This is a genomic window from Pseudomonas sp. NPDC089395, from assembly GCF_044749525.1.
Taxonomy (GTDB): Bacteria; Pseudomonadota; Gammaproteobacteria; order Pseudomonadales; family Pseudomonadaceae; genus Aquipseudomonas.
This window is the reverse complement of the sequence record NZ_JBIVID010000004.1, coordinates 1-55815: the sequence shown is the minus strand read 5'-3', so window position 1 is coordinate 55815 and position 55815 is coordinate 1. Positions and strand designations below refer to the sequence as shown.

Below are 55815 nucleotides of genomic sequence, written 5' to 3'. Positions count from 1 at the left end.
GGAGAGCTGGAGTTGGCGAATATCGGCAGCTCGCTCAAATTCTGCCTGCTGGCTGAAGGCAGCGCCGACTGTTATCCGCGCCTGGCGCCGACTTCGCAGTGGGATACCGCGGCGGCGCAAGGGGTGCTGGAAGGTGCTGGGGGCGAGGTGATCGACATGGAGGGGCAGCCGTTCCGTTACCCGGCGCGTGAGTCGCTGCTCAACCCGTTCTTCCTGGCCTTGCCGGGAGCCGCCAGTTGGCGCCACGCGCTCATCAAGCTGGCAGGGTCTTTGTAGGAGCGGCCTTGTGTCGCGAAAGGGCTGCGCAGCAGCCCCGGGGTTTTAGCAGCGCAGCTGAAATTGCTGGGGCTGCTGCGCAACCCTTTCGCGACACAAGGCCGCTCCTACAACAATCAGCGGTGTAGTACGTACTGGCCGCTGAAGCTGACAGCGGGCTCGTCGCTACCGACATTGCTCACCGTGGTCTGCAGCGTCAGCCGGGCCCGGCCACGGCGCTGGTACATCGTCACGAACCGCTCCCAGGTCTTCTCGTCCGGCGCCGCACAGCGCGCCACCGCCGTGCCGGTCACCGGCAGCGGATAACTGATCTGCCCTTCCTGGATGACGATATGCCCGTCATCGATCCCCAGCTCGCGCAGGCGCAGGTGCAGCCAGCCCCAACCCACCAGCACTGCGGCGCAGTACAAACTGCCGCCGAACATGGTGCTCTTGTGGTTGACGTTGGCGGCCAGCGGCAGTTGCAGGCGTAGGGTCTGGGCTTGCCAATCGATGACTTCCAGGCCCATTTCACGGGTCAGCGGGATGTCGCCGTGCAGGACGGACTGCAGGTATTGGCTATCGGAACTCATGGGCGGTTTTCCTCGTGGTCGTCGGGCCCGCTGCTGCCACCTTCAAAATGCAGGCCGTGTTTGCGCAGCTTGTCGTGCAGGGTCTTGCGCGGGATGCCGAGGGCTTCGGCAAGGCTGCGCATGGAGCTGTGGGGCTGGGCCAGTTCGGCGGCGATCAGCGAGCGCTCGAACTGCTCGACCTGTTCGCTGAGGTTGCCCAGCAGCATCGGCGCCGCAGAGGGCGCCGCAGCGGCGACCTGGCCGTCGAGGGCCAGCTCCAGGCCCAGGGCGAAGCGCTCGGCGGCGTTCTGCAGCTCACGCACGTTGCCCGGCCAGTCGTGGCGCAGCAGCATGGCGCGTTGCGCCGGTTGCAGGCTGTGCGGCGCCAAGCCGTGGCGCTGGCTGGCGTCGTCGGCAAAATGCTGGAACAGCACCAGGATGTCGTCGCCCCGTTCGCGCAGCGGCGGGATGCGCAGCGGCGCCACGTTCAGGCGGTAGTAGAGGTCGGCGCGAAAGCGCCCCTGGTCGGCGGACTGGCGCAGGTCTTCCTTGGTCGCGGCGATGATGCGGATGTCCAGTGGGATCAACTGGTTGCCGCCGAGGCGCTCGACCACCCGCTCTTGCAGCAGGCGCAGCAGCTTCACCTGCACGTCCAGGCTCATGCTCTCGATTTCGTCGAGGAACAGTGTGCCGCCGTTGGCGAATTCGAACTTGCCGATGCGGCGCTTCTGCGCGCCGGTGAACGCCCCCGGCTCGTGGCCGAACAGTTCGCTCTCCACCACCGATTCGGCCAGCGCGCCGGCATTGATGGCGACGAATGGCCCCTCGCGGCGGCTGGAAAGGTCGTGCAGGGCGCGGGCCACCACCTCCTTGCCGGCCCCGGTTTCACCAAGGATCAGCACGTCGGCTCGGGTCCCGGCCAGGGCGCCGATCTGCTCGCGCAGGCGTTGCATGGACGGCGAATGGCCAACCAGGCGGGTGGACAGTTGCTGGCGGTCGCTCAGGGCCAGGCGCAGGCTGCGGTTGTCCAGCACCAGACGGCGCAGGGCCAGGGCGCGGCGCACGCTGTCGAGCAAGGCATCGCTGGCGAACGGTTTTTCCAGGAAGTCATAGGCACCGGCGCGCATGGCCTGCACGGCCAACGGCACATCGCCGTGGCCGGTGATCAGCAGCACCGGCAGTTCGCTGTCGCGGCCATGCAGCTGTTCCAGCAGTTGCAAGCCATCGATGCCCGGCATGCGGATATCGCTGACCACCACGCCAGGCCAGTCAGGCTCCAGGCGTTCGGCCAGGCCTTGGGCATCGGCCAGGGCGACCACCTTGAGCCCGGCCAGGTCGAGGGTCTGGCTCAGGGCCTGGCGCAGGTGCGGGTCGTCGTCGACCAGAAGCACCTGGGCCTGGCTGTCGATCTGTGTCTCGGTCGTCATACCGAGGGGTCCTCCGTGGGTTGCAGGTTGGCCCCGGGCGCGGCCATGCGCAGCTGCAGGGTCAGCAAGGCGCCACCTTCCGGGTGGTTGGCCAGCAGCAGTTCGCCACCCAGGGCGCGCATCAGGCTTTCGCAGATGGCCAGGCCCAGGCCCAGGCCTTGGGTGCGGGTCTTGGTGGTGAAGAACGGCTCTTTGGCATGCTCCAGGGCCTGGCGGCTGAAGCCCGGGCCGTTGTCGCGAATGTACAGGTAGACGTAGCCCTCGCGGGTTTCGGCACTTAGCCACAGGCGGCGCGGGTTGGCCTTTTCGGTCAAGGCGTCGAGGGCGTTGGCCAGCAAGTTGCCGAGCACCTGGCGCAGGCGTGTTTCGCCCGCCTGCACCCACAAGGTGGCGTCCGGCAGGTCGCGAATCAGCTCCACGGCCATCGCCCGTCGGCGCTTGGCCAGCAACGCCAGGGCATCGTCCAGCGCCGGCTGCAGGGCCACGCTTTCCGGGGCGTGGCGGTCGCGGCGGGCGAACGCACGCAGGTGGGCGATGATCGAGGCCATGCGCCCGGTCAGCTCGCCGATCAGCTTGAGGTTGCCGCGGGCGTCCTCGGTGCGCTGGTGATCGAGCAGGATCTCGGCGTTTTCCGCGTAGCTGCGAATCGCCGCCAATGGCTGGTTGAGCTCGTGGCTGATGCTTGCCGACATGGTGCCCAGCACCGACAGTTTGCCGGCCTGCACCAGCTCGTCCTGAGCCCGCACCAGCTCCTGCTGGGCGTTCTCGCGTTCGAGCACAGCGCTCATCAGGCGGGTGTTGAGGCCTTCGAGGTCGGCGGTGCGCTGCGCCACGCGGTTTTCCAGCTCCTGGCGGCCACGGGCCTCGAAGTCGATGCGGTCGATGTAGTGGCGGCGCCGCTGCATGACCAGGCCGGCCAGCAGCATCAACACCAGCAGGACAGCGCCGCCGATGGCCATGACTGTCTGTACCGAACGATCCACCAGCATCCTGGGCGCGAGGATGCTGACCTGCCAGCCGGTTTCCTTGATGTCGCGGGTTTGCGTCAGCCAGGCGTTGGGGTTGAGCGCCAAGGGCTGCGGCGCCTGGGTCGGATAGGGCTGGATGGCGATGATGGCCTGGCGCTCGGCCTCGGTCAGTGCGCGGGTGGCACGGAAGCGCCAGTCGGGCCGCGAGGTGAGGATCACCACACCATTGTGATCGGTCAGCAGCAACTGCTCGGGGGTGCGGCCCCACAGGGTTTCAGTGTGGTCGAGGTCGACCTTGACCACCAGCACGCCAACGATGCGCTCCCGGTCGTGTACCGCGGCGGCGAAGAAGTAACCGCGCTTGGCCGAGGTGGTGCCCTGGCCGAAGAAGCGCCCCAGGTGGCCGTCCATGGCTTCGTTGAAGTACGGGCGGAAGGCGAAGTTGCGGCCGACGAAACTGTCGTGCTTGTCCCAGTTGGAGGCTGCCAGGGTGTTGCCGCGAACGTCCATCAGGTACATCACTTCGGCGCCGGTCTGCTGGACGATGTCCTTGAGCAGGCGGTTGGCGTTGGTCACCGCTTCCAGCTTGAGCGGGTCAGCCAGCACCGTGCGCAGCGCCGGCATTTCGCCGAGGATCTGCGGCAGGGTCTCATAGCGGTGCAAGGTGCCGAGCAGGTTGGCCACGTACAGGTCGAGGGTCTGGCGGTTCTGTGAAGCCAGTTGGTCCTGGTAATAGCGTTCGGCAAGGTGATGCAGCGGCCACAGCAGTGGCGTCAGGCACAGCGCCAGCAAGGCCAGGCTGCGCCAGCGGGGACGGCGTGGGGGCGTCGGTTTTGCAATCATTGCGTAAATGCGCCAGAAGAGTCTGGCGCAATTATGCGCTACTTGAGGCAGTCGATCAGCGCCTGCTGCCACGGCGGCAGGTGGATGTCCCATTCGCGGGCCAGACGCGTGCAGTCCAGGCGCGAGTTGAGCGGGCGGCGCGCGGGGGTTGGGTACTCGCGGGTGGGTATCGGCAGCAGCTCGGCGCAAGGCAGGCCGCGGGCTTCGAGCTGCGCGGCGATGGCCTGGGCGAAGCCGAACCAGGACGTTTCGCCTTGGGCCGTCAGGTGATAGGTGCCCCAGGCGCCGGCCTGGCCAGCCTGCCAGCGCTCGATCAGTGCGCGGGTGCTGGCCGCGATGGTCGTCGCCCAGGTCGGCGCACCGATCTGGTCATCCACCACCTTCAGTTGCGGTTTTTCCTGCAGCAGGCGTTGCATGGTCAGCAGGAAGTTGCGCCCGTACAGCGAGTAGACCCAACTGGTGCGCAGGATGAGGTGTTCGCCATCCACGGCGGTAATCGCCTGTTCTCCGGCCAGCTTGCTGCGGCCATAGATGCTCAATGGGTTGGGCTGGTCCGCTTCGGTGTAGGGCGTTGCCTTGTAGCCATCGAAAACGTAGTCGGTGGAGTAGTGGATCAGCGGCGCGCCGAGCCGCACGGCCACTTCGGCCAGTACGCGCGGGGCCTCGGCATTGACCGCATAGGCTGTATCCGGCTCGCTTTCGGCCAGGTCCACGGCGGTATAGGCTGCGGCGTTGATGATCAGGTTGGGCGCCAGGCGGCGTAGCGCTTCGCGCAGTGCCTCGGGCCGCGCCAGGTTCAGCTGGTCGCGGCCCAGCAGGTGCGTTTCGCCCAGGCCGGCCAGCTGTGTCCTCAAGGCTTGGGCCACTTGGCCATTGTGGCCACAGACAAGAATCTTCATGGGAACAGGTCCGCGTCAGCCAGCAGTACACCCGCCTGATCCTTGGCCGACAGCAAGGGCGGTACTTCCAGGCCCCAGTCGATGGCCAGTTGCGGGTCATCCCAGCGGATGCAGCGCTCGGCAGCGGGGTTGTAGTAGTCGGTGGTCTTGTACAGGAAGTCGGCCGACTCGCTCAGTACCAGAAAACCATGGGCGAACCCTGGCGGGATCCAGAACTGGCGATGGTCGTCGGCATTCAGGCGGGCGGCCACCCAGTGGCCGAACGTCGGCGAACTGCGGCGGATATCCACGGCAATGTCGAGCACTTCGCCCTGGGTTACCCGCACCAGTTTTCCCTGGGGGTTGTCGATCTGATAGTGCAACCCGCGCAGTACGCCGCGCTGCGAGCGTGAATGGTTGTCCTGCACAAAGCGCGCTTCGACGCCGGTCGCCTTGGCGAACTCGCGGGCGTTGAAGCTTTCGAGGAAGAATCCGCGGCTATCGCCGAAGACCTTGGGTTCGATGATCAGCAAGTCAGGTATTTCAGTGGCGATTATGTTCATGGCGATTCTTTGACCAGTGTGCTCAGGATTCGACCGTACCGGTCATGTGCAGTTTGCCGCCCTTGGCCCTTTGCAGCCTAGATTGTCGGTGGGTCTACGCGTCGGCGCATCAACATCATTTCATCTTTGCCACTTGTTTATCGGCCTTGGCAGTGGCGAGATAAGCGAAAAGTAAAAGAGGTTTCATCTCCATGCCCCTCAGCACCCTGATCCAGCGTTCCAGCCTGCCCAGTCCTTCGCTCAGCGAAGCGCAGGCCCATGCCTTGCTGCAGGCGCATTATGATCTTGCCGGCAGCCTGTGTGCCCTGGGCAGCCAGCAGGACCTGAATTTCCGGCTGGACACGGGCCAGGGGCGCTATGTGCTCAAGGTCTGCCACGGCAGTTACGCCCAGGTGGAGCTGGAGGCGCAGCACGCCGCATTGGCGTACCTGCGCGAGCAGGGCGTACCGGTGCCGGCCGTGCGTCCGGCGCGCGACGGGCAAGCTTTGCTGGCGCTGGACATCGACGGGCAACCGCTGCGCGCACGGCTGCTCGATTATATCGAGGGCCAGCCGCTGACTCGACTCAAGCACATGCCCGCGCGGCTGATGGCCGAACTGGGTGCGCTCTGCGCCCGTGTCGACAAGGCCTTGGCCGACTTCGACCACCCGGGCCTTGCACGTACCCTGCAATGGGACCCGCAGCACGCCCAGGCGCTGATCGAGCACCTGCTGCCGGTACTGCAGGACCCGGCGCAACGCGCCCGCATCGAGCAGACCACGGCCCAGGCCGCCGTGCAGTTGGCGCCGCTGGCAGGGCAGTTGCCGAGCCAGGCGGTGCACCTGGACATCACCGACGACAACGCCGTCTGGGCCCGTGATGACGAACGCCAGTGGCAACTGCAGGGTGTCATCGATTTCGGCGACCTGCTGCGCACCTGGCGTATCGCCGACCTGTCGGTTACCTGCGCGGCCTTGTTGCACCATGCCGAAGGCGATCCGCTGCGGATCCTGCCGGCGGTGCGTGCCTACCAGGCCGTCAACCCGCTGAACGAGGCCGAGCTGCGCGCCTTGTGGCCGCTGGTGCTGAACCGCGCCGCGGTGCTGGTGCTGAGCAGCGAGCAGCAACTGGCCGTGGACCCGGGCAACCAGTACATCCGCGACAATATCGCCCACGAGTGGGAGATCTTCGACACTGCCACCGCCGTGCCCTTTGCCCTGATGCAAGCCGCCATCCTGCAGGCCGGCGGGATCGAACCGAGCCTGCCCGACCTGACCGATTGCGCGCCCTTGCTCCCGGAACTGGCCGGCCAGGCGGTCAACCGGGTCGACCTGGGTGTGCTGAGCACCCACTGCGAAGCCGGTAACTGGGAACAGCCTGGTTTCGACCAGCACCTGCTGACGGCGCAACCCGCGCCGGCCTGCAGCCTGCACGGGCAGTATCGCCTGTCGCAAACCCATATCGACCGTCCCGAAGAACCGGCCACCTGCGCCCTGGGCGTCGAACTGCATGTGCCCAACGGCACGGCGGTGCAGGCGCCGCAGGCGGGCACCTGGCAGCGCCAAGGCGACGGCCGCGGGTGTTTGCGTACGCCGCAATGGTCCTTGTGGCTGAGCGGCCTGGAAGATACCCCGGCAGATGGCCAGGCCGTGGCCAAGGGGCAGGCGCTGGGCAGCAGCTGTGGTTTCCTCAGTGTTCAGTTGAGCCTGGACGGCGACATCCAGCCCCCGTTCTTTGCCACACCTTCCCGGGCCGCGGCCTGGCTGGCCCTGTGCCCATCGCCGGCAGCACTGCTGGGCTTCGATTGCGATGCCGAGCCGCTGGCCGATCCGCAGGCCCTGCTGGCCCGCCGCGAGGCCAGCTTCGCCCGCTCGCAAAAGCACTACTATGCGCAGCCGCCGCAGATCGAGCGCGGCTGGCGCAACTACCTGATCGACATGCAGGGCCGCTCATACCTCGACATGCTCAACAACGTCGCGGTGCTTGGTCACGGCCATCCGCGCATGGCCGCCGAGTCGGCGCGGCAATGGTCGCTGGTCAACACCAACTCGCGTTTCCACTACGCCGCCATTGCCGAGTTTTCCGAGCGCCTGCTCGAACTGGCGCCAGCGGGCTTCGACCGGGTGTTCCTGGTCAACAGCGGCACCGAAGCCAACGACCTGGCGATTCGCCTGGCCTGGGCCTACAGCGGCGGGCGCGACTTGATCAGCGTACTGGAGGCCTACCATGGCTGGTCGGTGGCCACCGATGCCATTTCCACCTCGATCGCCGACAACCCTCTGGCCCTGGAAACCCGCCCGGACTGGGTGCACCCGGTCGAGGCGCCCAATACCTTCCGGGGGCGCTACCGAGGCGCCGACAGCGCAGCCGACTACCTGCGTGATGTCGATGCCAAGCTCGCCGACCTCGATGCCCGTGGTCGCCAGCTGGCCGGCATGATCTGCGAGCCGGTGTACGGCAACGCCGGGGGTATCTCGCTGCCCGCGGGCTACCTGGAGCAGGCCTACGCCAAGGTGCGTGCTCGCGGTGGCGTGTGCATCGCCGACGAAGTGCAGGTGGGCTATGGCCGCCTGGGCGAGTACTTCTGGGGCTTCGAGGAGCAGGGCGTGGTGCCGGACATCATCACCATGGCCAAGGGCATGGGCAACGGCCAGCCACTGGGCGCGGTGATCACCCGCCGCGAAATCGCCGAGGCGCTGGAGGCCGAGGGCTACTTCTTCTCGTCGGCGGGCGGTAGCCCGGTCAGCTGCCGTATCGGCATGGCGGTGCTGGATGTGATGAACGAGGAGGGGCTGTGGCAGAACACCCGCGACACCGGGCGCTACTTCAAGGCACGTTTGCAGGCGCTGGTCGATAAACATCCGCTTGCCGGTGCGGCGCATGGCTCCGGGTTCTACCTGGGGCTGGAGCTGGTGCGCGATCGCCAGACCCTGGAGCCGGCCACCGAGGAAACCATGATGCTGTGCAACCGCCTGCGCGACCTGGGTATCTTCATGCAGCCGACCGGGGATTACCTGAATATCCTCAAGATCAAGCCGCCGATGTGTACCACGCGGGCCAGCGTGGACTATTTTGTCGACAGCATCGATCGCATCCTGTCCGAAGACCTGTAATCAACGGTGAGGCCGAACATGTCGATTGTTATCGAGATGTTCGGCTTTTTTATTCCTTAACGGTTGGTTGGTTAGCTTTTATTGCCGATATATATCGGGTATAAAATCGCCATGCCCTCCCTTCTTCCCAGAGGTTACCGATGAAAACCCTCAACTCCACGCCTCGCGCCGACGGCTTCCACATGCCTGCCGAGTGGGCGCCGCAAAGCCAGGTCTGGATGGTCTGGCCCGAGCGCTCTGACAACTGGCGCCTGGGTGGCAAGCCTGCACAGGCTGCCCACGTGACCCTGGCCAAGGCCATCGCTCGGTTTGAACCGGTGACCGTCGCCGTTTCCGCCGGCCAGTACGAAAACGCCCGTCGCCAGCTCGACCTGCCGAACATCCGCGTGGTGGAAATCAGCAACGATGACGCCTGGGTGCGCGACACCGGCCCAACCTTCGTGATCAACGATGCGGGTGAGGTGCGTGGCGTGGACTGGGGCTTCAATGCCTGGGGCGGCTTCGATGGCGGCCTTTACGCGCCCTGGAACCGTGATGAGGAACTGGCGGCCAAGGTCCTGGAAATGGAACGTTGCCAGCGCTACCACACCGAGGGCTTCGTGCTCGAAGGCGGCTCGATCCACGTGGACGGCGAAGGCACCCTGATCACCACCGAAGAGTGCCTGCTCAACCGCAACCGCAACCCGCACCTGAACCGCGAGCAGATCGAAGCGATCCTGCGCGAGCACCTGGCGGTGGAGACCATCGTCTGGCTGCCGGACGGCCTGTACAACGACGAAACCGACGGCCACGTCGACAACTTCTGCTGTTACGTCAGCCCAGGCGAAGTGTTACTGGCCTGGACCGATGATTCGAACGACCCCAACTACGCACGCTGCCACGCGGCCTATGAAGTGCTGAAAAACAGCCGCGACGCCAAAGGCCGCGAGTTCGTGGTGCACAAGATGCCGATTCCGGGCCCGCTGTTCGCCACCGAAGCCGAATGCGCCGGCGTCGATCATGTGGCCGGCAGCCAGGAGCGCGACCCTTCGGTACGCCTGGCCGGCTCCTATGTGAACTTCCTGATCGTCAATGGCGGCATCATCGCGCCGAGCTTCGACGACCCGGCAGATGCCCAGGCCAGAGCGATCCTGGCCAAGGTCTTCCCGAACCACGAGGTGGTGATGATCCCTGGCCGGGAGCTCTTGTTGGGGGGGGGCAACATCCACTGCCTGACCCAGCAGCAACCGGCACCGGTCAAGCGCTGAGACTGAGTTGAACGAGAAAGGCCCGTCAGATGACGGGCCTTTTTTTGTCATGGCTGATGCCCGGCATGCCAAATGGCATATGTTTTGTATTGATTTCAGGGAGTTAACTCTGCAAGTCGGATATCCGTCTTGTAACAAACACGACGTAAATTAGCCGCTCACGGGCCCAGGGAGTACGTGTAGACATGAATGCAGCAAGTGAGACGGCTTTGCGCCCATCATCAGTGAATCGCCAATCGCTCAGAACGCTGACGCAGTGGTTGAAACACCAGGGAAGCAAGAGGGTCAGGACGACCGACCCACGACGTCTGCTTGACGGCCGCTATCCACAAGGCCTGATCAGTGAAGCGGAGCTGGAAGCATTGCTGGGTGTGTGGCACTGAGCAGGGCAGGAGCCCGCCCCCCCATGGAAAACGCCACCGTGAATGCGGTGGCGTTTTCGTTTGTGGGGTGCCTGTACCGGCCCTATCGCCGGCAAGCCGGCTCCCACAGGGATACCACCGTTCTCAAGGGCAGTGGAGTACCTGTGGGAGCCGGCTTGCCGGCGATAGGGCCAGTGCAGACAAGCCTCAGAAGCTGTAACTCCCCGTCACCACCAGGCTACGCGGATCCCCCGGTTGGATCTGCGCCGCACTGGTCGCCGAGCTGTAGTAGGTCTTGTCGGTAATATTGCTCAACGCCGCCCGCACATCCCAATCATGGGTACGCAAGCCTACCAGTGCATCCCATCGGCCATACCCTGGCATCACCGTGGTGTTCTGGTTATCGGCATAACGCTCGCCCACCAGCGTCAGCCCGGTTTCCGCATACCAGCCCAGCTCCGGTTTCCACGTCACGAACAGGCTGCCGTTGCGCTTGGCGACATCGTTGATGCGGTTGCCTTCCAAGCCGTTGTTGTCCTCGACGATGGTGGCGTCCTGCAGGCCAATGCCACCGCGCACGTACCAGTTGCCAACGATATTGCCGGTGGCGGTCAGCTCGATGCCGCGCGAACGCTGCAGGCCGCTCATCAGGGTGATCTCCGGGTTGATCGGGTCACGCGTGCGGCGGTTGTACAGCTCCAGCTCATAGATGGCCAAGGTGGTGGTCAGGCGATCATCCAGCCAATCGCTTTTTACCCCGATTTCCTTCTGCCGGGTCTCCTCGGGGCTGGTGTCGTTGGTGTTGCCGGGGGCGCCAGGCGTGATACCGATCAGGCCACCGCCGACCGGCGAGAAGGTCTTGCTCCAGGAGGCATAGAACGAATGGTCGCGCCACGGCGTATAGACCACGCCCAGGCGCGGGCTGGTGCTGTTGCTGTCCTGCTTTTCGGTGAGGTCGCGCACCTTGTTGGTGGTTTCCACCTCGAACTGATCGAAGCGCACCCCGGCGAGGATCTGCCATTCATCGTTCAGGCGGATCTGGTCCTGCAGGTACAGGCCACGGCTGTCGACCACGCTGTGGTTGTCGCTCGACACCACCATCTTGCCGTTGTGCTGCAGGTGGCGGTTCGGGTTGTTCAGGTCCAGAGGGGGCACGGGCTTGCCGCCCGCTGAAACCGGTGCGGCGGTGTACAGCGTCGGGTCGCGGCGCTGGTGGCCGAGCTCCAGGCCCAGCAGCAGCTTGTGCTCCACGCCCCAGGTGGCGAAGTCGCCTTCGGCCTCAAGGTTGTTGAACAGGTTGCGGGTGGTCAGGTCCTGCTGCCAGCGCTGGCGGGTGACCGTGTTGTTGCCGGGGTTGTAGGCGGTCACGTAGGTGTTGTCGAAGTCGCTGTCGAGCTGGAACAGGCCGAGGGTATGGCGCAGTTGCCAGGTCTCGTTCAGCTGGTAGTTCAGGCGCGAGCGCAACGACTGCGCGCGGTCGTCGATGTAGTCACGCTGAGTATCGCCGTAGGTGGTGCTGCGGCTCACATCCGCCGGGCGCCCGTTGACCCCGGGGATGCCACGGTCCGGGGTGCGGTTGTAGCGGCTGTACTCGTACTGCACCAGCCAGTTCAAGTCAGGCGAGAGCTGCCAGCTCATCGAGGGGGCGAACAGTTGGCGGCTGCCATCGATGCCATCGCGGAAGCTGTTGTTGTCCTGGTTGCCCAGGTTCAGGCGCAGGCTGACAGTGTCGCTGGGGTCGGCGCTGAGGTCGGCATACAGGCTGCGCAGGTCCTCGCTGCCGCCCTGGGCTTCGATCGAGGAACGCCGGCCACGTTCTGGCGCCTTGCTTACCCGATTGACGATGCCGCCCTGGCTGCCGCGGCCATACAGGACTGCCGCCGGGCCCTTGAGCACTTCGACCCGTTCGATGTTGTGCAGGTCGCGAATGTACTGGCTGTCGTCGCGCACGCCATCCAGGTAGAAGTCGTTACTCGCGTCGAAGCCCCGAATACGGACACTGTCGAAGCGCGTATCGGCGCCGCTGCTGACGTTGGGAATGCCTTCGAGTGCCTTGCCCAGGGTGTTGCTGCCGTAGTCCAGGACATTGGCGGCCTTCACCGTGTCGATGGCTTGTGGCACGTAACGCACGGGCGTGGAGGTGCGGGTGGCGGTGCTCACCTCCTTGACCCGTGGGTTGTCTTCTTCGCGTTCGCTGTCGGCGGTTACCGACTGCTCGGGCAGGGTGGTGGTGGCGGCGCTGGCCAGGCTGGCGCTGAACAGCAGCGAGAGGCCGAGGGTCAGGGGTGAAAGGCGGCAAGGGGCAAGCATGGAGGCATCCAGACCTGGGGCAGGTGAAAAAGGATGCAAATGGTAATGCTTGCTATTTGCTGTCGCTTGGCTATTCGTAAAGACTTGTCTTTACGTATGTATCACTTTGTTACTAACCCATTGGGAGTAGGGGGCCTTGGGGAAATTGTCATTGCTATCAAAATGAGATTTCTGACAAGAGACAAATTATCCACCTATGGCGCGAACGTGCGTGAAAATGCACCGTTCCTGCGTTTGATCAAGGTTAGATCGACCTGCTTTTCACGACTTTTTGACATTTGTAATCGCACACCGCTAGGATTCGGCCAACGCTTGCTGGCCATGCCATGGCCAGGCTGCTGTACAAGGCCCGCCACGGGCTTTTCAGTGTGGATCCGCATAGCGTCGAACCTACGAAGGGGCGTTGGTTCCTGGCGTCATATTGCACAGCGTTTTTGATTAAGAAATAAGGAAAACAACATGTTGAAAACCAGGATCAGCCTGGTCGCCCTGGCGATGATCGCCGCGACCCAGGCCCAGGCCAACGAGCAGGCCGAGAGCAAAGGCTTTATCGAAGACAGTCACGCAAACGTTCTCCTGCGTAACGCCTACATCAACCGTGACAAGAAGCACGGTACCGATGACCAGATGGAATGGGGCCAGGCCTTCATCGGCAACTTCTCTTCCGGCTTCACCCAGGGCACCGTCGGTGTCGGCGTCGACGCATTCGGCCTGTACGCCGTGCGTCTGGACGGCGGCAAAGGCCACAACGGCGGCGCCGGTATCGACTTCTTCAAGCCGGAGAACACCAAAGACGCCAACGGCAACGCCAGCAGCCCGCATGACCTGTCGCGTGCCGGTGCAGCCGTGAAGTTCCGCATCTCCAACACCGTGCTCAAGTACGGTGACCAGATGCCGACCCTGCCTGTGCTGCAGTACGACGACGCGCGCCTGCTGCCGGAAAGCTTCACCGGCACCCTGCTGACCTCCAAGGAAATCCAGGGCCTGGAGCTGAACGCCGGTCGCTTCACCCAAGAAGCGCGCAAGAGCGCCGAGCGTCGTGACGGTGGCGGCCTGAAGTCGATCAACGTCCTCGGTGGTAGCTACAAGTTCACCGACAACTTCACCGCTTCGCTGTACACCGCAGACAACGAAGACGTGATGAAGAAGCACTACCTGGGCTTGAACTACGTCTTCCCGATCGCCAATGACCAGTCCCTGACCCTGGACTTCAACGGCTACAAGTCGGACATCGACAAGAAGTTCGTCGAGTCTGCCGAGCTCAACGGCGACTCCAACACCATCTGGAGCCTGGCCGCGACCTACGCCTACGGCGCGCACTCGTTCACCCTCGCGCACCAGCGCAGCACCGGCAGCACCGGCTACAACTACGGCTGGTACCAGAACGAAGGTGGCGTGGGTGACGGTGGCTCGACCATCTACCTGGCCAACTCCTACTGGTCCGACTTCAACGCCGAGGACGAGCGCTCCTGGCAGCTGGGCTACGGGCTGGACTTCGGTGCCTACGGTATCCCGGGTCTGACCTACAAGCTGGCCTACGTGGTGGGTGACAACATCAACACCCGCAACGCCGCCAACCCAGAAGGCTTCGGCGAAGGTAAAGAGCGCGAGATCTTCAACCAGATCCGCTACGTGGTGCAGGATGGCCCAGCCAAGGATCTGTCGATCAAGCTGCGCAGCTCGTTCCTTCGCACCAACAACGCTGTACAGCAGAACGGCTACAACGACGACGGCAACGAAGTCCGCGTATTCGTCGAGTACCCGATCAGCATCTTCTGATCTGATGGCCTCGCGGGCTGCTTCGCAGCCCGATCGCCAGCAAGCTGGCTCCCACACAAAGCAGGCCAGCATCGCTCCTGTGTGGGAGCCGGCTTGCCGGCGATGAGGCCCTACGCTGGTTCCACTTCCTCTTGGCGAGTTACCTTCGCCGCCATCCCGTCCCCTGTCTCCGGCGCAAAGCTGTCACTGCGCGCCATCCGCCACATCCGCGCATAGAACTCGCTCTGGATCGAGCCGCTGAGCAATTCGCCAGGCTTGAGGAATTGGTGCAAGTCCGAAAACAGGCTGATCTGCCCGGTACTGATACGCCGCGCCAGGTGCTTGGGCTTGAGCGCCGACGGGTGCTCCAGGCCGGCTGCAGCCAGCATCTCGGCCAAGGCATGCAGGGTATTGCGGTGGAAGCTGGCAACCCGCTGGGCCTTGTCCGGCACCACCAGCGCGCGCTGGCGCAACGGGTCCTGGGTCGCCACGCCGGTCGGACACTTGTTGGTGTGGCAGCTCTGCGACTGGATGCAACCGATGGCGAACATGAAGCCGCGCGCCGAATTCACCCAGTCGGCACCGAGGGCCAGGGCGCTTGCGATATCGAAGGCACTGACGATCTTGCCCGCCGCGCCGATGCGGATGCTCGATCGCAGGTTCAAGCCCACCAGGGTGTTGTGCACGAACATCAACCCTTCGCGCATGGGCACGCCCATGTTGTCGCTGAACTCGCGCGGCGCCGCACCCGTACCGCCTTCCTTGCCATCGACGACGATGAAATCCGGGGTAATACCAGTGGCCAGCATGGCCTTGGCGATGCCCATGAATTCCCACGGATGACCCAGGCAGAACTTGAAGCCCACCGGCTTGCCGCCGGACAGCTCACGCAGGCTGGCGACGAAGTGCAGCAGCTCCACCGGCGTGCGAAAAGCGCTGTGCGCGGCGGGCGAGATGCAGTCCTCACCCACGCGCACGCCGCGGGTGGCGGCGATTTCTTCGCTCACCTTGTGCCCCGGCAGGATGCCGCCGTGGCCCGGCTTGGCGCCTTGGCTGAGCTTGATCTCGATCATCTTCACCTGCGGGTCGCTGGCCTGGGCGGCGAAGCGTCGCGCGTCGAAGCGCCCGTCATCGGTACGGCAGCCGAAGTAACCACTGCCAATTTCCCAGATCAGGTCGCCGCCATGTTCACGGTGGTAGGGGCTGATGCTGCCTTCCCCGGTGTCGTGAGCGAAACGGCCCAGGCGCGCGCCTTGGTTGAGGGCGGCGATGGCGTTGGCGCTCAGGGCGCCAAAGCTCATGGCCGAGATATTGAAGATCGACGCCGAGTAGGGCTGGCGGCACTTTGGCCCGCCGATGGCGATGCGGAACGACGCCGGGTCTGGGGTTGCTACTGGCAGCATCGAATGGCTGATGAACTCGAAGCCGGGTTTGTAGGCATCGTTGAGCGTGCCGAAGGCTTTCTCGGCGCTCTCGTTCTTGGCCCGGGCGTAGACCAACGAGCGCTGCGAACGGGAGAAGGGCAGCTTGTCGTCGTCGCCTTCGATCAGGTACTGGCGGATTTCCGGGCGAATGGTTTCGATCAGGTAGCGGATGTTGCCCAGGATCGGGTAGTTGCGCCGCACGGCGTGGTGGCTCTGGCGCAGGTCGTTGAGGCCGACCAGGCTGAGCAGGGCGGTGACCACGGTGAGTGGCCAGAGCCAGGCGTGCTGGGCGAGTAATGGCAGGCTGGCGAAGGTGAAGAGCAGGCAGAGGGCCAGGCAGGCGTAGCGGCTGGGTAGAGAGTGTTTCATGGGTCCATCGCAGACAGGATGACCGGGTCAAGGATAGGCAAACTGGGCGGTTGGAAAACCAGGCGAATCGGTAAAACACTATTACGGTTGCGGGGTTGCTGCTGGCCTCATCGCCGGCAAGCCGGCTCCCACAGGTACACCACAGGCTTCAAGACTTGCGCTGTCCCTGTGGGAGCCGGCTTGCCGGCGATTGGGCTGCAAAGCAGCCCTATCCGGCCTCGGTGCGGGCGATGCTCAGCAGGTAGCCTTCGTTGCGCAGGGTGAGTATCTGCACGTTAGCGCCGGGTGCACGGCGCAACTGCTGGCGCAGCCGGCTGATGCACATGTCCACCGAACGGTCGTCGGGGAGGTGTTCGCGGCCAAACGCGCTGCGCGTCAATCGATCGCGTGATACCACACGGTTGCTGGCCACCAGCAGTTCGCACAGCACTTGGTAGTCGGAGCGGGGCAGGGTCAGCGATACGCCGTCGGGACGGGTGAGTTGGCGTGTGGTCTGCTCCAGCTTGAAGCCGGCGAAGCGCTGTACTTCGGCAGGAGCATCCGGGCATTGGGGTTTAATGTGGTCGTCATCGACAACGACCGACAAGGTCGTGCTCATCGGGTAAAACACCGGCAGGGAGGTCGTGGAGGGTATGCCGGCTATCGTAACAAAAAATCATCTGCAAATACGAAGTATTCACAAATGAGTGTTCGGGGTTTTGGTAGCCGTCCCAACCGTTTCAGCCTGCAGATGCTCACCTAGGCTGTCCCAGTTCTCTCCAAACAATTCCACCGGGTGCATGGTTCGGTCCGCGCCATTGCCGCAAGCCAGCGCTTTGGCCGGGCAGTAGAGGTCGCAACCCCAGCAGATGCGCTCGGGGTGGCTGGGGTTGTGGGGGAATTTCTTCGCCATGGCAGGCCTCCAGCAGTCATCGTCATCACCAGACTATGCCCGCTACCCCCGCCAGGCTTGATCGAAATCAAGCGTTGCTGCAACTACCCTGCGGATCCCTTCTTCGAAGAGTCTGAGGCGTAGCCGACCTGGCGCAGGCTGCGCGCTGGCATTCACTGGGTCATTGAGTCCGGTGTTGCCGTCTTGTGATTGGGAGGAGGATTGCCAGCTGATCACACAACAAAAAAAGGCCCACCTTTCGGTGAGCCTTTTTTGGTACTGCGTATGGTGCGGCACCAGGAGTCGAAAATCTTCATAAATGTATGAATTATAAAGTATTTGTTTTAAATTTATCTGAATTCTATCTCTAAAACTATCCTTAGATACTCCCTCAACGGTTGTAGGCGCTGAAGAGTCATATTTATGGAAAGTGCGCCGATTTATTGTCGTCTCTCGCGCTCGTATGATAGTTCCACTGCCAATGCGCCCTGCGTAAATCATTTTTTTGGTGGCTGTTGTCTGTTGTTAATCGGCTAGTTAATGTTGTGGTGTGTGACTTTGACTCGTGAGGTGCATTTCTATGTTTGACGGAAATAGTGCGGAAACTAGTAAGGATGTGGGGGTGCATAGATCATACAATAAGGGGCTTGCGCGCTTCCCTTATGGATGAAGTCGTCATAGGCTGTGCGTGTATCTTCACCTCGCAGGCGCTCGGTCCAACACAGGCAAGCAGCACAGGAGAACGGTGTGGCAAGCAACAAGCGATTTATAGCTTCCGCCCCTACACAGGCGTGGCTCAGCCAGTTCGACCCTGCTGCACAAGGCGATATGGTTAAAATGCTGCAAGCGATGCGACTGGTGACCCGCGACCATTTCGCAGAATCCATCCGTACAAGATTGCTGCAGGCATCTGAGCGAGTCTGCGGGCGCGTGGGTCTTTATGTGGAGCGCGAGGTGCCACCTAAGAGGCGTCCTCCAACCCCGTTGTTCGAGCAGTCTGAGGTTAGACCTCGGCGAGCATTCGGGCCTGGTCCTGACCCTATCCAGCCAGCTGCAGACCAGCCAGGCGATGTTGGGAGCGAAGGAATCGTGGCCCAACTGATATCCGAACTTTGTCGCGAACTGCCTGATAAATTTGTTAGCCACCCTGGTCCCGATGCCTTGCGATCAAAGAAAAAGCCTATAAAAAGCTTGATCTTGGTCACAGATCTCATTGGCAGCGGCGAGCGTGCTGAGCGTTATTTAGATGCAGCCTGGCGCGTATTCTCTTTCAAAAGTTGGTGGTCCGGTCGTCATTCAAACGGATTGACCTTTGATGTCGTAGCTTACGCCGCGACCACTTCAGGAAAATCAAGAGTCCTTTCTCATCGGCTATCACCTCGTGTTTGCCTCGTTACCGAGTGCCCTACTATAGATACCGCATTCGACCGAGAACAAGCTGCTGTAATCAAACGAATCTGTGCTCAATACAGCCCGCACGCTGGCGCTCCAGACTTCTTGGGTTATCAGAACACAGGGGCACTGATTGCATTCGCCCATGGAGCCCCAAACAACTGCCCGCGCATCCTCCACAAATCCAGCGCCTCATGGATGCCTCTTTTTGCACGGCGCGTCACTGCTGCGACGCGATCCGAGTTTCATAACGAATTGGATCATCAGGAAATTCAGCAGCGCTTAGTAAATATGCGTCACAAACGGTTGTCCGAGGGATTTGATTGGAGTCGGGCCGCCAGAGGTACGCTCGAGACGTATCTGGTGCTTGCAGCCTTGTCTCATCCCCCAAGAACGATAGAAGTAGTGGCGCGCCGAACCGGGCTGACATTTCTGGAAACGGAAGCCGTTCTGCGCAAGGCGAGGGACAAGGATTGGTTGGATAAGAGGTATCGGCTGACAGACCAAGGGCAGGCGTACTTGCGAGCTGCGAAAAAAAAGCGTCGAGTTGCTCTGCCCGTTAGTGGTGTAAAGATGTACTATCCTTCTGCGTTGAGGGTCCCAGCATGACTTTCTAGTGATCTCAGCGTCGAAAGGCGCTGATTCGGATGGCGACGGTGTCGTCACGACGGGGCGCAGACTGCTGTGGCTTCGCGTTAGAGCTTCCGCATGAGGTTAGCCGTCTCCCGCAGTGACCCTGCGGGGCGGCTCGAGGTCTCGCCTTCACAGCGGGAGATGACTTACCCTTCGGGTATCAAAGGTAGATGGAACGCTGGAACCCTCAACTCTTTCGCAAGCGGGCCTCAGGAATAGATCCCGAGGTTTTAGAGCATTGTATTGCGGTGGGCAAGCGTATCACCGCGCTCAACCGGTATGTCCAGCCGGTCTTTACGCTCAAACACCTCGCAGTATTGAGTGGAGTTGATTACGGTTTTATCCGGCAGACGGTCGCCCGGCGTACAGATGCCTATACGGAGTTTCGTGTCAAAAAACGTAGCACACAGGATGGTGACCCTCGCTATAGAACTATATGCGTACCATCGCCAGGACTCATGCAGGTTCAACGCTGGATTGCACAAAATATCTTGGCTCATGTGCCAGCTCATGTCTGCAGTGTTGCATTTTCCAAAGGCAATAGTCTCTACCAAGCTGCGGAGCCGCATTGTTCGGCAAAATGGCTAGTAAAACTGGATATTCGCGACTTCTTTGAGTCAATCAGTGAAGCTTCAATCTACCTCGCAATTCGAAGCTGTGGCTTTGAGTCGCTAATTTCATTTGAAATGGCGCGGCTTTGCACTCGAGTAGTAGATAAAGGAACGTACGAAAAGGCTCTCTTAAAAACTAAGGTCAAGCAGCCATCTCCGTACGTCATCGCTCAATATGCCCAAGCGCAGCAGGGGCACTTGCCCCAAGGGGCGCCCACTAGTCCGATGCTGGCAAATCTAGTATGTCGACAACTCGACGAACGTCTATCTGCGATCGCTGAGAAATTCGATGTCCGGTACACAAGATACGCCGATGACATGACCTTCTCCTCAGACGATGCCAAGTTCGGGAGAGATCGTGCTCAGAAGTTGATTCAAACGGTTTACAAGCTACTTGCTTGTCAAAGCTTGAGTCCCAATACGGCTAAAACAACTATCGTCCCACCGTCTGCACGCAAGATTGTGCTAGGTCTTAGTGTAGAGGAGGCCGAGCCGCGGTTAACAAGGCAGTTCAAGGCATTATTACGGCAGCACATCTACTATCTCTCACGCGAGGATATCGGTGTCATAAAACACTCCGCTACGCGCGGATTCACTTCCGTTACTGGTCTGCGTCACCACTTGGAGGGCTTGCTCGCTTTCGCAGCGCAAATTGAGCCCGAATGGGCAGCGATTTATCGCAGTCGCTTCCAGTCTATAAAATGGCCGTAGTTATTTTTCTGCGACGAAGTTTGGTGCGGCGAGGCACGCAAAGCGTGCCCGTTGGGTTGGCGGGTTAGCCGTTTTTTAAATTGGCATCTAAATGAACTATTTTTCTGAACCAGTCGTGTGGTTTGTCTGTTTCTTCGTATAGTCGGTGAACTTTATATGAAAGATCAGTGTCTCTGAATTTGTCTGTCTCTCTTCTGTCTTTATGAACGCCGTATCCGTCTATTTCTACAATGTGTTCCAATTCCCAATTTGGTTTTCCGTTATCGTCGCCATAAAATAGCGCCAAGTCATGCGTGATGTCTTTTTCTGGGGACTTAAACTGCGGAACAAAAAGCAGTGCCGAAGGCCCGCCACGCTTATCTTGTGGAAGCTCATCAAGATCCCATGCGAACCAAGGTTCCCAGACCCAGATACCTTCATATGTGCGCGATCCAAACCGAGCAGTCGACGTACTCACGTTTGGGGTGCTTGGGCAGCGCAGACGAATGAAGTTGCATGCACCAAGAATAAACATTTGCTCCAGCTTCGAATCACACCTAGCCAGTATTTCGAGCGCTTTTGGGTCAAGCACGGGCGACCAGTCAATGTGGAGCATGCTCTTACAAATGTATTCGACATCTTTGTTCTTCAAAGCTTACTCCGATGGTGAAAAATTTTGGTTAGAGGGTGGTGTATAGCGTAGCTGGGGAGCCTTGAAGCGGACAGGTTTATTTCTATTTTGTTGGGACCGTGATTAGCATTTTTCTGCTGGCGCTCGATTGCCGTCGGGCGCGACTGTGAGAATCAGCTCTCACTCAAAGGCTTAGAACCCATGACCTTCCTAGACGCCTAGCGAGCAGCCGTGCAGTAAGCACATAGTAATACCGCGTAGCCTCACTTCTTTTTCCCAAGCGATACACAAGAAGCCAAGCAACATGTTTCCTCTGCCAAGCCCAAGGTGTTTCCAACTGCCAGCGTTCAAGTATCTCAGATTGGATGAGCTTTGCTTGGCGTAAATGGCGCTGCCGGGTGGCGTACGACCCCGTCAGCACCCCAGCCAAGAACAGCTCCATATCGAATGGTTTACTCATGCGCGCCCTCCAATGTAGGCCGCGACCACGTCGATCCGACCGTGCCCCAGCTCATAGCTGATTTGCATTCTGGCCTCACGATCTAGGTGTCTATCTACCTGACAACATTGGCCGCCACTGATTGGCGCGGGGTGTTGGGTGATCTGCTCGTAGCGCTCACATGCGTACGCCGCTCGTAGCTCATGGAAGCCTTTAAGGTTGTGTGCATGTAGGATGTCCCTTGCCGGGCGGACAATGTCCTGGAGAACGTGAAAGTAGCTTTCGTGTGGCGCAATCAGGTTGCGGCTGCCCGCAGGCGACACCCGCTGTGCAAATCTAAGCGCGCCCCGAGCATGTTCACCCATCGAAATCCAACGTGGTGCCGAGGCGCCGGCGCGGCCGCCCTTGGTGCCATCTTGAATGTTAATCCTGGCTAGATCGCAAGCCTCACGGCTTAGCCGTGGCAGGTCAGCCAAAATGGCCTCACGCAAGCGCATGCCGGTGCTCGCGCTAACAGAACAATCGCGGCGGCGCGTAGCTGATGTTGGCGGCAAAGTGCCTCGACGATCTGTATAACCTGCTTGCGGTCCTGGCCCTGTGGCACAGACTGGCGAGCCCCGGTGCGCTGCGTACCCAACGCCTTGCTCGGACTTGGCAATTTCACATTTTGATCACCGCGAAGCGCCGCCATAGTCCTGTTAACGCTGGATAGCCGGTTTTGTGCGGTACTGATGGCGAGGTCACCGCGCCCTATCGCGTCGCGCAGATACGCCGCGTAATCGGCCAAAACCTTCCGATCAATCTGCCGCGCATCATTGATACCGGGCCCCTGTTCGGAGCGGCACCACTTCACGAATGCCTGCCACCGATCACTGTGTGCCTTGACCGTGCCGTAGTGGCCGCCGCCGAACATGTCTTTCAACGCCTGCGGCCCTGCGTAGCTCAGTTGCCTGCCGTAACCGAAATTGCGGCCATCGCGTCTACCTACCAATGCCATGTTGATCACCTCATCTACCGTTCTCCGATCCTCGCCCCACGTCATCCCGCCAAGAATGCTGAGTGTTATCAGGGATCAAGGCCCCTGCGACCTGTGGGGATGTCCTCTAACGCGGGACTGGCGGCTCCTTACGACCGGGAGCAAGGGCATCTCATGACCTGGCCTCCTGAACACCGTTACCGGTGGGCGGGTGGAGGCAGTACTGGCTGACGAAACCAGCGCCTGGAGATCCTGAGTCGGGTGAAGGCAGCGATGTGATGACCGGGGCATGCCTGACTGTCAGTCAGGTGCAGTCCATTCCTTGGTCTGCGGCACCATCATCTACAGCGCTGTTGCTGATGACATCGGCGTTTGTCACGCCGATTGTCACGAGTGAAGTTGCCGCAAAGCCAAATGCGATGAGGGCTGCAGCAGTGTCAGGAGTGCCCGTCTCTTTCCAGTGAAAGAGACGGGCACAGGTTGGCGCACGCGAAATGGCCAAGCGGATAGGTTGCTGCAGGGCAGCGAGGTACGGTGTATCTGGCGCACGAGCGCTATATGTGTAAGAGCATCCATCACGTGGGTAGTGACCGGGCGAGCTGCCGGATGCTAATCGCCCTTGGGGAGAACCACCGCGGGAGCGGCGTGACCTTGAAGGTTCGGGTCACCTGGGGTGCTGTCATCGACAGCGCTTGCGACTCCCGGTCTACGCCTGTGGACAATATTCGTCAAGTGGCGTGATATCAGCGATTTAGCGCCTGTGGATAAAACTATCCCCCGGTGGACATCAGTGGTTTTCCACAGACGTAAGCTATGCCAGCAGTTTTTTTCTTAGATATGGTCCTTTCAAACGGGGCGGCTTTGCAGCCCCGTTTGAAAGGACCCGCGCGGAGGAGCTTCATGCGGTGCTGTGGGTAACTTCACAGCGAGTTGAGGTGTTGGTGCGGCGGGGGTTACTCGGTCCTCTTGGCACTGCGAAGACGCGTGACGTTCGCGCCCGTCTGCTTGGCAAACTCATGCGGCGTCACATGGTCTTCGCGGTTTGCCTCCAGAAACCGGCTCCACCAGGTCATGATCATCCGGCGCTCTTCGAGGAACTCGGCCTTGTGGGTATAGGCGGCCCGCACGTTGTTGCGTTCCTTGTGGCTCATCTGCCGTTCGATAGCTGTCTCCGACCATAGGCCAGACTCGACCAGCGCACTGCACGCCATTGCGCGGAACCCGTGGCCGCAGATATCCACCTTGGTGTCGTAGCCCATCGTCCTGAGCGCGGCATTCACCGTGTTCTCGGACATCGGTTTCCACGGTTTGGCATCGCCTGAGAAAACCAAGTCGAATTTGCCGGTGATCGCGTGGATCTGCTCCAGCAATGCCACTGCCTGCGGCGATAAGGGTACAACGTGGATATCCCCGGCCATCTTTGTACCCCTTGTGGAAAAGGGCACACCGTCCAGCGCCGGGCGGGTGTCGGGGATTTCCCAGATTCCGCGCTTTAGGTCGAACTCGTTCCAGCGGGCGAAGCGCAGTTCACTGGAGCGTACGAATACATGCAACGACAGCATCACTGTAAGGCGTGTGAGCGGGCGACCTCTGTAGTCCTCAATGCAAGCCAGTAGCTCCGGGAGTCGTGATAGGGGTAGTGCGGGTCGGTGAGTTACCCGTGGTGTCTTGATCGAGCCATTGAGGTCGTGAGCCGGGTTCGCCGTGATCAGTCGCAGCCGTTTGGCTTCACGCATGATGCTTTGCAGGTAGTTCTTGATCCTGAGCGCCACGTCGATGGTGCCGCGCTTCGTCACGGCTTCCAGTGGCTGCATAAGGTCGTGAGTGTCGAGCTCAACGATTGCCCTGGCACCGAGAAGAGGGAAGACGTGGTTTGTTGCTTGTACTGGATGGGATCTATGCCGTTGGCGAGCTGCTGCTTGATCTCGAAGCGCTTGCGGCGTGCGTCGCCCAGCCCGACCACCGGATAGCTGCCGAGGGCGGTCAGGCCTTAGCGGCCATCTGGTTTCACGTGCCTGAGCCGCCAGCCTTTGCGGCCGTTGGGTTGCACAAGCAGGTAAAGACCATCGCCGTCGAAGAGCTTCTACTCGCGCTCTCTGGGCTTTGCCGTGCGGCAGGTGGTATCTGTAAGCGGGGCAGTGGTGCGGGCCATAAAGGTAGTCTCACCACTACCCTTATTAGCACTGGCTACCCTCGGAATCCGACGGAACGCCAAAACGAAAAAACCCGCCATAAGGCGGGTTTTTCGGGGGTTCCAGAGATTTTGAAAGCTTTCTATGGAACCTTGAATGGTGCCGGCACCAGGAATCGAACCCGGGACCTACTGATTACAAGTCAGTTGCTCTACCATCTGAGCTATACCGGCAATGGGGCGTCATTATAGCGATCGGTTGGCGCCTGTAAACCACTTCCTTTCGATTGTGCGTAAATGATCTAAGTCACCGGTCTGAAAGGGGAATTTTCCTACCAGCCGCGGTGGATGGTATTGACGTTCGGCTCGGTCTTGGCGGGGTTGAAAAACAGCTTGTCGTTGTCGCAGCCGCGCTTGCGGCAAGGGCTTTCGACGGCGCGCAGGGGCAGGCCGTTGTCGCCGCCCAACTGCATGCCGGGGGTGTTCCAGTCCAGGTTGCTGCCGTGGGGCTTGGGGGTGCCGCTGGTGCAGGCGCCCAGGGCCAGGGTGCAGGCCAGGAGGATCAGGGGTTTGGCTTGGGTCACGATGGGTTAGTCCGGTGGGCCATTGTCGGTTCTGGCGCAACGCCAGACGGTCGCGAGGCTGGGGGGCAGCGTGCGACGTAGCTTTCTGATGATTTGGGTTGCGGATGATACACCGGTGATGTGGGCGGGGGTGCAAGGCTTTTGTTTTGGGATGATTATTCCGGCCCTTTCGCGGGACAAGCCCGCGAAAGGGCCATCAGCTTGTAAGCGGATTCTGAACCTGAAACCAAATGCTTCAGGAAAAATCACAAAGCGAATTATCCTACGCACGCTAGCGAAGTTTCACTGTTGGCGGGGGAGTGGCCCAGGGATACGGTTCCGGGGTCGCCAATTCCTGGTGACCGGGTGTGAGAACCCGACGTGAATGTTTCGCAGCGTTATGGCGACCGTGCACGGGCAGACTCCGGTCTGGCCGAGCTTCCTACATTCACTCGGTTTCTCACCCCGTGTACGGTTGCCACCTCTGTTCCGTGAGAAAGAACAGGAGCGGCATCTCCTCTTTGAATGTAGGAATTGCCAGCATGAAGAAGATCGTCCCAGATCCACCCCGCCAAAAAATCCTCAACTCCCCGTTCTTTTCCATCCACAGCGACATCACTCCGCCCGACGCCCTGATATACGCCTGCGAGCTGCTAGGCGGTGTCGCAGACACCCTCGACCAGTACTGTCACCTCCACGCCGGCGAACCCGGTCTGAACATCCTCGGCAACGCTGCGCACGCGACCGATTCGGCACGGGTACTGGCCGAGCATGCGCTAGCGCGAATAAATGCTGACAAGGAAGGGGAGTAAAACCATGAACGACAAACCCACAGCCCTCCTGACGGCGGGCGTTGAAACCTTCCTTGAGGTCGGCAACCCACCCATCGACCTGCTGCGCGTACAACCCGGCATTCCCTTGGACGATGCCTACGAGCAGGTTTCAATCCTCCTGGGCTACATCAAGCACCTGGTCCGCGAAGGCGATATGGAAGATGACCACAAGTTGCTGGGAGCAGCCGACTATCTCAGTGCGTTGGCCAAGGCCTTGATGAACGATATCGAGATGGCCAAGAACCGCCTGCATTGAGGCCCCGCGTCTACGCACAAGAAAAGCTTATGCACAAGAGGCATGACCTGCTTGCGCGAAAGGCATGCCGGATGACGCCACCGCTGGTCTTTGCGCAAACGCCTGTTTTTACTGGGCTTGAAGCACCTGAGGGAATAACCGAGCGGCTTTAAATAGCGCTCGGCTTGATGCAGTCATCAAAAGCTTGTTCACAGACTTATCCACAGGTTGTGCTGCGGCTAACGGTCGCGTTCGGCAAGCAGAAGCAGGTTGCGTGGGGTCAGTGGATAGTCGCAAAACGTGCCAACGCGAACGGTGTAGCCGTGTTCTTCGAGGAACAGGGCGCGATCCAGCACCAGCCACAGTTCCAACGGCCGGCGAAACAGGTTGCGCAACCGTTCGAGGTTGCGCACTTCGGCCAGGCGCTGCCAGCCTGCCGCTTCGAGAGTTGCCCAGTCTGGGGTAGAGGTCAGTTCAAGCCCGCGCAGCTCGGCCAGGTCGCGGCAGTACTGCTCGAAGGGCTTGTGCAGCCAGGCAGTGGGCAAGGAAGGGGTGGGCAGGTACTCATCGCTCTGGCGCTGTTGACGCTGCAGCAAGTCGAAGCCCAGGCGTCGGGCCATCGAGCAGTCGCGCTGGTGGCGAACCCGCTCGCCGGCGGTGACGGTTTCGCTCAGTGGCAGGCCAAGGTCGAGCAGCGAGAGCTGCAGGGGTGAGCGCTGCGCGGCTGTGGATAACGGCTGGTAGTGATCGCTCTGGATGCGGTTATAGCAGCACGGGGCCACGGCCAGATGGCGGCAGCCTTGCTGGCTGGCGGTGCGCAGCAGGTGTACGTGCAGGTCGCCGCAGGCGTGCAGGGCCACCACGCTCTTGTCGCGGCCCAGGTGGCGGGCGCTGTCGGCGGCTAAGACGTCCTGGTGCACGTGGGTGGCCGGCAGGTGGTGATGGTCGCTCAGGGCCTGGCCGGCGCTGACCAGTTCGGCGTCGTATTCCAGGCAGGTCAATTGCTGGCCGGGCTGCAGCAGGCGGCGGCCGAGGTGGCCTTTGCCCGAGCACCAGTCCAGCCAGTGGTGGGTTTGCTGGCCAAAGCTCAGGCGACGGCTGAAGGCTTCGATCTGCTGCCATTTGCGGCCGGGGACGTTGACGTCGAGGCGGTGCCCGGCAGGCGGCAGGCCGATGTCGGGCAGGTCGCCCACGGCAGATAGATGTTGGGCTTGCTGGGCCAGTTGCGGGAAGGGGGCCGGGAGCGCTTGTGGATCGATGGCTGCCTCGGCGTCGGCCAGGGGGCATTGGCGCAGGTAAGCGGCGAGTTCGGGGTATTCGGTTTCCCAGTCAAGGCGCAGGGCGGTGAACGGGCGGGGTTTCCACAGCTGCTGGTGGTCGCTCAGAAACTGGTCGAGGGCCTGGAAGCGATCAGTTAGGTGGTGGCTGTAGAGAAAAGAGTGCATGGGAGGAAGTGGGGTAGGGGGTGGATTTTGGGGCCTCATCGCGGATCAATCCGCTCCTACAAGAACCGCGTGGGCCTGTGGTAGGAGCGGATTTATCCGCGATGAAGTCAGTGCGGTCTCAACGGCCCTGGGAGGCATCCACGCGCAACCAGCGCTCCAGCAGCTTGAAGCCTTGCACCAGCACGAACGAGATCACCAGGTAGAACACCCCCGCGGCAAAGAAGATCTCCACCGGCAGGTAGGTCCGGGCAATGATGGTCCGCGCCATGCCGGTCAGTTCCAGCAGGGTCACGGTACTGGCCAGGGCGCTGGCCTTGAGCATCAGGATCACTTCGTTGCTGTAGGCCGGCAAGCCGATGCGCGCCGCGCGCGGCAGCATGATGTAGAACAGCGTCTTGCCACGCGACATGCCCAGCGCCCGGGCGGCCTCGATCTCACCCTTGGGGATGGCCTGCAACGCACCGCGCAGGATCTCGGCGATGTAGGCGGCGGTGTGCAGGGTCATGGTCAGCACGGTGCACCAGAACGGATCGCGCAGGTACGGCCACAGGCTGCTCGAACGCACCAGGTCGAACTGCGCCAGGCCGTAGTAGACCAGAAACAGCTGCACCAGCAGCGGCGTGCCGCGGAAGAAGAAGATGTAGCCGTAGGGCAGGGCGCGCACGTACCAGTGCCGTGACGAGCGGGCGATGCCCAGCGGGATGGCCAGGATCAACCCGGCGACAACCGCGATGGCTACCAGCTCCAGGGTCAGGGTGGCACCCTGGGCCAGGCGTGGCAGCCACTTGATGATCACTTCCCAATTCATTATTCGGCCCTCGCAAAGCCGCGAGCGGCGCGTTTTTCCATGAAGTGCATGCCGGTCATGGCAACGATGGTCAGGCTCAGGTAAATGCAGGCGGCGACCATATAGAAGGTGAACGGCTCCTTGGTCACGGTCACGCCGATTTGCGCGTGGCGCATGATTTCTTCCAGGCCGATCACCGAGACCAGCGCGGTGTCCTTCATCAGGATCATGAACAGGTTGCCAAGGCCGGGCAGGGCGATGCGCCACATCTGCGGCAGGATGATCCGCGACAGGATGCGCGCCTTCGACAGGCCCAGCGCCAGGCCGGCCTCACGGTGGCCTTTAGGGATCGCCAGGATGGCGCCACGGAATACTTCGGTGGCATAGGCGCCAAAGCACAAGCCAAGGGCAATCACGCCGGCGGCGAAGGCACTGAGTTCCAGGCCAGGCATGTTGAGGGCTGCGCCGATGCTGTTCATCAGCCCGACGGTGCCGAAATAGATAAGCAGTACCCACAGCAGTTCGGGCACGCCGCGAACCAGGGTCGAGTAGAAGCCGCCAAGCCATTGCAGTGGCTTGATCGAGGAAGTCTTGGCCAAGGCGCCGAGCAGGCCCAGGACCAGCCCCAGCAGCAAGGCGCAGAGCGCCAGTTTTACGGTCATCAAGGTGCCAGCCGCCAGGGCCGGACCGAATCCGTGCAGGTCGATATTCATGGGCAGGGTCGTTCTAGGGACCGGCACGCCGCAAGGGCGTACCGGTCGGGGCGAATCAATAGATGCTGAACGGGAAGTACTTGTCGTTGATCTTCTTGTAGGTGCCGTCGGCGACAATTTCCTTCAGAGCGGCATTGAGCTTGTTGCGCAGCTCATCGTCGCCCTTGCGAACGGCGATGCCGACCTTGTCGCTGTCGTTGACCGGCTCACCTTTGAACTCGTAGTTCTTGCCGGCCTCGGATTTCAGCCAGTCGTAGTTGGCGTATTTGTCAGCGAGGATGGCGTCGAGGCGGCCGGAGGTCAGGTCCAGGTAGGCGTTTTCCTGGCCGTCGTACAGGTTGACCTTGAATTTGCCGTCCATGCCGCCGTGATCGTCCAGCCAGGTCGCAGCCTGGGTGGCGCGCTGGGTGCCGATGGTCTTGCCCTCGAGGGATTTATCGTCGGTTTTGAAGTCGACGTTCTTCGGCGCGATGAACTGCTGCTTGTTCGAGTAGTACGGATCGGTGAAATCAACGGCCTGCTTGCGCTCCTCGGTGATCGACAGCGAGGAGATCAGGAAGTCGAATTTCTTCGCGTTCAGGGCCGGGATGATGCCGTCCCAGTCAGAGGTGACGACTTCGCATTCGACCTTCATCTTGGCGCACAGGGCGTCACCGATGTCCTTGTCGAAGCCGACGACCTGGCCGCTGGCATCCTTGTTGTTGAACGGTGGGTAGGCGGCTTCGATACCCATGCGCAGTTTCTCTGCGGCCATGGCATTGGCCGACATCACCAGCGTGGCGGCAGCTGCCAGGAGGAATTTCTTGTAGGTCTGCATTCGTGTTGCTCCGTTAGCGGTGGCTGGACATGAATTGCTTGCAACGCGCCGAGGTCGGGTTCTCGAAGACCTGCTGCGGCGATCCCTGCTCTTCAACCAGGCCCTGGTGCAGGAAGACCACTTCACTGGACACCTGGCGGGCAAAGTTCATCTCGTGCGTCACCAGCAGCATGGTACGGCCTTCTTCGGCCAGTGCGCGGATAACGTTTAGCACTTCCTGGACCATTTCCGGATCGAGCGCCGAGGTCGGCTCGTCGAACAGGATGACTTTAGGCCGCATGGCCAAGGTGCGGGCGATGGCAGCACGCTGCTGCTGGCCACCGGAAAGCTGGGCGGGGTAGCTGTGGCGTTTGTCGTAGATGCCGACCTTGTTCAGCAACGCCTCGGCGGCTTCGATGGCTTCGGCCTTGCTCTGGCCGAGCACGCGGCGTGGGGCCTCGATGATGTTGTCGAGGATCGACATGTGCGGCCACAGGTTGAAATTCTGGAAGACGAAGCCGATTTCGCTGCGCAGGCGGTTGATCTGGCGGTTGTCGGCAGCGATCAGGTCGCCGTTTCTGGCGGCCTTGAGCTTGAGGGCTTCGCCAGCCACGAGGATTTCGCCCTGGTGCGGGTTTTCCAGCAGGTTGATGCAGCGCAGCAAGGTGGACTTGCCGGAGCCGGACGATCCCAGGATGGAGATCACGTCACCGTCACGTGCGGTCAGCGAAATGCCCTTGAGAATTTCCTGCTCGCCGTAGCGTTTGTGCAGATTGCGGATTTCCAGCGCGGGCGTGGCCTGGGCCATGTGCGGTCCTCATGTGTTCGGGTGCGTTCCCAGCTGTTGGCGGCCTTCCTGGCGTGCGCCAAGCTAGCATAGCGGCATCAGGGCGGCCAACAGGGTCGCAGGGGGCTCGGGGCAATGCCGGGGCAGTTTGTCGCATCGCTGCAGCGCAACGTCGCGCCGATGTCCGCGAAGGTCTCGCCCAGCCCCAGAGCCTTGATGAAAAAAGGCGCGATGGTGCCAGCTTTGGGCAAGACTGGGAAGCGGTTTTGACCCTGTCGCGGCTAAAGCCGCTCCTACAGGCAACGCTGGCGGTTGTAGGAGCGGCTTCAGCCGCGACGGGGGCCGCGCGGTCGAGGGTTGTACCAAAGGTTGCACTTTTTCTGCTTTGCAATAGTGCAAAGGTGTTACCGAGGGGCACCTTTGGTGCGTTTGTAAGTGGGTATTTCCGTAATCCTGCATTTATCTGTGCATTTGGCGACCTTTCGGTCAGGACTTGGCCGAATGGCCTGCAAGCCGCACCCTTTACGGCTCGCCAGATTTATCTGACGAATGCATTCAGCACATGGCCCGCTTATTGCCCTATGGAATCCGCCGATTGCAGCGACGCCTAGATCAACCCCAGGCGCGCTTCGTATTCAGTCGGGTGGTCCACTCCTTACAAAGGTAGTTTTCATGAGCGGTAACAATTCCAATGACCTCGCTCAGGGGCTCAAACAACGGCATGTAACCATGCTGTCTATTGCTGGCGTCATCGGTGCCGGTCTGTTCGTTGGTTCCGGCCACGCCATTGCCGCCGCCGGCCCTGCCGTGCTGCTGGCCTATGCTGCCGCGGGCACCCTGGTGGTGCTGGTGATGCGCATGCTCGGTGAGATGGCGATCGCTTCGCCGGATACCGGTTCGTTCTCTACGTATGCCGACCGCTCCATTGGCCGCTGGGCCGGTTTCACCATTGGCTGGCTGTACTGGTGGTTCTGGGTATTGGTCATCCCGTTGGAAGCCAACGCGGCTGCAGCGATCCTGCATGCCTGGTTCCCGGCGGTCGACCTGTGGGCCTTCTCCCTGCTGATTACCTTGGCGCTGACGGCGACCAACCTGTGCAGCGTGAAGAACTACGGTGAATTCGAGTTCTGGTTCGCCCTGCTCAAGGTGCTGGCAATCATCGGCTTCATCGTGGTCGGCTGCGCTGCCATGTTCGGCTTTGTGCCGAGCAGCCAGGTCAGCGGTGCCAGCCACCTGTTCGACACCCAAGGCTTCATGCCTAACGGCCTGGGCGCTGTGCTGGCAGCCATGCTGACCACCATGTTCTCGTTCATGGGTACCGAGATCGTCACCATCGCTGCCGCCGAATCGAAAGACCCGGGCAAGCAGATCAGCCGCGCCACCAACTCGGTGATCTGGCGTATCTGCCTGTTCTACCTGGTGTCGATCTTCCTGGTCGTGGCCCTGGTGCCATGGAACGACCCGGCGCTGGCCGAGACCGGTTCCTACCAGACCGTGCTGAGCCGTATCGGCGTGCCGAACGCCAAGCTGATCGTCGACATCGTCGTGCTGATTGCTGTGACCAGCTGCCTGAACTCGGCGCTGTACACCTCGTCGCGCATGCTGTTCTCGCTGAGCAAGCGTGGTGATGCCCCGGCGATCGCCCAGCGCACCACCAAGGCGGCTACCCCGCATGTGGCGGTACTGCTGTCGACCGCGGCGGCGTTCCTCTGCGTGTTCGCCAACTATGTGGCGCCGGCCCAGGTGTTCGAGTTCCTGCTGGCCAGCTCCGGCGCGATCGCGCTGTTGGTGTACCTGGTCATTGCCGTTTCGCAGCTGCGCATGCGCAGCCAGCGTGAGGCCCGTGGCGAGAAGATCGACTTCAAGATGTGGCTGTTCCCGGGGCTGACCTGGGCAACCATCGCCTTCATCGTTGCCATTCTGGTGGTGATGGCGCTGCGGGAAGATCACCGTGCCGAGATCATCGCGACGGCGCTGCTGAGCATTGGTGTGGTGGCGGCGGGCTTGCTGGTGCATCGCAAGCGTGAAGCTGCTGGGCGGGTGGCGCTGGATAACTGATCCGCGCTGGCTGCAATGAAAAGGCCGCGTCCTGTGAAGGGCGCGGCCTTTTTGTTTGTCTGAACCGGCCCTATCGCCGGCAAGCCGGCTCCCACAGGTACCCCACCCGCTTCAGGCCAGGGCAAATCCCTGTGGGAGCCGGCTTGCCGGCGATAGGGCCCGTGAGGCCTCAGCCAAACTGCTTCTGCTGTTGCTGCTGCTTGGCCACCAGCTCCGAGGCTGCGATATAGGCCTCCTGGAACTCGTCGCTCTCCAGCCAGGCCATGGTGGTGTCTTCGTCAGCGCCATCCAGCCACGTGCGGTAGGCGTTGAACACCAGCACGATGTAGTCGGTGGCGTGCTCTTCCTTGTGCCCCTTGAGCACCAGTGCCAGCAGCGGGTCGACCAGGAACACCGAAATCATCGCGACCAGGCTGGTCTCCTGCGCCGCTTTCATCTTCTCGAACAGCTCCTTGTAGCTGTCCGACTCCATGGCCTTGTTGAAGACTTGTTCGATGCTGGCGCTGTCGCCGGCGCTGGCTTTGACCGCCTGGCCGCTACGGACCATACGGTTCTGCTTGGCCTTGCTGGCGGCGCGTTTGGCGCGTTTCTGCTGCTTGGTGCTGGTGGCCATGGGGCGAGTCCTTGGGTGTGTCTGAAAAGTGCGCGTATTGAAGCGCAGTTGCCTGCAAAACCCAAGTGCGGCCCCGGCATTTCAACGGCCAGGCGCAGGCGTTTCATCCTCCTCGAACCCATGCGACGCCCGCCCAACCAGCAACCCATCCGGCGCATGCGCCACGCTGTGGTCCTTGCCCGGATAGTCCAGTGAATGCAGAAAATGCCGGATGCAGTTGATCCGTGCCCGCTTCTTGTCATCCGACTTGACCACCGTCCACGGCGCAGCTGCGGTATCGGTATGGAAGAACATGGCTTCCTTGGCTGCGGTGTAGTCCTGCCATTTATCCAACGACTTGATGTCGATGGGCGAAAGCTTCCAGTGCTTGAGCGGGTCGTCGCGGCGCGAGATGAAGCGGCGCAGTTGTTCTTCGCGGGTCACCGAGAACCAATACTTGAACATCAGGATGCCGCTGTTGCACAGCATGCGTTCCAAGTCTGGCGCCTGGCGCATGAACTCCAGGTACTGCAGCGGCGTGCAGAACTCCATCACCTTCTCGACCCCGGCGCGGTTGTACCAGGAGCGGTCGAAGAAGACCATTTCACCCGCCGTGGGCAGGTGCTGGATATAGCGCTGGAAGTACCATTGGCCTCGCTCCTGGTCGGAAGGCTTCTCCAGCGCCACGACCCGCGCGCCACGCGGATTCAAGTGCTCCATGAAGCGCTTGATGGTACCGCCCTTGCCTGCGGCATCCCGCCCCTCGAACATGATGACCACACGCTGGCCGGTTTCCTTGACCCAGCTTTGTACCTTGAGCAGCTCGATCTGCAGCGCATGCTTGGCCTTGTCGTATTCCTGGCGGCACATGCGGGTAGGGTACGGGTAGCAGGCCGGCAAGCGAGCCCGGGTGCTGTCCTCGCGGCTGCCTCTGGGCGCGCTGGCGACTTCGAGTGCGGCAGGTTGCTGGCTGACCTGGATGATGCTGGCTTCAGGCTTGCGCTGGCGGGGGCGGCGAGCACGTGGCGTGGGTGAGGCGCTGGTCGAGGATGAGTCGGGGGCGGGGAGAAGGAGGGGGGATTCTTCGCTCATGGAGGTCCTTGCGAGGTGGTTCGAGTGTCCGCCTGCAATTGTGGAGTCGAGCGAATAGTGGCTTGTTGATACTGGTCAATGACGCGTAGCGGTGTTGCGTGCGTCAGTGGACGAACAGGGCGCGTGCAGCTGAAAAATGACAGACAACAAAAAACCCGCACTAGGCGGGTTTCTTGTTGTCGCTTCGGGTAACTTTGCAACCACCAGAAGCTTGAAGGTGGTGCCCAGAGACGGAGTCGAACCGCCGACACGAGGATTTTCAATCCTCTGCTCTACCGACTGAGCTATCTGGGCGACGAGGTGAATTAAATAGATTTCCAGACCGCTCGTCAACGACTTTTTGAAAAAATTTTAAATTAATTCCGTCGCTTACGATTTCTGGGGTCATTCGGCCGGTGGAACGTAGCCTTCCGCCTGGGCGTATTCTTCGCCGGCGAAAAACTTCTCCATCTCGCCCTGGAGGAACTTGCGGTCCTCGGCGTTCATCATGTTCAGGCGCTTTTCGTTGATCAGCATGGTCTGGTGCTTCTGCCAGTCGGCCCAGGCTTGCTGCGAGATGTGATCGTAGATGTCCTGGCCCTTGGCGCCGGGGAAAGGGGCGCGCTCCAGGCCTGGCAATTCTTCTTTGTACTTGCGGCACATCACGGTGCGGGTCATCGGGCGTCTCCTGAAATCAGTTCGTCGGCCGCGCGTTTGAGCAGCTTCTTGACCGGGGCGGCGAGGCCCAGGCGCGGCGGGGTGGCGAGGTTATACCAGAGCCAGTCGGCCTCGGCCACGTGCGTGCCGACCGGGTCGACCCGCACCAGCCATGACTCGATGGTCAGCTGGAAATGGCTGAAGGTGTGGGTCAGGCCGTCCAGCGCGCGGCTGTCGGCCAGGCGCAGGCCGTGCTGGTAGGCGAGGTCGTCGAGCTGTTCGATGTCATCCAGTTCGGGCAGGCTCCACAGCCCGCCCCACAGGCCGCTGGAAGGACGGCGGTACAGCAGGATCGCGCCTTCTTGGTTGGCCAGCAGCGGCATCAGCGTGCGCCGTTGTGGCAGCGCCTTGCGTGGCTTGGGCTCGGGGTAGCGGGTTTCTTCACCGTGCAGGTGCGCTTCGCAACCACGCTGCAGCGGGCAGATCAGGCAGCTGGGCTTGCTGCGGGTGCACAGCGTGGCGCCCATGTCCATCATCGCCTGGGTGTAGTGGTTGGCGCGCTGCTGCGGGGTAAAGCGTTCGGCCGTGGCCCACAGCTGGTTGGCCACCTTGGGCTCGCCGGGGTAGCCGGCCTGGGCGGTGTAGCGGGCCAGTACGCGCTTGACGTTGCCGTCGAGGATCGGCGCGCGGATGCCCATGCTGATGCTGGCGATGGCCCCGGCAGTGGAGCGACCGATGCCGGGCAGCTCGGTGAGCTGCTCGACACTGCGCGGGAATTCGCCGCCATATTGCTCGACGACCATTTTCGCGGCCTTCTGCAGGTTGCGCGCACGGGTGTAGTAACCCAGGCCGGTCCACAGGTGCAGCACTTCATCCTCCGGCGCCTCGGCCAGCGCCTGGACGGTCGGCAGGGCCTGCATGAAGCGGTCGAAGTAATTGAGCACGGTGCTGACCTGGGTCTGCTGCAGCATGATTTCCGACACCCACACCCGATACGGGGTGATGCCCTGCTGCCAGGGCAGGTCGTGGCGGCCGTGCTGGTCGTACCAGGCCAGCACGGCGCTGGAGAACTGCTCAGGGTTCATCGTTTGAACAGCCCCTTGAGCGTTTCTTTCAGTTCTGGACTCACTTTGTCTCCGAGTTTTTCATCGATCTTGTCTTGCAGGCGGTTGCCGGCCAGCTTCGCCGCGACCTTGCCCAGGCCGTCCTGATCCAGGCGGCAGGCTTTGGCGCCAAGCTCCAGCGGGCCACGGCAGCGCAGTGGCAGTTCGACGCCCACATAGCGTTCGTTGACCTGGCAAGCCGGGTCAGGCATGGCGCGCTGGTCACCCTCGACGAGCACGCCGACGTTGTAGTCCATGCCCAGCACGCGCAGGTCGAGGTCGCCCTGGCCATTGACGGTCAGGCCGGGGATACGTGCCTTGAGGTCGGGGTTGCTGGCCACGCCGTTGCGCACCACCAGGCTGCCGCGCAGCTCTTCGAACGGTGTGTCCTTGCCGCGCGGTTCACCGCTGAGGGTCTTGCGGTTGAGGGTGGCGATGGCCTGGCACAGCTGCTGCTCCAGGTTGGCGTTGACCAGCACGCCATCATTGATGGTGAAGTTTGCCTTGCCGTTGAGGGTATCGACCAGTGCCTTCTGGCTGTTACCCGTCGCGGTCAGATCGCTGGTCAGGGTCAGCAGGCCTTTGACCGGCGGGGTCTGCTCCTTGCCTTCGCTTTTGATGAAGTGCTCAACCGGCACGCGGGTGATCTTGGTGTTCACGCCAACCTGCGGCACCGCTGGGCGCACGTCGACACTGCCCTTGGCGTCGAAGCTGCCGTTGTAGAGGCCGCCGCGCAGGCTTTGCAGGGTTACCAGGCCCCCTTGGGCGGTGGCCTGCAGCTGGGCGTCGCTGATCGGCAGCTTGTCGAGGGTCAGCGAGCCGAAGGACAGGTCGGCTTGCAGGTCGAGCACCCGCAGGCGGTCCACCGGCAGCAGCTTGTCATTGCTCCAGGCCACCTGGGTCGGGGCGTTTGGCAGCGGCGAGTTGCCTGGGCTGGCCACGGCGCTGGCCTCTTGCTGCTGCACTTCGCTCTGGCGCGCGGCCGCTGCACCCTTGGCCTCTTCGCTCTTGGCCAGCAGGTAGCGGTCGGCGTCGAACTTGTCGCCTTTGAGCTGCAGGCGCAGGGCCTGTTTGGCGAAGTCTTCCACGGCCACGCGGCCGGTGAAGGTGCTGTCGTCCAGTTTTACCGCCAGGTCGGCCAGGGTCAGGCTGTTCGGCGTGCCCTGCAGGCGGGTCACCAGCTCCAGCTTGGCGAAGGCGGCCGGGTCGTTGGTGGCGGGCAGCGGGTGGCCGATGCTGTCGAGGAAGGTGCGCAGGTTGAACTGGGCGATCGACAGGCCACCGCTGAGCTGCGGCTCCTTGTCCAGGTCGCGCAGGTTCAGTTCGCCGAGTGCGCGCAGTTGGTTGGCCGAGATCTTCAGGCCGTTCCACGATGCAACGTTGGCCGCCATGTCGACCAGCAGCTGGCCCTGGGCGGCGAAGGTTACGGTCTTGCCGCCGGTTGGCTCGCCCGAGGTCTCGCCCGACAGGCGCATGTCTTCGAAGTTGTAGCGCTTGAGCTTGCGGTCGAAGCGCAACTCGCCGGCCAGTTCGGTACGGGCCTTGAGGCTCGGTTGGCTGGCACCGAGGAAGGCGCTGGCCTTGAGCGCGATGTTCGCGCCTTCATGCACGGGGCCTGTGCTCAGCTGGATGCTTTCGGCGCTGTAGCTCTTGCCGCTCTGGGCATCGGTGTACTGCACCCGGGCGTTGTTCACGGTCAGGCTGTCGATGTCGAGCTTGAGTGTGCGTTCGGTGCCGCCGTCCGACGGCGCGGCGGGTTGCTCGGCGGGTGCAGGAGCGTTGGCGGTGGCACCACCCTGTGGCGGCAGCGGTTTGCCGATGTCTTGCCAGTTGCCATGGCCCTGCTCGTCGCGGGTCAGGGTCAGGTTCAGGCCCTCGACGCGCACGTCGCTCATCTGTATTTCGCGGCGCAGCAAGGGCAGCACGCGTACCGACAGGCCGAGCATCTGCAGGTCGGCGAACGGCTCGGTGGGTTTGTTCAAGGTGGCGATGCTGGCCTCATGCAGTTCCAGGCCCAGCCAGGGGAACAGGCTCCAGCCGATGTCGCCGTTGAGGGTCAGCTCGACATGGGCCTTGTCGCGCGCCAACTGGCGGATCTCGTCTTTGTAGTCGTTGGGATCGAAGAGGTGGGTCAGGGCAAAGCCCAGTGCCACGATGATCAGCAGCAACCCGAGAAGCCCCAGTCCCAGGATTTTGCCGAACGCTTTCATGGGCGAGTCCTTGTAGTCCGTTTTTTGAATTTCAAGCGGCTGAGTATAGCGCCGCCGGGGTGGGCCCTGAGAATCCGACAAGAGATACAGGGCATTTCCTACTAATGGATCAGGTAGTGCTGGTTTCGACAGCCTTATTTTTGACAGTTCCGCGCTAGCCGTTATGGCCCTATCGCCGGCAAGCCGGCTCCCACTGGTATGTCGATTGCCCTTGAGAACAGTGTGGTCAATTTTTGGGGGCCGGCTTGCCGGCGATGGGCTGCAAAGCAGCCCCTTGAATTGCCATATGTCATCCGCGTTCCAAGCTTGAGCGTTCTGGGCCTATAATGGAGCCCTTTTCGCCCAATGATTTTGCGGAGCTGGTGATGGTCGAACGTAAGGCTTCCGTCGAGCGCAATACCCTGGAAACCCAGGTCAAGTGCTCGATCAACCTCGATGGCAGTGGCAAGGCTCGATTCGATATCGGCGTGCCTTTCCTTGAACACATGCTCGACCAGATCGCCCGCCATGGGCTGATCGATCTGGATATCGAATGCAAGGGTGACCTGCATATCGACGATCACCATACCGTCGAAGACGTCGGTATTACCCTGGGCCAGGCATTCGCCCAGGCCATTGGCGACAAGAAAGGCATCTTCCGCTACGGCCACGCCTACGTGCCGCTGGATGAAGCCCTGTCGCGCGTGGTCATCGACTTTTCCGGTCGTCCGGGCCTGCAGATGCACGTGCCCTTCACCCGCGCCACGGTCGGTGGCTTCGATGTCGACCTGTTCCAGGAGTTCTTCCAGGGCTTCGTCAACCACGCCCTGGTGTCCCTGCACATCGACAACCTGCGTGGCCACAACACCCACCACCAGATCGAAACCGTGTTCAAGGCCTTCGGCCGCGCCCTGCGCATGGCCGTGACCCTGGACGAGCGGATGGCCGGGCAGATGCCATCCACCAAGGGATGCCTGTAAATGCAGACGGTAGCCGTAATCGACTATGGCATGGGCAACCTGCACTCGGTGGCCAAGGCGCTGGAGCACGTCGGCGCCGGCAAGGTGCTGGTCACCAGCGACGCCGCGGTCATTCGCGAGGCTGACCGCGTGGTGTTCCCAGGCGTCGGCGCGATTCGCGACTGCATGGCCGAGATCCGTCGCCTGGGCTTTGACAGCCTGGTCCGCGAAGTCAGCCAGGACCGTCCGTTCCTCGGTATCTGCGTGGGCATGCAAGCCTTGCTCGACCACAGCGAAGAGAACGATGGCGTCGACTGCATCGGCCTGTTCCCAGGCCAGGTGCGCTTCTTCGGCAAGGGCCTGCAAGAAGACGGCGAGCACCTGAAAGTGCCGCACATGGGTTGGAACGAGGTCAGCCAGACCATCGACCACCCGCTGTGGCACGACATCCCGGAGCGTGCGCGCTTCTACTTCGTGCACAGCTACTACATCAATGCCGGCAAGCCGGGCCAGGTGGTCGGTCGCGGCCACTACGGCGTCGACTTCGCCGCTGCGCTGGCCGAAGGTTCGCGCTTTGCCGTGCAGTTCCACCCGGAGAAGAGCCATACCCATGGCCTGCAGCTGCTGCAGAACTTCGTCGCCTGGGACGGTCGCTGGTAAATGAGCAGGTCGAAGACCAAGGCCCCGGTCATCACCCTGGCCCCCGAACAGGAGCGCGAGGCGCTCGATACCCTCAAGCGTTTTCTCGAAGACCGTTTCGAGTTGCAGCTGGGGTCGTTCGAAGTGGCCGAGGTCCTCGACGTGTTCAGCAAAGAGATTGCACCTCATTACTACAACAGGGCGATTGCCGATGTTCAGCTGCACCTCAAGGAGCGGTTCGAGAGCATCGAAAGCGACCTGTGGGCACTCGAGAAGCCCTGAAACCCAACAAATAGACAGGTTCCCAAGATGCTGATTATCCCCGCTATCGATCTGAAGGACGGTGCCTGCGTGCGCCTGCGCCAGGGCCGCATGGAAGACTCCACGGTATTTTCCGACGACCCGGTGAGCATGGCCGCCAAGTGGGTCGAGGGTGGCTGCCGCCGCCTGCACCTGGTCGACCTCAACGGCGCCTTCGAAGGCCAGCCGGTCAACGGTGAGGTAGTCACTGCCATCGCCAAGCGCTACCCGAACCTGCCGATCCAGATCGGCGGCGGCATCCGTTCGCTGGAAACCATCGAACACTACGTCAAGGCTGGCGTCAGCTACGTGATCATCGGCACCAAGGCGGTCAAGCAGCCTGAGTTCGTTGCCGAAGCCTGCAAGGCATTCCCGGGCAAGGTCATCGTCGGCCTCGACGCCAAGGACGGTTTCGTCGCCACCGACGGCTGGGCTGAAGTGAGCTCGGTGCAGGTCATCGACCTGGCCAAGCGTTTCGAGGCCGATGGCGTCTCGGCGATCGTCTACACCGACATCGCCAAGGACGGGATGATGCAAGGCTGCAACGTGCCATTCACCCAGGCACTGGCCGAAGCTACCCGCATTCCTGTGATCGCTTCCGGTGGCATCCACAACCTGGGCGACATCAAGGCCCTGCTGGACGCCAAGGCCCCGGGCATCATCGGCGCCATCACCGGCCGTGCCATCTACGAAGGCACCCTCGATGTCGCCGAGGCCCAGGCCTTCTGCGACAACTACCAAGGCTGAGGACTGAACCATGGCACTGGCCAAGCGCATCATCCCTTGCCTGGACGTGGACAACGGCCGTGTGGTCAAGGGCGTCAAGTTCGAGAACATCCGTGATGCCGGCGACCCGGTGGAAATCGCCCGTCGCTACAACGAGCAAGGTGCCGACGAAATCACGTTCCTCGACATCACGGCGAGCGTCGATGGCCGCGACACCACGCTGCATACCGTCGAGCGCATGGCCAGCCAGGTGTTCATCCCGCTGACCGTGGGCGGTGGCGTGCGCACCGTGCAGGACATCCGCAACCTGCTCAATGCCGGTGCCGACAAGGTCTCGATCAACACGGCCGCGGTGTTCAACCCGGAGTTCGTGGGTGAGGCGGCGGACCGTTTCGGTTCGCAGTGCATCGTGGTTGCCATCGATGCCAAGAAGGTGTCCGGGCCGGGTGAAACCCCGCGCTGGGAGATCTTCACCCACGGCGGGCGCAAGCCGACCGGGCTGGATGCGGTGGAGTGGGCGAAGAAGATGGAAGGCCTGGGTGCCGGTGAGATCCTGCTGACCAGCATGGACCAGGACGGCATGAAGAACGGCTTCGACCTCGGGGTTACCCGGGCCATCAGCGATGCGTTGGGGATTCCGGTGATTGCTTCGGGGGGGGTGGGTAACCTGCAGCACCTGGCGGACGGGATTCTGGAAGGGCATGCCAGTGCGGTGCTGGCGGCGAGTATCTTCCACTTTGGTGAATTCACCGTTCCGGAAGCCAAGGCCTATATGGCTTCGCGCGGGATCGTCGTTCGCTGAGAGATTGCTGGGAGGGCTTTGCCCTCCTTTCGCGACACAAGGCCGCTCCTACAGAGGAACGCATTCTCCTGTAGGAGCGGCCTTGTGTCGCGAAAGGGCCGCAAAGCGGCCCCGATAGCTTCACCCGTGATTCTTGCCAAGCAAGGCGTGATAAAGCTCGGTATCCCCAAGTATCCCCACCACCTTGTCGTTATCCTGAAGCACCAGCTTGTTACCCGTCTGATAACGAATCCGCAGCGCTTCGCGCATGCCGATATCGGCATTCACCAGCGTCGGTCGACGCTCCAGCAGGTCCACATCCTCCCCCGGCGCCCAGTTCTGCAAATCCAGCCCGTTCTGCCCCTGGCGCGCGCGCTTGAGCGAGCCGCCTTCGCCCAGGTCCAGCCACGAGTCGATACTCGGGTCCAGGCACACCGAGCCATTGATCCGCTTGCAGTTGTCCAGCGTGCGCATCAGGCTGCGGCCGCACAACACGTTGAGCGGGTTGGTGTGGGCCACGAAGGTCCGCACATACTCGTCAGCCGGGTTGAGCACGATCTCTTCAGGCTTGCTGTACTGGATGATCCGCCCGTCCTTCATGATGGCGATGCGGCTACCCAGTTTCAGCGCTTCATCGAGGTCGTGGCTGACGAACACGATGGTCTTGTTCAGTTTGCTCTGCAGGGTCAGCAACTCATCCTGCAGGCCCTGGCGAATCAGCGGGTCGAGGGCCGAGAACGGCTCGTCCATCAGCAGGATGTCGGCATCCATCGCCAGCGCACGGGCCAGGCCCACGCGCTGCTGCATGCCGCCGGAGAGTTCGTCCGGCTTTTTATTGCGCCACTGGGTCAGGCCCACCAGCTCCAGTTTTTCATCGACCAGCTTGCGCCGCTCTTTCTCCGGGCGGCCCTGCATTTCCAGGCCAAAGCTGATGTTTTCGCGAACGGTCAGCCAAGGCATCAAGGCGAACTTCTGGAACACCATGGCGATGCGCTTGGTGCGCATCATCTTCAGCTCTGCCGGGGTGCAGTGGGCAATGTCGATGTGCTTGCCTTCGTGCTCGACGAACAGCTTGCCGCGGCTCACGGTGTTGAGGCCGTTGATGCACCGCAGCAGGCTCGACTTGCCCGAACCGGACAGGCCCATCAGCACGCAGATCTCGCCCTTGTTGATGTCCAGGTTGGCCTTTTCGACACCCACCACCAGGCCGGTCTGCTTGAGGATCTGCTCGCGGGTCTTGCCCTGGTCGAGCAGCGCCAGCGCTTCGCGCGGCTTGTTGGAGAAGATGACGTCGACGTCTTCGAAGCGAATGATGCTCATGCCTCACCCCTTACCGGCAGTTCCGGTTGCTTGCAGATACGGTCGAGCATGATCGCCAGCAGCACGATCGCCAGGCCCGCTTCGAAGCCCAGGGAGATATCGGCGGTGTTCAGTGCGTTGACCACAGGTTTGCCCAGGCCGTCGGCGCCGACCAGGGCGGCGATCACCACCATCGACAGCGACAGCATGATGCACTGGGTGACGCCCGCAGCGATGCTCGGCATGGCATGGGGCAGTTCGATACGGGTCAGCAACTGGCGCCGCGAGCAGCCGAAGGCCTTGCCGGCGTCCAGCAACTCCTGCGGCACGTCGCAGATGCCCAGGTAAGTGAGGCGAATGGGCGCTGCGATGGCGAACACCACCGTGGAGATCAGCCCCGGCACCACACCCAGGCCGAACAGGGTCAGGGTAGGGATCAGGTAAACGAAGGTGGGCACCGTCTGCATCAAGTCGAGTACCGGGCGCATGGCGGTATAGAACATCGGTTTGTGCGCGGCGAGGATGCCCAGCGGCACGCCGATGGCCACGCAGACCACCGTGGCGAAGGTGACCTGCGCCAGGGTTTCCATGGTTTCCTGCCAGTACCCCAGGTTGAGGATCAGCAGGAAGGAGAGGGCGACGAATACGGTCAGTGCCCATTTGCGCTGAATCAGGTGCGCGAGGGCGGCAAACAAGGCAATCAGTACGAACGGGTTGAACCAGGTAAGGGCGCTGGTGACGCCATGGATCATGAATTCCAGGCCTTGCGCAATGGCGTCGAAGTAGCTGGCGCCGTTCTGGGTCAACCATTCGACGAATGAGGCGATGTACTGCCCCAGGGGTATTTTCTGATCGATAAGCATGATAGCGAGCTTCCACCTGCAAATGATTGAAATCAGTCCGAGGCGGGCATAGGCCCGCCCCGCGGTGTTGCCATAGCGTCTTGCGTTATTGCGTCAGTTTGGCCTTGGCCGCCTCAAGGCCGGGTTTGCCATCCACGGTGGTCACGCCGGCCAGCCAGGTGTCCAGCTTGCCGGGGTTGGCCTTGAGCCATTTCCTGGCGGCGTCGTCGGGCTTCATCTTGTCGTCCAGGACATAGCCCATCATGGTGCTTTCATCCTTGAGCTCGAACGACAGGTTCTTCAGCAGTTGCCCGACGTTGCTGCATTCCTGTGCATAGCCCTTGCGGGTGTTGGTAAGAACAGTGGCCTTGCCGAAGTCGGGTCCGAAGAAGTCGTCGCCCCCGGTCAGGTACTGCATCTTGAAACGGGTGTTCATCGGGTGCGGTTCCCAGCCCAGGAACACGATGGCTTCGCCACGCTTATCCGCCCGGTCGACCTGCGACAGCATGCCGGCCTCGCTCGACTGCACGATCTTGAAGCCGGCGTCCTTCAGGCCGAAGGCGTTCTTGTCGATCATGCTCTGGATGGTGCGGTTGCCGTCGTTGCCGGGCTCGATGCCGTAGATCTTGCCGTCCAGTTCCTTCTTGAACTTGGGAATGTCGGCGAAATCCTTCAGGCCCTTGTCATACAGCGCCTGGGGCACGGCCAGGGTGTACTTGGCGTTTTCCAGGTTGGGGCGAACCGTCTCGACAGTGCCGGCGTCGCGGTACTGCTTGATGTCGTTCTCCATGGTCGGCATCCAGTTGCCGAGAAACACGTCCAGGTCCTTGCCGGCAGCCAGCGACTTGTAGGTCACCGGTACCGAGATCATGGTGGTGTGGGTCTTGTAGCCCAGTGCTTCGAGCACAACGCTGGTGGTCGCCGTGGTGACGGTGATGTCGGTCCAGCCGACATCGGAGAAGCGTACCGTCTGGCACTGCTCGGGTTCGGCGGCCTGGGCCAGCAGCGGAGCGGACAGCAACGCAACCAGCAACAGCGAGGGTGAACCTTTCATGGATGGACTCCTGTGATTTTGTCTTCGGGTTCGCATGGGTCGCCGGGCTTTCTGAGGGTCCGGTCGACCAGGCCTGCAGAGGGCAGGTTGCGTGGCCGTGCTTTACGAGTCGCTTTCGATAATCCTCCAGCGCCGGGCAATCGCCTACTGGTGGGGTCGTAACCAGTACGGAACGGGTCGCTTCCAGTACGGGCGATGTCGCTTATGGGTTTTTCCACCCCTGTAGCCGCATTTTTGCGTCACCAGGCCGCTGGAAAGCGGCGCCCCGGTGCCCCAAATGGCTGCGGCGCTGCTGGACAAAAGTACGTCGGTTGCAGACGGCGAGGGGGTAGGCAAAAGCCCGATGATGCGTGCATTCGTGGCGGCTCGCAGCTTCAGCCTAGCAGTTGCCCCGCCCTGCGCATGGCGCGCAGAGACAAGCCCAGCAAGAGGTGAAGCGACAATGGCCATCAGCGTGTTCGACCTGTTCAAGATCGGTGTCGGTCCCTCCAGCTCCCACACCGTCGGCCCCATGCGTGCCGGTGCCCTGTTCGTCCAGGGCCTGCGCCAACGCGGCGAGCTGGAGCGGGTGAAACGGATCGAGGTGCAGCTGTACGGCTCGCTCTCGGCCACTGGCATCGGCCATGGCACCGACAACGCCACCATCATGGGCCTGATGGGCGAATGGCCGGACGCCATCGACCCGACCCAGATCGTCCCGCGCATCGCCGACCTGCGCGAAACTGACACCCTACTGCTGGACAGCCGCCTGCCCATCGAATTCGTCTGGGCCCGCGACATGCGTCTGCTAGACGAGAACCTGCCATACCACCCCAACGCCATGACCCTGGTCGCCGAAGGCGAGCAGGGCGAGCTGCACCGCGACACGTATTACTCGGTGGGCGGTGGTTTCGTGGTCGATGCTGCCCAGGCCGCCAGTGGCGTGCTGGATGCCGACCAGACGGTGCTGCCCTACGATTTCAACAGTGCCGCCGAGCTGCTGCACCTGTGCAAGCAAAACGACCTGAGCGTGTCGCAATTGATGATGGCCAACGAGAAGGTCTGGCGCAGCGAGGAGGAAATCCACGCAGGCCTGCACAAGCTCTGGGGCGCCATGCAGGAATGCGTCAACAACGGCCTCAAGTACGAAGGCACGCTGCCGGGTGGACTGAATGTGCGTCGCCGCGCCGCCAAGCTGCACCGCAGCCTGCAAGAGATCGGCAAGCCCAATGTGATCGGCTCGACCATGAGCGCCATGGAGTGGGTCAACCTGTTCGCCCTGGCGGTCAACGAAGAGAACGCCGCCGGCGGGCGCATGGTCACCGCGCCCACCAACGGCGCGGCCGGCATCATCCCGGCGGTGCTGCACTACTACATGCGCTTCAGCGATGTGGTGGACGACTCCAACGTGGTCGACTTCTTCCTCGGCGCTGCCGCCGTGGGCATCCTGTGCAAGAAGAACGCATCGATTTCCGGTGCCGAGGTCGGTTGCCAGGGTGAGGTCGGCTCGGCGTGCGCCATGGCGGCGGCGGGCCTGGCCGAAGTACTGGGCGCAACGCCGGCACAGGTGGAAAACGCCGCCGAGATCGCCCTGGAGCACAACCTGGGGCTGACCTGCGACCCGGTTGGCGGCTTGGTGCAGGTGCCGTGCATCGAGCGCAACGCGATTGCCGCAGTGAAGGCCATCAACGCCGTGCAGATGGCCTTGCGCGGTGATGGCGAGCACTTCATCTCCCTCGATCAGGTGATCCGCACCATGCGCGACACCGGGGCCGACATGCACGACAAGTACAAAGAGACCTCGCGCGGTGGCCTGGCGGTCAGCGCCATCGAATGCTGACACCCTGGGCTGGCCCCATCGCCGGCAAGCCGGCTCCCACAGGTACACCACAGGCTTCGAAAGCGGTGGTTTTCCCTGTGGGAGCCGGCTTGCCGGCGATAGGGCCGGCGCATTCCTAAAAGGGGCACTCCACCCGGTGTCGCCCTGTTCTGGAGCACTGCCGGCTGTCGGATGTCGCTATCGGTGTGGGCTTTGTCGGTGACACTCAATAGTGTCGTTTCTGGGAAACCTACACTGCGCGTGTCACCAAATTGCTCACCCGTTACACGCAACGCGCTAGCTCGGCGGTTTGCGATGACTGACCAACTCATGCAAGAGCCTGAATTGCCCCAATAAAGGCGTCGTTTTCAGTTTTTTTCGAATGACCGTTCAACTTCAGGCACGGCGTTTGCGTTGAGATTGGCAAAACCCCCGGAAAATGACCGAGGGGTCATAACAAGAAATCAGTGCCCGCCTGAGGCACACCCAGCATTTGTGTGAGGAGAAATCGCGATGACGTCGTACACCTCCGGGAATCCAACCCAGAACCGCACAGCACCCCAGTCCATCGGGTTTCTTCTATTGGACAACTTCACCCTCATTTCCCTCGCATCGGCCGTCGAGCCGCTGCGCATGGCCAACCAGCTGTCCGGGCGCGAGCTGTATCGCTGGCATACCCTGACGGTCGACGGTGGCCAGGTGTGGGCCAGCGATGGCCTGCAGATCACCCCGGATGCAGCCATCAGCAATGCACCGCCCATCGACACCGTGATCGTCTGCGGTGGCGTTGGCATTCAGCGTTCGGTCACCCGTGAGCACGTCACCTGGCTGCAGGCCCAGGCCCGCCAGTCGCGTCGCCTTGGCGCGGTGTGTACCGGTAGCTGGGCGCTGGCCTGTGCCGGCTTGCTCGACGGCTTCGACTGCAGCGTGCACTGGGAATGCCTGGCCGCGATGCAGGAGGCCTTCCCGCGGGTGAACATGAGCACCCGCCTGTTCACCCTCGACCGCAACCGCTTCACCAGCTCCGGCGGCACTGCGCCGCTGGACATGATGCTGCACCTGATCAGCCGGGATCACGGCCGCGAGCTGTCGGCGGCGATCTCCGAAATGTTCGTCTACGAGCGCATCCGCAACGAGCAGGACCACCAGCGTGTGCCGCTCAAGCACATGCTCGGCACCAACCAGCCGAAGCTGCAGGAAATCGTCGCGCTGATGGAAGCCAACCTCGAAGAGCCGATCGACCTGGATGAGCTGGCGGTGTATGTGGCGGTATCGCGGCGCCAGCTTGAGCGGTTGTTCCAGAAATACCTGCACTGCTCGCCGTCGCGCTATTACCTGAAGCTGCGCCTGATCCGCGCGCGTCAGCTGCTCAAGCAGACGCCGATGTCGATCATTGAAGTGGCGTCGGTGTGTGGCTTCGTGTCCACGCCGCACTTCTCCAAGTGCTACCGCGAGTATTTCGGCATTCCGCCGCGGGATGAGCGAGTCGGTTCCAACACCGCGCAGCAGGTGGCGATGATGCCGATTCCGCAGGCCATGGCCCTGTCGCCGCACAGTGGCCCGATGGCGGCGCTGAGCCAGGCGCGCAATGAGTCGACGTTTGCCAGTGTGAGGCTCTGATACCGAGTCGCCTTTTTCGCGGGACAAGCCCGCTCCCACAGGATCACCGCTGACTCAGATTCAGCAGGTGACCTGTGGGAGCGGGCTTGTCCCGCGAAGAGGCCGGTACAGGAATTTGCTTACGCGCGCTTGTTGAAACTCGCCAACGCTGGCAAAAGCTGCTGTTCGATCGCCTGGCGCACCGCCGGCAAAATCGTCGCACTACCGGTATACATCTGCTCGACCATGCCCTTGAGCGCACGGGCATTGGGCTCGGTCAGCCCGCGTACCACCGCCTCGCAGGCCTGCTCGGCAGTGGCCCCGGCGGGGATGTCGAAACCGCGCGCGCGCAGGTGGCCTGCCAGGTCGTCCTGATCAATCAAATCCGCATGCATCATGGCTGTTGTCCCTTTTATCGCGAAGAGAGTGCTGCTTGATTCACGACCGATTCTGTGACGAGCACGACAGCCCCGCAAGGGCAGAATGTCGCAATGGCTGCTTTGACTAAGAACAGGTCGTTTACGGCTAAATCCCCTGCAGGGGAAGCCAGCACACTGGGGCCATTCACGGTACCAGAGGGTTTGGTCACCCTCGCTCACGCACAGTGGATGTTGCTCGCTCTCTTGGCCCCGGATGCTCACGGCTTTCCGGGGCTTTTTTATGTGTTCTGCGTTTGCAAGATCGGCAAGTAGCGTAGGTAGCGTCGTGCCCGCCTAAATACAGTCAACGACCTGATAAAAATGTCAGTTGTGGGCTTGCGGCGCCCCGCTCAGACTCGTGCCTGAGTTGAGACGTTTATTCATGGATCATCTGGGCAAGTGAAGACTGCGAGCAGGAGACCATCATGACTGTTGAAACATCAGCACCCGTCGAGCCTTGGGAGCCACACCGTTGGATGGGCAACCTCACCCGGCGAGATCTTACTTTGGCGAACTTGACAATACCTGGTACTCATAACACCTGCGCAACGCACGGGGGGCTCGGTGACTTTGCCCGATGCCAGACCCTGTCAGTGCGAGATCAATTGAATAAAGGGATTCGTTTTTTTGATATCCGATGCAATGTTGAGGGGGCTGGCAATAGCCGATATTTCCAGGTTTGGCACGGCTCCGTCAACCAGCAAATAGCCTTCGGATCGGTGCTGACTGCTATCGATGCGTTTCTCAAGGCAAACCCCACCGAAGTAGTGCTCATGAGGATAAAGAAAGAGGACGATAGGGGTTCCAGAGTCCTTTTCAACTCCACCTTTTGGGAAATTTACTTTGAAAAGGATGGGTGGAAACGAATTTTTTATACTGAAACAGGCAGCATGCCAACCGTTAGCCAGGCCGCAGGAAAAATCGTACTGTTCAGTGGTGACATCGACAACCTGAGGGGAATGGGGGAGTTTTATTGGCAGGATGACTATGATGCCGATCTAGACGACAAGATGGAGTTGATAAAAGATCATTTGTTGAAGGCTGGGAATACTCAGTCCAGCGCGTTCGCTACTTCGCTCAATTTAAAGTTCAGTGGTCTTCATGATCCGCAGTACTGGGCAGGGAGAATCAATCCGTATACGCGTGATTATTTTAGGTATCATCTATGGCTCAATTGGCATTGGGAAATATACTTGCCAAGGGTTGGCGTTGTTTTTATGGATTTCCCAGAAAATACCGGCTGGAAAACGGATGACGATTGGGGCCTTGTTCCCCTGATCATTAATTGGAACTTTGCTCACAAGCATCCACCCGGAGAATACATGCCAAAACCAGTGGTAACGAAGTGTCATATTACTGCTGTGAATGATGAGCATCTCTTGGCGCTAACTGTGGAGGGTATTGCCGACCCCGTTGTTAAAAAGGTTGCATACTATGTAAATGATGAAGTGCGCTTCGGTAATCCTGTCGATGTGGTAAATGGTAAATGGAGGATAGATTTAGAATCTGAAGGGAATGATTATACCGACTTTAAATTTAAAACTATGGAATTGGTTTCGCTCAAGGACGGAGACTTGGGGGACAGTGATGTCGTGAATGCGCCTTCTGATTATCAGCCTGTTGAGTTCGTCAGCCCACCTTCGGATGGTACGGTAACGCGACCAGTAGGTGAGCCCATAACCTTATCTGGGACGGGGGTAAAGGGTAGCAAAGTGGTGGTCAGCATCAAACACCGGCTGAGCTTGAAATTCGAAACTCAAACTGTTTGGGTTGACGCAAAAACTGGCATTTGGACGGCGGATTTCGACCTTGCCCGGAAGGCAGGTTTCCACGATGTCTCGACGCTCGTTATAGACCATAGGAGTTGGCCATTGCTTCGGAGTATGTCGTTTTCCGTTACCTTGTAGCGCTTGTGACTGATCGAGTAGGCGAAACGCCAGGCTAGCCTGGTGAAGGTGCAGGGTTGGACAAAGGCCAGTTTGGGGTACCCAAGCTCATGGCGCGCCTCTTCCATCGAGGGGATGGAAGGGCGCCTTGGCCTTTCAACAAGGTTGCCAATAGGTTTTCGCAGGCAGCTGAAAACGGCGCAGACTTTGGCCCCGCTAGATCTACATTCAGCAAGATCTGCTTACTGGCGGCCAATTCCTCGTCGAACCCATCGCGGTGCAGGCGGTGGTAAATGTGCAGGCGCTTGTGGTCGAAGCTGATAATCTGCGTCCGCACCCACACCTCGGTCCCCAGCTTCACTTCATGCAGGTAGTTGATGTGCGCCTCCAGGGTGAACAGCGAATGCCCGCTCTGCCTACGGTTGTCGGCATCCAGGCCGATGCGCTCCATCAATACACCACAGCCCTCAAGAGCGGTGGGATACCTGTGGATTTTGGGGCCGCTGCGCAGCCCTTTCGCGACACAAGGCCGCTCCTACAGGGGGAGTGATCGACTTCAGGATTTTGTGATCAAACCCATGACCCGGCCCACGTACTCGGCAGGCGGCAGGTCCTGTTGTTCGTTCACTAGCGCTTGCAGCAACCCGACACTCTGCTCGCTGAACGGCGCCGACTTCGGCCCTGCCAGGTCGACATGCAGCAACATCTGCTCGCTGGCCGCCAAGGCCTCGTCGAACCCCGCCCGATGCAGGCTGTGATACACCTGCAGGCGCTTGCGGTCGAAGCCGATGACCTGTGTCTGTACCCAGACTTCAGTGCCCAGCTTCACCTCGTGCAGGTAGTTGATGTGCGCCTCCAGGGTGAACAGCGACTGCCCACTCTGGCCACGACTGTCGGCATCCAGGCCGATGCGCTCCATCAGCGCATCGGTGGCGTAGCTGAAGATCAGCAGGTAGAAGGCATCGCGCAGGTGCCCGTTGTAGTCGACCCAGTCCTCCTGGACTGGGGTACGGTAGGTGATCAGTGCGGGCATCGTGGTCTCCTCAGTCGCTGAATGACATTCCGTGGTTGGCCTTGCTGGTTTTCACCGCTTCCAGCACCGCCAGCAGGGTGTCATCACGATAGCGCTCAAGTGCGGCGATGCTGCGCTCGCCCAGTTGCTCCGAGGTGCCGTCCACCACATCGTCGATCAGCTTGTCGGTCAGCTCCGGTGCCGGCAGGTAGGTCCAGGGCAGCTTCAGCGCCGGGCCGAACTGCGACATGAAGTGGCGCATACCGGCATCGCCACCGGCGAGCGTATAGGTGAGGAAGGTACCCATGAACGACCAGCGCAGGCCGGCGCCGAAGCGGATGGCATCGTCGATTTCACCCGTGGTGGCGACACCGTCGTTGACCAGGTGCAGCGCCTCGCGCCACAGCGCTTCGAGCAGGCGGTCGGCAATGAACCCCGGGACTTCCTTGCGCACGTGCAGTGGGCGCATGCCCAGCGCGGTATAGATGGTTTTTGCTGCCTCGATGGCTTCGGGGGCGGTACGGTTGCCGCCGACGATCTCTACCAGCGGCAGCAGGTACACCGGGTTGAACGGGTGGCCGACCACGCAGCGTTCGGGGTGAGTGGCCGACTCGTAGAATTCGCTGGGCAACAGGCCTGAGGTGCTGGAGCCGATAATGGCGTTGGGCTTGGCTGCGGCGCTGATCTTCGCATGCAGGTCGAGCTTGAGGTCCAGGCGCTCTGGCGCGCTTTCCTGGATGAAGTCGGCGTCGCGGACACATTCCTCGATGGTGGCAACGAACTTCAGACGGTCCTGCGCCGCGCCAGGTGCCAGGCCTTGTTTCTCCAGCGCAGGCCAGGCGTTGGCGATGCGCTTGCGCAGTGCCTGCTCGGCACCCGGTGCCGGGTCCCAGGCGACCACGTCCAGGCCGTGGGCCAGGGCGCGGGCGACCCAGCCGCTGCCGATCACGCCGCTACCCAGGGCGGCGAAGGTCTTGATCTCGGTGATGAAAGGCATATCGGTCTCCTGAAGGGATCAGCGGCGCTTGAGGTTCATTTTTTCCCGGCCTTCTGCCGGGGACAGGACGCGGCCACCCATGCGGGTGATGATCTCGGCCGCGCGTTCCACCAGTTGGCCATTGCTGGCCAGCACGCCACGGTCCAGGTACAGGTTGTCTTCCAGGCCGACCCGCACGTTGCCGCCAAGCAGCACCGCTTGTGCGGCCATTGGCATCTGCATGCGACCGATGCCGAAACCGGCCCAGGTGACGTTGGCCGGCAGGTTGTCGACCATTGCCTTCATGGTGGTGGTGTCGGCCGGCGCGCCCCACGGGATGCCCAGGCACAGCTGGAACAGCGGGTCTTCGAGCAGGCCTTCTTTCATCATCTGCTTGGCGAACCACAGGTGGCCGGTGTCGAAGATTTCCAGCTCGGCCTTCACGCCCAGCTCGGTGATGCGCTTGGCACCGGCGCGCAGTTGCGAGGGGGTGGACACGTAGATGGCGTTGCCGTCGCCGAAGTTGAGGGTGCCGCAGTCCAGGGTGCAGATTTCCGGCAGCAGCGCCTCGACATGGGCCAGGCGTTCCAGCGGGCCGATCAGGTCGGTGCCTGGGCCGAATTCCATGGGGGTTTCGCCTGGGCCGATTTCCAGGTCGCCGCCCATGCCGGCGGTGAGGTTGACGATGACGTCGACGTCGGCTTCGCGGATGCGTTCCATGACCTCGCGGTAGAGGTTCACGTCGCGGCTGAAGCGGCCGGTCTGCGGGTCGCGGACGTGGCAATGGACCACGGTGGCGCCGGCCTTGGCGGCTTCGACGGCGGATTCGGCGATCTGCTTGGGGGTGACCGGGACCAGGTGGCTCTTGGCGACCGTGTCGCCGGCACCGGTGAGGGCGCAGGTGATGATGACGTCGTGGTTCATGGCGGTTCCTTGTGGTGTCTGTTCTGGCCCGATTGCTTGTAGGCGCGGCCTTGCGTCGCGAAAGGGCCGCAGCGCGGCCCCAGGGTTTCAGCAGCGCGCACGAATCCGGGGGCCGCGCTGCGGCCCTTTCGCGACGCAAGGCCGCTCCTACAGGCGATAAGGCCCTGTCAGTTGGCGGTGAGCTTGAGGTTGTCTGCAGCAGGCTTGCCATCGAAGGTGGTCACACCCTCAAGCCAGCGCGCCTTGTCCTCGGGGTGGTCCTTGAGCCACTGGCGGGCTGACGCCAGGGCGTCCTTGTGGTCGAGCAGCGGCTGCATCATGCGGCTCTCGTCCTCGGCGCTGAAGTTCAGGTTGGCCAGCAGGCGGTGGGCGTTGGGGCAGCGGTCGGCATAGTCCGGGGCGGTCACCGTCCATACCGTGGCACGGCCTTCGTCAGGCCCCAGGGCATCCTGGCTGTCACCCAGGTAGGCCATGTCGATGTTCACGTTCATCGGGTGCGGTGCCCAGCCGAAGAACACCACCGCTTCCTTGCGCCGCACTGAGCGGTCGACGGCGGCGAGCATGCCGGCTTCGCTGGACTCGACCAGCTGGAACTTGCCCAGGTCGAACTGGTTCTTGGTGATCATCGCCTTGATCTGGGTGTTGGCACCGGAACCGGGCTCGATGCCATAGATCTTGCCGCCCAGCTCCTTCTCGAACTTGTGAATGTCGGCGAAGGTCTTCAGGCCCTTGTCATACAGGTACTTCGGCACGGCCAGGGTGGCCCGGGCATCCTCCAGGCTCGGCTTGTCGAGCACCTTGACCTGCTGGGCATCGATGAAGGGAGTGATGGTCTGGGTCATGATCGGGTTCCAGTAACCCAGGAACATGTCCAGGCGTTTGTCGCGGATGCCGGCAAAGATGATCTGCTGCGAGGCGCTGGTCTGCTTGGTCTGGTAACCCAGGCCGTCGAGCAGTACCTGGGCCATGGCGCTGGTGGCGATGACGTCGGTCCAGTTGACCACGCCCAGGCGCACGTTCTTGCAGGCCGCGGGCTCGGCGGCGAAAAGCGGGGTAGCGACGATGCTGCTCAGGGCAAGGGACAACAGGCTGCGGCGGATCAAGCTGTGCATGGTGGCTCTCCATCGGCAGTGCATATTGTTATGGTGGGCGGCCTCTGCGGACCGTGTGGATACGCTACGCCGCTGGCGGGGTGGAAATTCGCACCCTGGCGACCAACAATTGCACGCAAGCGACCACCTCCACTGTGGAGCATTCGATGCCGGACACCATCCACTTTCTTTTGCTGCCGGGCTTTTCCGCCATGGGCTTCATCAGCGCCCTGGAGCCACTGCGCGTAGCCAATCGTTTTCGCGGCCCGTTGTACCGCTGGCGCGTGCTAAGCCTGAACGGTGGCCCGGTGCAGGCGAGCAATGGCATGTCGGTGAACGCTGATGGCGCGCTGGCCCAGGAAGCGCCCGGGCGCATGTTGCTGGTGGTGGCAGGGTTCGACCCGCTGGCGCACTTCGGCCCTGCGTTGCAGCAAGGCCTGCGCCGCTTCGACCATGACGGGGTGATCCTCGGCGGTATCGATACCGGGGCCATGCTGCTGGCCGAGGCGGGTTTGCTCGACGGCTACCGGGCGACGTTGCACTGGGAGGCGCTGGACGCCTTCAAGGAGCGCTACCCGCGGCTGCAGGCGACTCAGGAACTGTTCGAGATCGACCGTCGGCGCATCACCTGTGCCGGCGGCACCGCCTCGATCGACCTGATGCTTGACCTGATCGCCCAGGCCCATGGCAGCGAACTGGCGGTGCAGGTGTCGGAGCAGTTCGTGCTCGGGCGTATCCGCCCGCGCCAGGACCATCAGCGCATGCAGATCGCCAGCCGCTATGGCATCAGCAACAAGAAGCTGGTGAAGGTGATAGGCGAGATGGAGCGCAATATCGAGCAGCCGCTCAATACCCAGGTGCTGGCCGATGCGGTGCAGGTGACCCGGCGGCAGTTGGAGCGGCTGTTTCGCCTGCACCTGGGGGACACGCCCAGTGGTTTTTATCTGCGCCTGCGGCTGGACAAGGCGCGACAGCTGTTGCGCCAGACCGACATGAGTGTGCTGGAGGTGGCGGTGGCGTGCGGGTTCGAGTCGGCGTCGTATTTCACTCGGTGTTATCGGGTGCGGTTTGAGCGGTGTCCCAGGGAGGACCGGTTGGCGCGGGCGGTTTGAGGGTATTCAACCGTATCCTGGCTTGTAGGAGCGGGGGGGGGGGGGGGGGGGGGGGGGGGGGGGGGGGGGGGGGGGGGGGGGGGGGGGGGGGGGGGGGGGGGGGGGGGGGGGGGGGGGGGGGGGGGGG

At 61.8% G+C, this 55815-nt stretch carries 48 protein-coding genes, 2 tRNA genes and 4 pseudogenes (1 of these 54 only partly in view); 19 read left to right on the top strand and 35 right to left on the bottom strand.

Annotation, left to right across the window (positions count from 1 at the left end):
• Nucleotides 1–276 carry the end of a 3'(2'),5'-bisphosphate nucleotidase CysQ gene (gene cysQ, locus ACIPZG_RS11000; RefSeq protein WP_400713423.1) on the top strand. The gene continues 552 nt to the left of window position 1, outside the view, so only the last 276 of its 828 coding nucleotides appear in the window; the start codon falls outside the window, past its left edge; its stop codon occupies nucleotides 274–276.
• A gap of 116 nt (nucleotides 277–392) precedes the next feature.
• Here cysQ and ACIPZG_RS10995 read toward each other — a convergent pair whose 3' ends face one another.
• From ACIPZG_RS10995 to rfbC, 5 genes are read right to left on the bottom strand one after another with little or no spacing between them, the layout of a single operon-like run.
• Complete coding sequence (locus tag ACIPZG_RS10995; protein WP_400713420.1) at nucleotides 393–848, bottom strand: YiiD C-terminal domain-containing protein; 456 nt, start codon at nucleotides 846–848, stop codon at nucleotides 393–395.
• Complete coding sequence (locus tag ACIPZG_RS10990; protein ID WP_400713417.1) at nucleotides 845–2254, bottom strand: sigma-54-dependent transcriptional regulator; 1410 nt, start codon at nucleotides 2252–2254, stop codon at nucleotides 845–847. Before ACIPZG_RS10990 ends, ACIPZG_RS10995 begins: the two co-directional genes overlap by 4 nt.
• A complete protein-coding gene (locus tag ACIPZG_RS10985) occupies nucleotides 2251–4065 on the bottom strand; it encodes an ATP-binding protein (protein WP_400713414.1) in 1815 nt (604 codons plus the stop codon). Before ACIPZG_RS10985 ends, ACIPZG_RS10990 begins: the two co-directional genes overlap by 4 nt.
• A 38-nt stretch (nucleotides 4066–4103) precedes the next feature.
• Nucleotides 4104–4964 (bottom strand): dTDP-4-dehydrorhamnose reductase, encoded by an 861-nt coding sequence (gene rfbD / locus ACIPZG_RS10980; protein ID WP_400713411.1) that lies wholly within the window; start codon nucleotides 4962–4964, stop codon nucleotides 4104–4106.
• Nucleotides 4961–5506 carry a dTDP-4-dehydrorhamnose 3,5-epimerase gene (rfbC, locus tag ACIPZG_RS10975; RefSeq protein WP_400713408.1) on the bottom strand — a complete coding sequence of 182 codons (546 nt, stop codon included), beginning with the start codon at nucleotides 5504–5506 and terminating at the stop codon, nucleotides 4961–4963. The genes rfbD and rfbC overlap by 4 nt, the downstream gene beginning before the upstream one ends.
• Before the next feature lie 191 nt (nucleotides 5507–5697).
• Here rfbC and ACIPZG_RS10970 point away from each other — a divergent pair, with 191 nt between their 5' ends.
• The 3 genes from ACIPZG_RS10970 (at nucleotide 5698) to ACIPZG_RS10960 (ending at nucleotide 10228) form a co-directional block, all read left to right on the top strand.
• Nucleotides 5698–8598, top strand: coding sequence for an aminotransferase (locus tag ACIPZG_RS10970; protein ID WP_400713405.1), 2901 nt, complete (start codon nucleotides 5698–5700; stop codon nucleotides 8596–8598).
• 140 nt (nucleotides 8599–8738) lie between these two features.
• Entirely contained in the window at nucleotides 8739–9845 is a 1107-nt protein-coding gene (aguA, locus tag ACIPZG_RS10965; protein ID WP_400713402.1) for an agmatine deiminase, read from the top strand.
• Between the two features lie 185 nt (nucleotides 9846–10030).
• Nucleotides 10031–10228, top strand: a complete 198-nt coding sequence (locus ACIPZG_RS10960) for a hypothetical protein (protein ID WP_400638799.1) — start codon at nucleotides 10031–10033, stop codon at nucleotides 10226–10228.
• A 186-nt stretch (nucleotides 10229–10414) separates the two neighbouring features.
• On the opposite strand, the gene ACIPZG_RS10955 is transcribed toward ACIPZG_RS10960, so the two are convergent.
• On the bottom strand, nucleotides 10415–12517 hold the full coding sequence (locus ACIPZG_RS10955) for a TonB-dependent receptor (RefSeq protein WP_400713399.1): 2103 nt from the start codon (nucleotides 12515–12517) through the stop codon (nucleotides 10415–10417).
• Nucleotides 12518–12976: 459 nt separating this feature from the next.
• On the opposite strand from ACIPZG_RS10955, the gene ACIPZG_RS10950 reads away from it, so the two are divergent.
• Nucleotides 12977–14296: an OprD family porin gene (locus ACIPZG_RS10950; protein WP_008098971.1), complete on the top strand. Its 1320-nt coding sequence runs from the start codon at nucleotides 12977–12979 to the stop codon at nucleotides 14294–14296.
• A 110-nt stretch (nucleotides 14297–14406) separates the two neighbouring features.
• On the opposite strand, the gene ACIPZG_RS10945 is transcribed toward ACIPZG_RS10950, so the two are convergent.
• The 3 genes and pseudogenes from ACIPZG_RS10945 to ACIPZG_RS10935 all read right to left on the bottom strand — a co-directional run bounded on the left by ACIPZG_RS10945 (nucleotide 14407) and on the right by ACIPZG_RS10935 (nucleotide 16960).
• Entirely contained in the window at nucleotides 14407–16068 is a 1662-nt protein-coding gene (locus ACIPZG_RS10945; RefSeq protein WP_400713396.1) for an FMN-binding glutamate synthase family protein, read from the bottom strand.
• Nucleotides 16069–16276: 208 nt separating this feature from the next.
• Nucleotides 16277–16597 (bottom strand): annotated as a pseudogene (locus ACIPZG_RS10940) (winged helix-turn-helix domain-containing protein); the annotation flags it as partial.
• A gap of 147 nt (nucleotides 16598–16744) precedes the next feature.
• Nucleotides 16745–16960, bottom strand: a complete 216-nt coding sequence (locus ACIPZG_RS10935) for a DUF3079 domain-containing protein (RefSeq protein WP_400713393.1) — start codon at nucleotides 16958–16960, stop codon at nucleotides 16745–16747.
• Nucleotides 16961–17686: 726 nt separating this feature from the next.
• Between ACIPZG_RS10935 and ACIPZG_RS10930 the strand changes: the two genes are divergently transcribed.
• Both ACIPZG_RS10930 and ACIPZG_RS10925 read left to right on the top strand, forming a co-directional pair.
• Complete coding sequence (locus ACIPZG_RS10930; protein WP_400713390.1) at nucleotides 17687–18940, top strand: hypothetical protein; 1254 nt, start codon at nucleotides 17687–17689, stop codon at nucleotides 18938–18940.
• A gap of 194 nt (nucleotides 18941–19134) precedes the next feature.
• Complete coding sequence (locus ACIPZG_RS10925; protein WP_400713387.1) at nucleotides 19135–20286, top strand: reverse transcriptase family protein; 1152 nt, start codon at nucleotides 19135–19137, stop codon at nucleotides 20284–20286.
• A 64-nt stretch (nucleotides 20287–20350) separates the two neighbouring features.
• On the opposite strand, the gene ACIPZG_RS10920 is transcribed toward ACIPZG_RS10925, so the two are convergent.
• The 6 genes and pseudogenes from ACIPZG_RS10920 to ACIPZG_RS10895 all read right to left on the bottom strand — a co-directional run bounded on the left by ACIPZG_RS10920 (nucleotide 20351) and on the right by ACIPZG_RS10895 (nucleotide 25026).
• On the bottom strand, nucleotides 20351–20917 hold the full coding sequence (locus ACIPZG_RS10920; protein WP_400713384.1) for a hypothetical protein: 567 nt from the start codon (nucleotides 20915–20917) through the stop codon (nucleotides 20351–20353).
• Between the two features lie 163 nt (nucleotides 20918–21080).
• Entirely contained in the window at nucleotides 21081–21356 is a 276-nt protein-coding gene (locus tag ACIPZG_RS10915; RefSeq protein WP_400713381.1) for a hypothetical protein, read from the bottom strand.
• A pseudogene (locus tag ACIPZG_RS10910) lies at nucleotides 21353–22332 on the bottom strand (integrase domain-containing protein). Before ACIPZG_RS10910 ends, ACIPZG_RS10915 begins: the two are co-directional and overlap by 4 nt.
• 932 nt (nucleotides 22333–23264) lie before the next feature.
• Nucleotides 23265–24463, bottom strand: a pseudogene (locus tag ACIPZG_RS10905) (tyrosine-type recombinase/integrase).
• A gap of 137 nt (nucleotides 24464–24600) precedes the next feature.
• Nucleotides 24601–24676, bottom strand: a tRNA-Thr gene (locus ACIPZG_RS10900).
• Between the two features lie 98 nt (nucleotides 24677–24774).
• Nucleotides 24775–25026 carry a hypothetical protein gene (locus ACIPZG_RS10895; RefSeq protein ID WP_400713378.1) on the bottom strand — a complete coding sequence of 84 codons (252 nt, stop codon included), beginning with the start codon at nucleotides 25024–25026 and terminating at the stop codon, nucleotides 24775–24777.
• A 521-nt stretch (nucleotides 25027–25547) separates the two neighbouring features.
• Between ACIPZG_RS10895 and ACIPZG_RS10890 the strand changes: the two genes are divergently transcribed.
• Nucleotides 25548–25817, top strand: coding sequence for a hypothetical protein (locus ACIPZG_RS10890; protein WP_400713375.1), 270 nt, complete (start codon nucleotides 25548–25550; stop codon nucleotides 25815–25817).
• Between the two features lie 4 nt (nucleotides 25818–25821).
• Nucleotides 25822–26094 carry a DUF3077 domain-containing protein gene (locus tag ACIPZG_RS10885; RefSeq protein WP_008091470.1) on the top strand — a complete coding sequence of 91 codons (273 nt, stop codon included), beginning with the start codon at nucleotides 25822–25824 and terminating at the stop codon, nucleotides 26092–26094.
• A 218-nt stretch (nucleotides 26095–26312) separates the two neighbouring features.
• On the opposite strand, the gene ACIPZG_RS10880 is transcribed toward ACIPZG_RS10885, so the two are convergent.
• The 5 genes from ACIPZG_RS10880 to ACIPZG_RS10860 form a co-directional block, all read right to left on the bottom strand.
• Nucleotides 26313–27518: a methyltransferase gene (locus tag ACIPZG_RS10880; RefSeq protein WP_400713372.1), complete on the bottom strand. Its 1206-nt coding sequence runs from the start codon at nucleotides 27516–27518 to the stop codon at nucleotides 26313–26315.
• A 118-nt stretch (nucleotides 27519–27636) separates the two neighbouring features.
• A complete protein-coding gene (locus ACIPZG_RS10875) occupies nucleotides 27637–28326 on the bottom strand; it encodes an ABC transporter permease (protein ID WP_400638812.1) in 690 nt (229 codons plus the stop codon).
• Nucleotides 28326–29018 carry an ABC transporter permease gene (locus ACIPZG_RS10870; protein ID WP_400713369.1) on the bottom strand — a complete coding sequence of 231 codons (693 nt, stop codon included), beginning with the start codon at nucleotides 29016–29018 and terminating at the stop codon, nucleotides 28326–28328. Before ACIPZG_RS10870 ends, ACIPZG_RS10875 begins: the two co-directional genes overlap by 1 nt.
• A gap of 55 nt (nucleotides 29019–29073) precedes the next feature.
• The gene (locus ACIPZG_RS10865; protein ID WP_400713367.1) at nucleotides 29074–29835 is read right to left on the bottom strand and encodes an ABC transporter substrate-binding protein; all 762 of its coding nucleotides are present in this window, start codon (nucleotides 29833–29835) and stop codon (nucleotides 29074–29076) included.
• 13 nt (nucleotides 29836–29848) lie between these two features.
• Nucleotides 29849–30622, bottom strand: coding sequence for an ABC transporter ATP-binding protein (locus tag ACIPZG_RS10860; RefSeq protein WP_400713364.1), 774 nt, complete (start codon nucleotides 30620–30622; stop codon nucleotides 29849–29851).
• A gap of 651 nt (nucleotides 30623–31273) precedes the next feature.
• Here ACIPZG_RS10860 and gabP point away from each other — a divergent pair.
• Complete coding sequence (gabP, locus tag ACIPZG_RS10855; RefSeq protein ID WP_400713361.1) at nucleotides 31274–32659, top strand: GABA permease; 1386 nt, start codon at nucleotides 31274–31276, stop codon at nucleotides 32657–32659.
• A gap of 169 nt (nucleotides 32660–32828) precedes the next feature.
• Here gabP and ACIPZG_RS10850 read toward each other — a convergent pair whose 3' ends face one another.
• The 6 genes from ACIPZG_RS10850 to ACIPZG_RS10825 form a co-directional block, all read right to left on the bottom strand.
• The gene (locus tag ACIPZG_RS10850) at nucleotides 32829–33272 is read right to left on the bottom strand and encodes a hypothetical protein (protein ID WP_008091483.1); all 444 of its coding nucleotides are present in this window, start codon (nucleotides 33270–33272) and stop codon (nucleotides 32829–32831) included.
• An 81-nt stretch (nucleotides 33273–33353) separates the two neighbouring features.
• The gene (gene ppk2, locus ACIPZG_RS10845) at nucleotides 33354–34343 is read right to left on the bottom strand and encodes a polyphosphate kinase 2 (RefSeq protein WP_400713358.1); all 990 of its coding nucleotides are present in this window, start codon (nucleotides 34341–34343) and stop codon (nucleotides 33354–33356) included.
• A 218-nt stretch (nucleotides 34344–34561) separates the two neighbouring features.
• Nucleotides 34562–34637, bottom strand: a tRNA-Phe gene (locus tag ACIPZG_RS10840).
• 90 nt (nucleotides 34638–34727) lie between these two features.
• Complete coding sequence (locus ACIPZG_RS10835) at nucleotides 34728–35000, bottom strand: oxidative damage protection protein (protein ID WP_400638816.1); 273 nt, start codon at nucleotides 34998–35000, stop codon at nucleotides 34728–34730.
• On the bottom strand, nucleotides 34997–36064 hold the full coding sequence (gene mutY, locus ACIPZG_RS10830; protein WP_400713355.1) for an A/G-specific adenine glycosylase: 1068 nt from the start codon (nucleotides 36062–36064) through the stop codon (nucleotides 34997–34999). The genes ACIPZG_RS10835 and mutY overlap by 4 nt, the downstream gene beginning before the upstream one ends.
• Entirely contained in the window at nucleotides 36061–38292 is a 2232-nt protein-coding gene (locus ACIPZG_RS10825; RefSeq protein WP_400713352.1) for an AsmA family protein, read from the bottom strand. Before ACIPZG_RS10825 ends, mutY begins: the two co-directional genes overlap by 4 nt.
• Nucleotides 38293–38657: 365 nt before the next feature.
• Between ACIPZG_RS10825 and hisB the strand changes: the two genes are divergently transcribed.
• The 5 genes from hisB to hisF are packed head-to-tail and all read left to right on the top strand — an operon-like array spanning nucleotide 38658 to nucleotide 41697.
• Nucleotides 38658–39251, top strand: coding sequence for an imidazoleglycerol-phosphate dehydratase HisB (hisB, locus tag ACIPZG_RS10820; RefSeq protein WP_008091492.1), 594 nt, complete (start codon nucleotides 38658–38660; stop codon nucleotides 39249–39251).
• The gene (hisH, locus tag ACIPZG_RS10815; RefSeq protein ID WP_400638819.1) at nucleotides 39252–39890 is read left to right on the top strand and encodes an imidazole glycerol phosphate synthase subunit HisH; all 639 of its coding nucleotides are present in this window, start codon (nucleotides 39252–39254) and stop codon (nucleotides 39888–39890) included.
• A complete protein-coding gene (locus ACIPZG_RS10810) occupies nucleotides 39891–40151 on the top strand; it encodes a DUF2164 domain-containing protein (protein ID WP_008091494.1) in 261 nt (86 codons plus the stop codon). It begins immediately after the preceding gene.
• Between the two features lie 27 nt (nucleotides 40152–40178).
• Nucleotides 40179–40916: a 1-(5-phosphoribosyl)-5-[(5-phosphoribosylamino)methylideneamino]imidazole-4-carboxamide isomerase gene (gene hisA / locus ACIPZG_RS10805; protein WP_400713350.1), complete on the top strand. Its 738-nt coding sequence runs from the start codon at nucleotides 40179–40181 to the stop codon at nucleotides 40914–40916.
• A 10-nt stretch (nucleotides 40917–40926) separates the two neighbouring features.
• Nucleotides 40927–41697: an imidazole glycerol phosphate synthase subunit HisF gene (hisF, locus tag ACIPZG_RS10800; protein ID WP_400713347.1), complete on the top strand. Its 771-nt coding sequence runs from the start codon at nucleotides 40927–40929 to the stop codon at nucleotides 41695–41697.
• 120 nt (nucleotides 41698–41817) lie between these two features.
• Here the strand turns inward: hisF and choV are convergent, their stop codons facing one another.
• From choV to ACIPZG_RS10785, 3 genes are all read right to left on the bottom strand, one after another.
• Nucleotides 41818–42996, bottom strand: coding sequence for a choline ABC transporter ATP-binding protein (gene choV, locus ACIPZG_RS10795; RefSeq protein ID WP_400638820.1), 1179 nt, complete (start codon nucleotides 42994–42996; stop codon nucleotides 41818–41820).
• The gene (gene choW, locus ACIPZG_RS10790; RefSeq protein ID WP_176517976.1) at nucleotides 42993–43841 is read right to left on the bottom strand and encodes a choline ABC transporter permease subunit; all 849 of its coding nucleotides are present in this window, start codon (nucleotides 43839–43841) and stop codon (nucleotides 42993–42995) included. The genes choV and choW overlap by 4 nt, the downstream gene beginning before the upstream one ends.
• Before the next feature lie 82 nt (nucleotides 43842–43923).
• On the bottom strand, nucleotides 43924–44871 hold the full coding sequence (locus ACIPZG_RS10785) for a choline ABC transporter substrate-binding protein (RefSeq protein WP_400713344.1): 948 nt from the start codon (nucleotides 44869–44871) through the stop codon (nucleotides 43924–43926).
• 442 nt (nucleotides 44872–45313) lie between these two features.
• Here ACIPZG_RS10785 and ACIPZG_RS10780 point away from each other — a divergent pair, with 442 nt between their 5' ends.
• Together ACIPZG_RS10780 and ACIPZG_RS10775 are read left to right on the top strand one after the other, a co-directional pair.
• On the top strand, nucleotides 45314–46690 hold the full coding sequence (locus ACIPZG_RS10780; RefSeq protein ID WP_400713341.1) for an L-serine ammonia-lyase: 1377 nt from the start codon (nucleotides 45314–45316) through the stop codon (nucleotides 46688–46690).
• Nucleotides 46691–47182: 492 nt separating this feature from the next.
• Nucleotides 47183–48289, top strand: coding sequence for a GlxA family transcriptional regulator (locus ACIPZG_RS10775; protein ID WP_400713338.1), 1107 nt, complete (start codon nucleotides 47183–47185; stop codon nucleotides 48287–48289).
• A gap of 119 nt (nucleotides 48290–48408) precedes the next feature.
• Here the strand turns inward: ACIPZG_RS10775 and ACIPZG_RS10770 are convergent, their stop codons facing one another.
• Complete coding sequence (locus ACIPZG_RS10770; RefSeq protein WP_400713335.1) at nucleotides 48409–48666, bottom strand: hypothetical protein; 258 nt, start codon at nucleotides 48664–48666, stop codon at nucleotides 48409–48411.
• Nucleotides 48667–49112: 446 nt separating this feature from the next.
• Between ACIPZG_RS10770 and ACIPZG_RS10765 the strand changes: the two genes are divergently transcribed.
• Nucleotides 49113–50594, top strand: coding sequence for a phosphatidylinositol-specific phospholipase C domain-containing protein (locus tag ACIPZG_RS10765; RefSeq protein ID WP_400713333.1), 1482 nt, complete (start codon nucleotides 49113–49115; stop codon nucleotides 50592–50594).
• Between the two features lie 34 nt (nucleotides 50595–50628).
• On the opposite strand, the pseudogene ACIPZG_RS10760 reads toward ACIPZG_RS10765, so the two are convergent.
• The 5 genes and pseudogenes from ACIPZG_RS10760 to choX form a co-directional block, all read right to left on the bottom strand.
• Nucleotides 50629–51027, bottom strand: a pseudogene (locus ACIPZG_RS10760) (thioesterase family protein); the annotation flags it as partial.
• Between the two features lie 102 nt (nucleotides 51028–51129).
• Nucleotides 51130–51606 (bottom strand): thioesterase family protein, encoded by a 477-nt coding sequence (locus ACIPZG_RS10755; protein ID WP_400713330.1) that lies wholly within the window; start codon nucleotides 51604–51606, stop codon nucleotides 51130–51132.
• 10 nt (nucleotides 51607–51616) lie between these two features.
• On the bottom strand, nucleotides 51617–52582 hold the full coding sequence (locus ACIPZG_RS10750; RefSeq protein ID WP_400713327.1) for an L-carnitine dehydrogenase: 966 nt from the start codon (nucleotides 52580–52582) through the stop codon (nucleotides 51617–51619).
• Between the two features lie 18 nt (nucleotides 52583–52600).
• A complete protein-coding gene (locus tag ACIPZG_RS10745) occupies nucleotides 52601–53485 on the bottom strand; it encodes a 3-keto-5-aminohexanoate cleavage protein (RefSeq protein ID WP_400713324.1) in 885 nt (294 codons plus the stop codon).
• A 167-nt stretch (nucleotides 53486–53652) separates the two neighbouring features.
• Nucleotides 53653–54597 (bottom strand): choline ABC transporter substrate-binding protein, encoded by a 945-nt coding sequence (choX, locus tag ACIPZG_RS10740; protein ID WP_400713321.1) that lies wholly within the window; start codon nucleotides 54595–54597, stop codon nucleotides 53653–53655.
• 146 nt (nucleotides 54598–54743) lie between these two features.
• On the opposite strand from choX, the gene ACIPZG_RS10735 reads away from it, so the two are divergent.
• The gene (locus tag ACIPZG_RS10735) at nucleotides 54744–55688 is read left to right on the top strand and encodes a GlxA family transcriptional regulator (protein ID WP_400713318.1); all 945 of its coding nucleotides are present in this window, start codon (nucleotides 54744–54746) and stop codon (nucleotides 55686–55688) included.
• The last annotated feature ends 127 nt before the right edge of the window (nucleotides 55689–55815 follow it).

What these genes read in the sequence shown, in the direction of transcription:
- ACIPZG_RS10835 (WP_400638816.1), bottom strand. Translation starts at nt 35,000, where the DNA reads ATGACCCGCACCGTGATGTGCCGCAAGTACAAAGAAGAATTGCCAGGC.
- hisB (WP_008091492.1), top strand. Translation starts at nt 38,658, where the DNA reads ATGGTCGAACGTAAGGCTTCCGTCGAGCGCAATACCCTGGAAACCCAG.
- gabP (WP_400713361.1), top strand. Translation starts at nt 31,274, where the DNA reads ATGAGCGGTAACAATTCCAATGACCTCGCTCAGGGGCTCAAACAACGG.
- ppk2 (WP_400713358.1), bottom strand. Translation starts at nt 34,343, where the DNA reads ATGAGCGAAGAATCCCCCCTCCTTCTCCCCGCCCCCGACTCATCCTCG.
- ACIPZG_RS10875 (WP_400638812.1), bottom strand. Translation starts at nt 28,326, where the DNA reads ATGAATTGGGAAGTGATCATCAAGTGGCTGCCACGCCTGGCCCAGGGT.
- aguA (WP_400713402.1), top strand. Translation starts at nt 8,739, where the DNA reads ATGAAAACCCTCAACTCCACGCCTCGCGCCGACGGCTTCCACATGCCT.
- ACIPZG_RS10770 (WP_400713335.1), bottom strand. Translation starts at nt 48,666, where the DNA reads ATGATGCATGCGGATTTGATTGATCAGGACGACCTGGCAGGCCACCTG.
- rfbC (WP_400713408.1), bottom strand. Translation starts at nt 5,506, where the DNA reads ATGAACATAATCGCCACTGAAATACCTGACTTGCTGATCATCGAACCC.
- ACIPZG_RS10970 (WP_400713405.1), top strand. Translation starts at nt 5,698, where the DNA reads ATGCCCCTCAGCACCCTGATCCAGCGTTCCAGCCTGCCCAGTCCTTCG.
- ACIPZG_RS10775 (WP_400713338.1), top strand. Translation starts at nt 47,183, where the DNA reads ATGACGTCGTACACCTCCGGGAATCCAACCCAGAACCGCACAGCACCC.
- ACIPZG_RS10850 (WP_008091483.1), bottom strand. Translation starts at nt 33,272, where the DNA reads ATGGCCACCAGCACCAAGCAGCAGAAACGCGCCAAACGCGCCGCCAGC.
- ACIPZG_RS10960 (WP_400638799.1), top strand. Translation starts at nt 10,031, where the DNA reads ATGAATGCAGCAAGTGAGACGGCTTTGCGCCCATCATCAGTGAATCGC.
- ACIPZG_RS10865 (WP_400713367.1), bottom strand. Translation starts at nt 29,835, where the DNA reads ATGCAGACCTACAAGAAATTCCTCCTGGCAGCTGCCGCCACGCTGGTG.
- ACIPZG_RS10745 (WP_400713324.1), bottom strand. Translation starts at nt 53,485, where the DNA reads ATGAACCACGACGTCATCATCACCTGCGCCCTCACCGGTGCCGGCGAC.
- ACIPZG_RS10925 (WP_400713387.1), top strand. Translation starts at nt 19,135, where the DNA reads ATGGAACGCTGGAACCCTCAACTCTTTCGCAAGCGGGCCTCAGGAATA.
- ACIPZG_RS10785 (WP_400713344.1), bottom strand. Translation starts at nt 44,871, where the DNA reads ATGAAAGGTTCACCCTCGCTGTTGCTGGTTGCGTTGCTGTCCGCTCCG.
- ACIPZG_RS10735 (WP_400713318.1), top strand. Translation starts at nt 54,744, where the DNA reads ATGCCGGACACCATCCACTTTCTTTTGCTGCCGGGCTTTTCCGCCATG.
- hisH (WP_400638819.1), top strand. Translation starts at nt 39,252, where the DNA reads ATGCAGACGGTAGCCGTAATCGACTATGGCATGGGCAACCTGCACTCG.
- ACIPZG_RS10915 (WP_400713381.1), bottom strand. Translation starts at nt 21,356, where the DNA reads ATGAGTAAACCATTCGATATGGAGCTGTTCTTGGCTGGGGTGCTGACG.
- ACIPZG_RS10985 (WP_400713414.1), bottom strand. Translation starts at nt 4,065, where the DNA reads ATGATTGCAAAACCGACGCCCCCACGCCGTCCCCGCTGGCGCAGCCTG.
- ACIPZG_RS10995 (WP_400713420.1), bottom strand. Translation starts at nt 848, where the DNA reads ATGAGTTCCGATAGCCAATACCTGCAGTCCGTCCTGCACGGCGACATC.
- ACIPZG_RS10765 (WP_400713333.1), top strand. Translation starts at nt 49,113, where the DNA reads ATGACTGTTGAAACATCAGCACCCGTCGAGCCTTGGGAGCCACACCGT.
- ACIPZG_RS10780 (WP_400713341.1), top strand. Translation starts at nt 45,314, where the DNA reads ATGGCCATCAGCGTGTTCGACCTGTTCAAGATCGGTGTCGGTCCCTCC.
- choX (WP_400713321.1), bottom strand. Translation starts at nt 54,597, where the DNA reads ATGCACAGCTTGATCCGCCGCAGCCTGTTGTCCCTTGCCCTGAGCAGC.
- ACIPZG_RS10955 (WP_400713399.1), bottom strand. Translation starts at nt 12,517, where the DNA reads ATGCTTGCCCCTTGCCGCCTTTCACCCCTGACCCTCGGCCTCTCGCTG.
- mutY (WP_400713355.1), bottom strand. Translation starts at nt 36,064, where the DNA reads ATGAACCCTGAGCAGTTCTCCAGCGCCGTGCTGGCCTGGTACGACCAG.
- hisA (WP_400713350.1), top strand. Translation starts at nt 40,179, where the DNA reads ATGCTGATTATCCCCGCTATCGATCTGAAGGACGGTGCCTGCGTGCGC.
- ACIPZG_RS10935 (WP_400713393.1), bottom strand. Translation starts at nt 16,960, where the DNA reads ATGGCGAAGAAATTCCCCCACAACCCCAGCCACCCCGAGCGCATCTGC.
- ACIPZG_RS10950 (WP_008098971.1), top strand. Translation starts at nt 12,977, where the DNA reads ATGTTGAAAACCAGGATCAGCCTGGTCGCCCTGGCGATGATCGCCGCG.
- ACIPZG_RS10880 (WP_400713372.1), bottom strand. Translation starts at nt 27,518, where the DNA reads ATGCACTCTTTTCTCTACAGCCACCACCTAACTGATCGCTTCCAGGCC.
- ACIPZG_RS10990 (WP_400713417.1), bottom strand. Translation starts at nt 2,254, where the DNA reads ATGACGACCGAGACACAGATCGACAGCCAGGCCCAGGTGCTTCTGGTC.
- ACIPZG_RS10860 (WP_400713364.1), bottom strand. Translation starts at nt 30,622, where the DNA reads ATGGCCCAGGCCACGCCCGCGCTGGAAATCCGCAATCTGCACAAACGC.
- rfbD (WP_400713411.1), bottom strand. Translation starts at nt 4,964, where the DNA reads ATGAAGATTCTTGTCTGTGGCCACAATGGCCAAGTGGCCCAAGCCTTG.
- ACIPZG_RS10825 (WP_400713352.1), bottom strand. Translation starts at nt 38,292, where the DNA reads ATGAAAGCGTTCGGCAAAATCCTGGGACTGGGGCTTCTCGGGTTGCTG.
- ACIPZG_RS10945 (WP_400713396.1), bottom strand. Translation starts at nt 16,068, where the DNA reads ATGAAACACTCTCTACCCAGCCGCTACGCCTGCCTGGCCCTCTGCCTG.
- ACIPZG_RS10870 (WP_400713369.1), bottom strand. Translation starts at nt 29,018, where the DNA reads ATGAATATCGACCTGCACGGATTCGGTCCGGCCCTGGCGGCTGGCACC.
- ACIPZG_RS10890 (WP_400713375.1), top strand. Translation starts at nt 25,548, where the DNA reads ATGAAGAAGATCGTCCCAGATCCACCCCGCCAAAAAATCCTCAACTCC.
- ACIPZG_RS10755 (WP_400713330.1), bottom strand. Translation starts at nt 51,606, where the DNA reads ATGCCCGCACTGATCACCTACCGTACCCCAGTCCAGGAGGACTGGGTC.
- ACIPZG_RS10810 (WP_008091494.1), top strand. Translation starts at nt 39,891, where the DNA reads ATGAGCAGGTCGAAGACCAAGGCCCCGGTCATCACCCTGGCCCCCGAA.
- ACIPZG_RS10750 (WP_400713327.1), bottom strand. Translation starts at nt 52,582, where the DNA reads ATGCCTTTCATCACCGAGATCAAGACCTTCGCCGCCCTGGGTAGCGGC.
- hisF (WP_400713347.1), top strand. Translation starts at nt 40,927, where the DNA reads ATGGCACTGGCCAAGCGCATCATCCCTTGCCTGGACGTGGACAACGGC.
- choV (WP_400638820.1), bottom strand. Translation starts at nt 42,996, where the DNA reads ATGAGCATCATTCGCTTCGAAGACGTCGACGTCATCTTCTCCAACAAG.
- ACIPZG_RS10885 (WP_008091470.1), top strand. Translation starts at nt 25,822, where the DNA reads ATGAACGACAAACCCACAGCCCTCCTGACGGCGGGCGTTGAAACCTTC.